Annotated in this window: 53 protein-coding genes (2 of these 53 cut by a window edge); 50 read left to right on the top strand and 3 right to left on the bottom strand. The window is 42.2% G+C overall.

Annotated features, from left to right (window positions below; all coding sequences use genetic code 11):
* The 5 genes in view from carB to pyrE are tightly spaced (at most 51 nt apart) and all read left to right on the top strand, a layout consistent with a single transcriptional unit that may run on beyond the window.
* On the top strand, positions 1-682 hold the final stretch of the coding sequence (carB, locus tag N1I86_RS02410) for a carbamoyl-phosphate synthase large subunit (protein WP_003354511.1). It extends 2,537 nt beyond the left edge of the window; the window shows 682 of its 3,219 coding nt (coding positions 2,538-3,219); the start codon falls outside the window, past its left edge; its stop codon occupies positions 680-682.
* Entirely contained in the window at positions 679-1,458 is a 780-nt protein-coding gene (locus N1I86_RS02405) for a dihydroorotate dehydrogenase electron transfer subunit (protein WP_003354512.1), read from the top strand. Before carB ends, N1I86_RS02405 begins: the two co-directional genes overlap by 4 nt.
* Entirely contained in the window at positions 1,455-2,396 is a 942-nt protein-coding gene (locus N1I86_RS02400) for a dihydroorotate dehydrogenase (protein WP_340396115.1), read from the top strand. Before N1I86_RS02405 ends, N1I86_RS02400 begins: the two co-directional genes overlap by 4 nt.
* The gene (pyrF, locus tag N1I86_RS02395; RefSeq protein WP_341094773.1) at positions 2,368-3,108 is read left to right on the top strand and encodes an orotidine-5'-phosphate decarboxylase; all 741 of its coding nucleotides are present in this window, start codon (positions 2,368-2,370) and stop codon (positions 3,106-3,108) included. The genes N1I86_RS02400 and pyrF overlap by 29 nt, the downstream gene beginning before the upstream one ends.
* Before the next feature lie 51 nt (positions 3,109-3,159).
* Entirely contained in the window at positions 3,160-3,810 is a 651-nt protein-coding gene (pyrE, locus tag N1I86_RS02390) for an orotate phosphoribosyltransferase (RefSeq protein ID WP_341094770.1), read from the top strand.
* 38 nt (positions 3,811-3,848) lie between these two features.
* On the opposite strand, the gene N1I86_RS02385 is transcribed toward pyrE, so the two are convergent.
* A complete protein-coding gene (locus tag N1I86_RS02385) occupies positions 3,849-5,555 on the bottom strand; it encodes an Rqc2 family fibronectin-binding protein (protein WP_341094768.1) in 1,707 nt (568 codons plus the stop codon).
* 284 nt (positions 5,556-5,839) lie between these two features.
* On the opposite strand from N1I86_RS02385, the gene N1I86_RS02380 reads away from it, so the two are divergent.
* The 17 genes from N1I86_RS02380 (at position 5,840) to spoVM (ending at position 24,049) form a co-directional block, all read left to right on the top strand.
* Positions 5,840-8,521, top strand: a complete 2,682-nt coding sequence (locus N1I86_RS02380; protein ID WP_341094766.1) for a calcium-translocating P-type ATPase, SERCA-type — start codon at positions 5,840-5,842, stop codon at positions 8,519-8,521.
* 289 nt (positions 8,522-8,810) lie between these two features.
* Positions 8,811-9,689: a YicC/YloC family endoribonuclease gene (locus N1I86_RS02375; protein ID WP_003354520.1), complete on the top strand. Its 879-nt coding sequence runs from the start codon at positions 8,811-8,813 to the stop codon at positions 9,687-9,689.
* Positions 9,690-9,738: 49 nt separating this feature from the next.
* Positions 9,739-9,999, top strand: coding sequence for an extracellular matrix/biofilm regulator RemA (remA, locus tag N1I86_RS02370; RefSeq protein WP_003354521.1), 261 nt, complete (start codon positions 9,739-9,741; stop codon positions 9,997-9,999).
* A 4-nt stretch (positions 10,000-10,003) separates the two neighbouring features.
* The gene (gmk, locus tag N1I86_RS02365; protein WP_048623127.1) at positions 10,004-10,621 is read left to right on the top strand and encodes a guanylate kinase; all 618 of its coding nucleotides are present in this window, start codon (positions 10,004-10,006) and stop codon (positions 10,619-10,621) included.
* 1 nt (position 10,622) lies between these two features.
* Positions 10,623-10,850: a DNA-directed RNA polymerase subunit omega gene (gene rpoZ, locus N1I86_RS02360; protein ID WP_003354523.1), complete on the top strand. Its 228-nt coding sequence runs from the start codon at positions 10,623-10,625 to the stop codon at positions 10,848-10,850.
* A 286-nt stretch (positions 10,851-11,136) separates the two neighbouring features.
* Positions 11,137-12,351 (top strand): bifunctional phosphopantothenoylcysteine decarboxylase/phosphopantothenate--cysteine ligase CoaBC, encoded by a 1,215-nt coding sequence (coaBC, locus tag N1I86_RS02355; protein WP_341094764.1) that lies wholly within the window; start codon positions 11,137-11,139, stop codon positions 12,349-12,351.
* On the top strand, positions 12,348-14,759 hold the full coding sequence (gene priA, locus N1I86_RS02350) for a primosomal protein N' (RefSeq protein ID WP_341094762.1): 2,412 nt from the start codon (positions 12,348-12,350) through the stop codon (positions 14,757-14,759). The genes coaBC and priA overlap by 4 nt, the downstream gene beginning before the upstream one ends.
* 16 nt (positions 14,760-14,775) lie before the next feature.
* Positions 14,776-15,261: a peptide deformylase gene (def, locus tag N1I86_RS02345; RefSeq protein ID WP_003354526.1), complete on the top strand. Its 486-nt coding sequence runs from the start codon at positions 14,776-14,778 to the stop codon at positions 15,259-15,261.
* Positions 15,258-16,199, top strand: a complete 942-nt coding sequence (fmt, locus tag N1I86_RS02340) for a methionyl-tRNA formyltransferase (protein ID WP_003354527.1) — start codon at positions 15,258-15,260, stop codon at positions 16,197-16,199. The genes def and fmt overlap by 4 nt, the downstream gene beginning before the upstream one ends.
* A 1-nt stretch (position 16,200) precedes the next feature.
* Positions 16,201-17,541, top strand: coding sequence for a 16S rRNA (cytosine(967)-C(5))-methyltransferase RsmB (gene rsmB, locus N1I86_RS02335; RefSeq protein ID WP_341094759.1), 1,341 nt, complete (start codon positions 16,201-16,203; stop codon positions 17,539-17,541).
* Between the two features lie 21 nt (positions 17,542-17,562).
* The gene (rlmN, locus tag N1I86_RS02330; RefSeq protein ID WP_371836613.1) at positions 17,563-18,642 is read left to right on the top strand and encodes a 23S rRNA (adenine(2503)-C(2))-methyltransferase RlmN; all 1,080 of its coding nucleotides are present in this window, start codon (positions 17,563-17,565) and stop codon (positions 18,640-18,642) included.
* Between the two features lie 6 nt (positions 18,643-18,648).
* Positions 18,649-19,398, top strand: coding sequence for a Stp1/IreP family PP2C-type Ser/Thr phosphatase (locus tag N1I86_RS02325; protein WP_003354530.1), 750 nt, complete (start codon positions 18,649-18,651; stop codon positions 19,396-19,398).
* A 5-nt stretch (positions 19,399-19,403) separates the two neighbouring features.
* The gene (pknB, locus tag N1I86_RS02320) at positions 19,404-21,356 is read left to right on the top strand and encodes a Stk1 family PASTA domain-containing Ser/Thr kinase (protein ID WP_341097231.1); all 1,953 of its coding nucleotides are present in this window, start codon (positions 19,404-19,406) and stop codon (positions 21,354-21,356) included.
* Positions 21,357-21,455: 99 nt separating this feature from the next.
* Positions 21,456-22,337, top strand: a complete 882-nt coding sequence (gene rsgA, locus N1I86_RS02315; RefSeq protein WP_270582960.1) for a ribosome small subunit-dependent GTPase A — start codon at positions 21,456-21,458, stop codon at positions 22,335-22,337.
* A gap of 6 nt (positions 22,338-22,343) precedes the next feature.
* On the top strand, positions 22,344-23,000 hold the full coding sequence (gene rpe, locus N1I86_RS02310) for a ribulose-phosphate 3-epimerase (RefSeq protein WP_048623133.1): 657 nt from the start codon (positions 22,344-22,346) through the stop codon (positions 22,998-23,000).
* A gap of 210 nt (positions 23,001-23,210) precedes the next feature.
* On the top strand, positions 23,211-23,882 hold the full coding sequence (locus N1I86_RS02305) for a thiamine diphosphokinase (protein ID WP_341094756.1): 672 nt from the start codon (positions 23,211-23,213) through the stop codon (positions 23,880-23,882).
* Positions 23,883-23,968: 86 nt separating this feature from the next.
* Positions 23,969-24,049, top strand: coding sequence for a stage V sporulation protein SpoVM (gene spoVM / locus N1I86_RS02300; RefSeq protein WP_040341495.1), 81 nt, complete (start codon positions 23,969-23,971; stop codon positions 24,047-24,049).
* 282 nt (positions 24,050-24,331) lie between these two features.
* Here the strand turns inward: spoVM and rpmB are convergent, their stop codons facing one another.
* Positions 24,332-24,520: a 50S ribosomal protein L28 gene (gene rpmB / locus N1I86_RS02295; RefSeq protein WP_003354536.1), complete on the bottom strand. Its 189-nt coding sequence runs from the start codon at positions 24,518-24,520 to the stop codon at positions 24,332-24,334.
* Between the two features lie 597 nt (positions 24,521-25,117).
* Here rpmB and N1I86_RS02290 point away from each other — a divergent pair.
* The 8 genes from N1I86_RS02290 (at position 25,118) to acpP (ending at position 33,301) form a co-directional block, all read left to right on the top strand.
* Positions 25,118-25,480, top strand: a complete 363-nt coding sequence (locus N1I86_RS02290; RefSeq protein WP_003354537.1) for an Asp23/Gls24 family envelope stress response protein — start codon at positions 25,118-25,120, stop codon at positions 25,478-25,480.
* Between the two features lie 17 nt (positions 25,481-25,497).
* Positions 25,498-27,171: a DAK2 domain-containing protein gene (locus N1I86_RS02285; protein ID WP_341094754.1), complete on the top strand. Its 1,674-nt coding sequence runs from the start codon at positions 25,498-25,500 to the stop codon at positions 27,169-27,171.
* Positions 27,172-27,503: 332 nt separating this feature from the next.
* Positions 27,504-29,552, top strand: a complete 2,049-nt coding sequence (gene recG, locus N1I86_RS02280) for an ATP-dependent DNA helicase RecG (protein WP_341094752.1) — start codon at positions 27,504-27,506, stop codon at positions 29,550-29,552.
* A gap of 194 nt (positions 29,553-29,746) precedes the next feature.
* The gene (gene fapR, locus N1I86_RS02275; protein WP_341094750.1) at positions 29,747-30,331 is read left to right on the top strand and encodes a transcription factor FapR; all 585 of its coding nucleotides are present in this window, start codon (positions 29,747-29,749) and stop codon (positions 30,329-30,331) included.
* Positions 30,328-31,326 (top strand): phosphate acyltransferase PlsX, encoded by a 999-nt coding sequence (gene plsX, locus N1I86_RS02270; RefSeq protein WP_048623138.1) that lies wholly within the window; start codon positions 30,328-30,330, stop codon positions 31,324-31,326. Before fapR ends, plsX begins: the two co-directional genes overlap by 4 nt.
* Positions 31,327-31,338: 12 nt before the next feature.
* Positions 31,339-32,286: an ACP S-malonyltransferase gene (gene fabD, locus N1I86_RS02265; RefSeq protein ID WP_003354542.1), complete on the top strand. Its 948-nt coding sequence runs from the start codon at positions 31,339-31,341 to the stop codon at positions 32,284-32,286.
* Positions 32,283-33,026 (top strand): 3-oxoacyl-[acyl-carrier-protein] reductase, encoded by a 744-nt coding sequence (fabG, locus tag N1I86_RS02260; RefSeq protein WP_341094747.1) that lies wholly within the window; start codon positions 32,283-32,285, stop codon positions 33,024-33,026. The genes fabD and fabG overlap by 4 nt, the downstream gene beginning before the upstream one ends.
* Positions 33,027-33,067: 41 nt before the next feature.
* A complete protein-coding gene (acpP, locus tag N1I86_RS02255; RefSeq protein WP_003354545.1) occupies positions 33,068-33,301 on the top strand; it encodes an acyl carrier protein in 234 nt (77 codons plus the stop codon).
* 280 nt (positions 33,302-33,581) lie between these two features.
* On the opposite strand, the gene N1I86_RS02250 is transcribed toward acpP, so the two are convergent.
* A protein-coding gene (locus N1I86_RS02250) for an IS630-like element ISBs2 family transposase (RefSeq protein WP_076611651.1) occupies positions 33,582-34,627 on the bottom strand; the annotation gives its coding sequence in 2 pieces (ribosomal slippage) (positions 33,582-34,121 and positions 34,124-34,627; 1,044 coding nt in all).
* 275 nt (positions 34,628-34,902) lie between these two features.
* Here N1I86_RS02250 and rnc point away from each other — a divergent pair.
* The 20 genes from rnc to trmFO all read left to right on the top strand — a co-directional run.
* Positions 34,903-35,634 carry a ribonuclease III gene (gene rnc, locus N1I86_RS02245; RefSeq protein WP_341094745.1) on the top strand — a complete coding sequence of 244 codons (732 nt, stop codon included), beginning with the start codon at positions 34,903-34,905 and terminating at the stop codon, positions 35,632-35,634.
* Positions 35,635-35,648: 14 nt separating this feature from the next.
* Positions 35,649-39,215, top strand: coding sequence for a chromosome segregation protein SMC (smc, locus tag N1I86_RS02240; RefSeq protein WP_341094743.1), 3,567 nt, complete (start codon positions 35,649-35,651; stop codon positions 39,213-39,215).
* Between the two features lie 162 nt (positions 39,216-39,377).
* On the top strand, positions 39,378-40,370 hold the full coding sequence (gene ftsY / locus N1I86_RS02235; protein ID WP_341094739.1) for a signal recognition particle-docking protein FtsY: 993 nt from the start codon (positions 39,378-39,380) through the stop codon (positions 40,368-40,370).
* 288 nt (positions 40,371-40,658) lie between these two features.
* Complete coding sequence (locus tag N1I86_RS02230; RefSeq protein ID WP_003354549.1) at positions 40,659-40,991, top strand: putative DNA-binding protein; 333 nt, start codon at positions 40,659-40,661, stop codon at positions 40,989-40,991.
* Between the two features lie 29 nt (positions 40,992-41,020).
* The gene (gene ffh / locus N1I86_RS02225) at positions 41,021-42,361 is read left to right on the top strand and encodes a signal recognition particle protein (RefSeq protein WP_341094738.1); all 1,341 of its coding nucleotides are present in this window, start codon (positions 41,021-41,023) and stop codon (positions 42,359-42,361) included.
* Between the two features lie 200 nt (positions 42,362-42,561).
* A complete protein-coding gene (rpsP, locus tag N1I86_RS02220; RefSeq protein ID WP_003354551.1) occupies positions 42,562-42,834 on the top strand; it encodes a 30S ribosomal protein S16 in 273 nt (90 codons plus the stop codon).
* Between the two features lie 291 nt (positions 42,835-43,125).
* A complete protein-coding gene (locus tag N1I86_RS02215; RefSeq protein ID WP_327797886.1) occupies positions 43,126-43,518 on the top strand; it encodes a YlqD family protein in 393 nt (130 codons plus the stop codon).
* A gap of 4 nt (positions 43,519-43,522) precedes the next feature.
* Positions 43,523-44,041 carry a ribosome maturation factor RimM gene (gene rimM, locus N1I86_RS02210; protein WP_341094737.1) on the top strand — a complete coding sequence of 173 codons (519 nt, stop codon included), beginning with the start codon at positions 43,523-43,525 and terminating at the stop codon, positions 44,039-44,041.
* Entirely contained in the window at positions 44,038-44,790 is a 753-nt protein-coding gene (trmD, locus tag N1I86_RS02205) for a tRNA (guanosine(37)-N1)-methyltransferase TrmD (protein ID WP_003354554.1), read from the top strand. Before rimM ends, trmD begins: the two co-directional genes overlap by 4 nt.
* A gap of 164 nt (positions 44,791-44,954) precedes the next feature.
* Complete coding sequence (gene rplS, locus N1I86_RS02200) at positions 44,955-45,299, top strand: 50S ribosomal protein L19 (protein ID WP_003354556.1); 345 nt, start codon at positions 44,955-44,957, stop codon at positions 45,297-45,299.
* A 362-nt stretch (positions 45,300-45,661) separates the two neighbouring features.
* Entirely contained in the window at positions 45,662-46,201 is a 540-nt protein-coding gene (lepB, locus tag N1I86_RS02195) for a signal peptidase I (protein ID WP_040341500.1), read from the top strand.
* Positions 46,202-46,368: 167 nt separating this feature from the next.
* Positions 46,369-47,223 (top strand): ribosome biogenesis GTPase YlqF, encoded by an 855-nt coding sequence (gene ylqF / locus N1I86_RS02190; protein WP_341094736.1) that lies wholly within the window; start codon positions 46,369-46,371, stop codon positions 47,221-47,223.
* A 370-nt stretch (positions 47,224-47,593) separates the two neighbouring features.
* On the top strand, positions 47,594-48,382 hold the full coding sequence (locus tag N1I86_RS02185; protein WP_341094734.1) for a ribonuclease HII: 789 nt from the start codon (positions 47,594-47,596) through the stop codon (positions 48,380-48,382).
* Positions 48,379-50,193 (top strand): hypothetical protein, encoded by a 1,815-nt coding sequence (locus N1I86_RS02180; protein WP_341094732.1) that lies wholly within the window; start codon positions 48,379-48,381, stop codon positions 50,191-50,193. Before N1I86_RS02185 ends, N1I86_RS02180 begins: the two co-directional genes overlap by 4 nt.
* On the top strand, positions 50,190-50,483 hold the full coding sequence (locus N1I86_RS02175) for an EscU/YscU/HrcU family type III secretion system export apparatus switch protein (RefSeq protein WP_341094730.1): 294 nt from the start codon (positions 50,190-50,192) through the stop codon (positions 50,481-50,483). The genes N1I86_RS02180 and N1I86_RS02175 overlap by 4 nt, the downstream gene beginning before the upstream one ends.
* A 181-nt stretch (positions 50,484-50,664) precedes the next feature.
* Complete coding sequence (gene sucC / locus N1I86_RS02170; protein WP_341094729.1) at positions 50,665-51,825, top strand: ADP-forming succinate--CoA ligase subunit beta; 1,161 nt, start codon at positions 50,665-50,667, stop codon at positions 51,823-51,825.
* 16 nt (positions 51,826-51,841) lie between these two features.
* A complete protein-coding gene (gene sucD / locus N1I86_RS02165) occupies positions 51,842-52,744 on the top strand; it encodes a succinate--CoA ligase subunit alpha (protein ID WP_341094727.1) in 903 nt (300 codons plus the stop codon).
* Between the two features lie 361 nt (positions 52,745-53,105).
* Complete coding sequence (gene dprA, locus N1I86_RS02160; protein WP_003354564.1) at positions 53,106-53,975, top strand: DNA-processing protein DprA; 870 nt, start codon at positions 53,106-53,108, stop codon at positions 53,973-53,975.
* A gap of 274 nt (positions 53,976-54,249) precedes the next feature.
* Positions 54,250-56,325: a type I DNA topoisomerase gene (gene topA / locus N1I86_RS02155; protein WP_341094725.1), complete on the top strand. Its 2,076-nt coding sequence runs from the start codon at positions 54,250-54,252 to the stop codon at positions 56,323-56,325.
* Between the two features lie 264 nt (positions 56,326-56,589).
* On the top strand, positions 56,590-57,671 hold the 5' portion of the coding sequence (trmFO, locus tag N1I86_RS02150; protein ID WP_445662252.1) for an FADH(2)-oxidizing methylenetetrahydrofolate--tRNA-(uracil(54)-C(5))-methyltransferase TrmFO. It continues 223 nt past the right edge of the window; only the first 1,082 of its 1,305 coding nucleotides appear in the window; the start codon lies at positions 56,590-56,592; its stop codon lies off the right edge, out of view.

Here is a 57,671-nt window from a genome sequence, read left to right as displayed (position 1 = left end):
AATCACGAATATTCCAATGGCAAACTTGGCGACAAAAGCCATTTTGGGAACGAATTTAAAAGAAATGGGTTATTCTACAGGATTAGCTGAAGAACAAAAGGGTGTATATGTAAAAGTTCCTGTTTTTTCCTTTGCGAAGCTGCGCCAAGTGGATACAACACTTGGACCGGAAATGAAATCAACCGGGGAAGTGATGGGGAAAGACGTCACATTGGAAAAAGCGCTCTATAAAGGGCTGCTTGCTTCCGGAATCAAAATTCAGCAAAAAGGTTCCATCTTATTGACCGTTGCGGACAAGGATAAGGAAGAAACGTTGGAACTAGCCAAACGATTTGCGGCCATTGGCTTTAAACTTCTGGCGACAAGCGGTACAGCCAAATATTTGCAAATGGGAGGCATTTCAGCAGAAACAGTAGGAAAAATAGGCTCGAAACAGCCGGATATTTTGGATGTCATTCGTCAAGGACAAGCGCAGTTTATCATTAATACGTTGACAAAAGGAAAGCTGCCGCAGCGCGACGGCTTTAAAATTCGGCGTGAAGCCGTGGAAAACGGCATTCCATGTTTAACGTCGCTAGATACAGCGGAAGCGATATTGAGAGTGCTGGAATCGATGACTTTTTCGATGGAAGCTATGCCGAAAACAAAAATGAAAGGACACATCGAGGCGGTGATGGCGTGATCAAACAAGAGCTTATGACCATTGTTTCTCAACAACAAATTGCCAAGAATATTTATGAATTAACAATGGAAGGCGAATTGGTTCAGGAGATGGACGAACCGGGAAGGTTTGTTCATCTCCGTATCAACGGCGGGACCGCACCCCTTTTGAGGCGGCCTATCAGTGTTGCTGCGGTTCATCAACATTTAGGACAGTTTACCATTATTTATCGAGCGGGCGGGGAAGGGACAAGACTTCTTTCCGAAAAGAAAGCGGGGGAAAGAATCGATGTCCTGGGCCCTCTCGGCCACGGCTTTCCGCTGGAAGCGATCGAATCTGGTCAAACCGCCGTTCTCGTTGGCGGCGGAATCGGAGTGCCTCCTCTTTATGATTTGTCGCGACGACTTAAAGAACAAAATGTTCATGTCATTCACGTTCTTGGTTTTCAAAATCAAGAGAGTGCTTTTTATATGGAAAAATTTTGTGATTTAGGTGAAACCTATATGGCGACGGAGGATGGTTCGCTTGGAATAAAAGGATTTGTCACAGATGCCATCAAGCAGTTTTCGGTCAAAGGAGATGTTTTATATGCTTGCGGCCCGATCCCGATGCTGAAAGCTCTTGAAAAGGAAAATCCGGCCGATCGGGGGTTCGTTTCCCTTGAACAGCGGATGGGTTGCGGAATCGGAGCCTGTTTCGCTTGTGTTTGCCATCCTAGTAATGATCCAAAGGGAACGGAATATCGAAAAGTATGCAGCGATGGTCCGGTGTTCCCGATTGGGGAGGTTGTATTGTGAATCCATTGCATGTCCAATTGCCAGGTTTAGAGTTGAAAAATCCAGTGATGCCGGCCTCAGGCTGCTTCGGATTTGGAAGAGAGTTCAGCCAGTTATATGATTTGAATCAGCTGGGAGCGATTATGATCAAAGCGACCACACCGGAACCGAGGTTTGGAAATCCGACTCCGCGAGTAGCAGAAACACCTGCGGGAATGTTGAATGCTATTGGCCTGCAAAATCCGGGATTAAAAAAAGTGATCAGTGACGAGCTTCCGTGGCTCTCACAATTTGATGTGCCGATTATCGCCAATATCGCCGGATCGGAAATGGAAGACTATGTAACGGTAGCTGAAGCCATCTCACAAGTGGACAACGTGAAAGCGCTGGAACTGAATATTTCCTGTCCGAATGTTAAAACAGGCGGGATTGCTTTTGGGACGGTACCGGAAATTGCAAAAGAACTGACGAAAAAAGTGAAAGAAGTATCCGAAGTTCCGGTATATGTGAAATTGTCTCCTAATGTCACCAATATTGTGGAAATAGCAAAAGCAGTAGAAGAAGGCGGAGCGGACGGTATTACGATGATTAATACGCTTTTAGGCATGAAGATAGACATCCATACTGGAAGGGCTCTATTGGCAAACGGCACCGGAGGTTTGTCAGGTCCCGCTGTCAAACCGATTGCGGTGCGGATGATCTATGAAGTGAGCCAGCATGTCCATATTCCGATCATTGGAATGGGCGGTATTTCCTCGCTCGATGATATTCTCGAATTTTTTTATGCGGGGGCCAGCGCAGTGGCCATCGGTACAGCGAATTTTGTTGATCCGTTTATCTGTCCAAAGCTTATCGCTCAATTGCAGGACTACGTTGAGGCAAATGGAATTGATCATATTAGCGAACTGACAGGAAGGAGCTGGAAAGTGCGTGGAAACCGAACCTATATTGGCTCTTGATTTTCCCGATTGGAATCAAACAAAAGCATTTTTGGCGCCGTTTTACGGGAAGCCATTGTATGTAAAAGTGGGAATGGAACTTTATTTTCAGAATGGACCGGCCATCATCGAAGCATTAAAAGCAGAGAATCATCGCATTTTTTTGGATTTAAAACTCCATGATATCCCTAATACGGTCAAACAAGCGATAAAAGGCTTGGCGAAGCTCGGAGTGGATATGGTCAACGTGCATGCAGCGGGCGGGAGACGGATGATGGAAGCGGCTTTGGAAGGGTTAGAAGCCGGAACGCCGGCAGGGACATCGCGACCACTGTTATTGGCCGTCACCCAGCTTACATCAACAAGTGAACTTGAGATGCAGTCTGAACAGCTTGTTGCCGTCTCGCTGGAGGAATCAGTGGTCCATTATGCAAAGCTGGCAAAAGCGGCTGGTTGCAATGGGGTCGTATGCTCTGTACATGAAGCAGTAAAAATATCGGAAGCATGTGGAGCTGAATTTCTAAAGGTGACACCGGGAATCCGCTTGCAAACAGATCAATCTCATGATCAAAGTCGTGTGGCAGATCCGAAAACCGCCAGACAACTTGGTGCAAGCATGATCGTGGTGGGAAGATCGATTACTAAAGCTCCAGATCCTCTACAAGCATATCAACAGGTAAAAAAACTATGGAATGATTATTCAAAGCCTCTTGTTAGAAATTCTGGTCTATAAACCAGCAGATCTGAAAAAAAGCTGTAAAAATGGTGAGAGGAGAACAATCACATGCAGAACGATCATATACAAAGTAAAAGAATAGCAGAACAGCTTCTCAATATTGAAGCCATCTATTTGCAACCAAATGATCCATTTACATGGTCCTCAGGAATAAAATCGCCCATATATTGCGACAATCGTCTTACCCTTTCTTATCCGGCGGTGCGAAAAGAAGTTGCGATAGGACTCGTTTCTTTGATTAACGAACATTTTTCAGAAGTACAATGCATTGCCGGGACTGCGACAGCGGGCATTCCTCATGCAGCTTGGGTAAGCGATCTACTCGATTTGCCCATGTGCTATGTTCGTTCAAAAGCGAAAAGCCATGGAAAAGGGAAACAAATAGAGGGAAAAGTACAGCCGGGCGTTAAAACGGTGGTCGTAGAAGACTTAATTTCGACAGGAGGAAGCGCTATTCAAGCAGCTAACGTCTTGCGAGAATCAGGATGCGAGGTGCTTGGAGTCGTGTCGATTTTTACTTATGAACTTGAAATAGGAAAGCAGCTGCTTGATGAAGCCAATTTAAAAGCTTATAGTTTAAGCAATTATTCAGCGCTAATGGAAGTTGCTTTAGAAAAAGGAGCGATTCAACCCACGGATTTAGAGACTCTTCGGCAATGGCGGGAAAATCCTGAGCATTGGCCGATGGTACAATCGTAATACATAGATGAAAAAATAAGGAAGAGAGCGTCTCTTCCTTATTTTTTCAATTTCACCACTAAATCAGGATCCGGTGTAACATAAATGGTTTGCTGATTGTCATAGATGACAAATCCAGGTTTTGAACCGTTCGGTTTTTTGACATAACGGATTTTCGTGTAATCTACCGGTACTGAACTGGAATGTTTTGCTTTGCTGAAATAAGCGGCCAGGTTGGCGGCTTCCAACAGCGTTTCTTCGGATGGGTTATTATGGCGAATCACAACATGGGAACCGGGAATGTCTTTTGTGTGCAGCCAAATATCATCTCGTCGAGCGAGTTTCGTTGTGACATAATCATTTTGTTTATTGTTTTTGCCCACTAATATAATCGTTCCGTCACTGGCTGTGTAAGTATCGATCATTGGTTTCTCTTTTCCTTGTTTTCTCTTCGCTTTCGATTTCATCCGCAAATAGCCCTCTTCCTCTAATTCTTCGCGGATTTCTTCAATGTCTTTCGGGGATGCGGATTCAAGCTGCTGAAGCAAATTTTCAAAGTATTGAATTTCTTGCTTTGTTTTATCGATTTGCTCGTTTACAACGACCAATGCATGTTTTGCTTTTTGATACTTCGAAAAATAAGACTGGGCATTTTCCGACGGACTTTTTTTCGGGTCCAAAGGAATGGTGACCTTTTCTCCGTTTTCATCATAATAATTGATGACTTCAATTTCCGTCATTCCTTTTTGAACGGCGTACAGATTGGCGGTCAGCAATTCGCCGAGTATTTGGTACTCATCGGCATTTTCCGCTTCTTGAAACGTTTTTTCCAATTTTTTTAGCTTGGATATATTTTTTTCTAATTCATTTTTCACCAGCCGTTCTAAATCACTGCCCAGCTGTTTTACACGGTCCCGCTCCGCTTTGCCGAAATAAAAACGGTCAAGTAGAGAACTGAGGGAATGAAACGGTTGCTTGGTTCCTTTAAGATGATTGAGATCTCGCCAGTAAAAATGCTCTTTTTTGTCTCCTTTCCACAGCATTGGCTGAAAAAGCCCTTCTTTTAGCGGCTGCAGCAGGCGAATAAAGGCAGCCGGGACTGTCGTGCGGTTAGGAATCCCGGCTTCATGAAGCACTTCCTTCGCGAACAACGGAGAAACGCCGGAAAAGTGCTGAACTAGCTGTTTGTCGAGTTTTCCGCCATTAAAATCGAGGAGACGAAGCACGTCATCTTCGGTTGCCTCCAGTGGATTCAACTTGTTTTGGGAAGGCGGATATAAATATTCGTTTCCAGGCAATACGGTTCGGTACCGGCTAAGGGCAGGCGTAATATGTTTAATGCTGTCAATAATTTTCTGCGTCGGCTGATCCACCAGGACAATATTGCTGTGGCGTCCCATAATTTCAACGATTAACTGTTTAGTAGAAACATCGCCGATTTCGTTTTTTCCTTTTAGCTTAAAAATCAGTATACGGTCCAATTCTTTCTGTTTCAGTTCTTCGATAATAGCCCCTTCTAAGTGCTTGCGCAAAAGCATGCAGAACATGGGCGGTTCCTTCGGATTTTCGTACGGCTCATTTGTCAGCTGCACCCTGGCATAGGTAGGATGGGCAGATAGAAGCAGTTTATAGTTTTTCCCTTGGGAACGGACGATGAGAATAATTTCGTTTTTATAAGGTTGATGGATTTTCGTAATTCTTCCGCCAGTGAGTACTTTTTGCAGCTCCATCATCATGGCGTGAGTAAATAATCCGTCAAACGACATAATGAAACATCCTTTTCTATATATGATTTTAATGCTCCTTGTAAGAGCGTCCTTTTTAATGAATCTTTATTATTATAATGGAAACTCTCATTGAGTTGTTGTTAGAAATCTGTGCAAGGGAATTATGAATGGATTAAAATCCATTAGCCTTCATTTGTTTTTGCCATCACAACTAACTCCAAGCGTGAAAAGTGCTCTTTTCTAATAAATCATATCATTTTTTTGGACGAGTCTGAATAACCTTGCTATAAGAGCGACGTTTAAGGGGAGAGTGTGATAGAGAAATGAAATTTTATGAGATGGAAAGGCCGGACATAGAAAAAAAATTGAATGTTAATCTGGAAAAGGGATTGAACTCAAAAGAAGCAGAAAAACGGAGAAAACAATTCGGCGTTAATGAATTGGAAGAAGGGGAATCCCAGTCCGCGTTTAAATTGTTTATTTCTCAGTTTAAAGATTTTATGATATTGGTTTTACTGGCAGCTACCTTAGTGTCTGGATTGCTGGGGGAGTATATGGACGCGATCGCTATCGTTGCCATCGTGATCGTGAATGGGTTTCTTGGCTTTTTTCAGGAACGTAAAGCCGAACAATCTTTGCAAGCATTAAAGGAATTATCTGCTCCCAAAGTAAACGTGCTCCGGAACGGTGAATGGATAAAAATTCCTTCAAAAGAGCTCGTGATCGGGGACGTGATGAAATTCGAAAGCGGAGACCGAATTGGTGCCGACGTCCGTATTTTAAAGGCGAATAACTTAGAATTGGAAGAGTCCGCTTTAACAGGAGAATCGGTCCCTGTGCCTAAAATCGCTGAATCAATTCACGGGGAACATTTAAATATCGGGGATTTAGAGAATATGGCTTTCATGGGGACAATGGTTACGAGGGGAAACGGAATCGGAGTTGTTACGGCAATCGGCATGAATACGGCAATGGGAAAAATTGCCGATTTGCTTCAAAATGCCGAAACCCTTTCTACCCCGCTCCAAATGCGGTTGGAACAGCTGGGAAAAGTATTAATTGTCGCCGCTTTGTTTTTAACGGCGTTAGTGGTGGGCATTGGGATTTTGCAAGGTCATGGTTTTTATGAAATGATTTTTGCTGGCGTATCGCTGGCGGTTGCGGCGATTCCGGAAGGGCTTCCGGCCATTGTGACAGTCGCTTTGTCATTGGGGGTTCAGCGGATGATTAAAAAAAGGGCCGTTGTCCGCAAATTGCCGGCTGTCGAAACGCTTGGATGTGCATCCGTTATTTGTTCCGATAAAACCGGAACGATGACGCAAAATAAAATGTCCGTGACCCATTTATGGTCGAATGGGAAAACGTGGACCGTAAGCGGAACAGGTTTTTCACCGAATGGAGAATTTTTTGAAGATGGCGTCCGGATCATACCCCAACGAGAAAAAAGTCTTTATCAGCTGCTGACATTCGGACTTTTATGTAATCATGCGGAGTTAAAACAAAACAAGCGTGATTTTTTTATTGACGGCGATCCAACGGAAGGGGCTTTATTGGTGGCGGCGATGAAAGCGGGCCTGACAAGGGAGAATTTGTCGCAACAATTCACAGTGGAACAAGAATTCGCGTTCGACTCTATTCGAAAAATGATGTCCGTTGTGGTGAAAGATCAAAGCGGGCAGCGTTTTGTCATCACCAAAGGAGCACCGGACGTGTTAATCCAAAAGTGTTCGTCGATTCTATGGAACGAGAAAAAGGTAAACTTTTCCCGCGATCATAAAAAGATCGTAGACAACGTAATCCGTGATTTTGCTGGCATGGCTCTTCGCAATATTGCAGTTGCTTACAAACCGCTTAAGGAGAAGGAATCAGCTATTCAAAATGTAGAAGAAGCGGAAAAAGAGCTTATTTTTATTGGCATTGAAGGAATGATTGATCCGCCTCGTCCGGAAGTCAGACAAGCCATCAAAGAGTGCCGAGAAGCTGGCATTAAGACCATTATGATTACAGGGGACCATGTAATGACAGCAAGAGCCATTGCCAAGCAATTAGGGATTTTAGATAATCGTTCCAAAGTGGTCAGTGGTCAAGAACTTAATCAAATGTCTATCGCTGAACTGGAAGAAGTAGTTCAAGATACGGCTGTATTCGCCAGAGTCTCCCCAGAACATAAATTAAAAATCGTTCGGGCTCTCCAAAATAATGGCCACATTGTGGCGATGACGGGAGATGGAGTCAATGACGCACCTGCCATCAAAGCTGCTGATATCGGGATTGCCATGGGGATCTCGGGTACAGATGTGGCTAAAGAAGCTTCTTCGCTTGTGCTCATGGACGACAATTTTGCCACTATTAAGTCAGCGATTCAAGAAGGAAGAAATATATATGAAAATATTCGCAAATTTATTCGCTATTTATTAGCTTCCAATGTAGGGGAAATTTTAGTGATGCTATTTGCCATGATTTTAGCCTTTCCTCTTCCACTCGTCCCCATTCAAATTTTATGGGTCAATTTAGTGACGGATGGACTTCCGGCCATGGCATTAGGACTGGACCATCCGGAAGAAGATGTGATGAAGCGCAAACCGAGAAATCCAAAAGAAGGGGTATTTGCTCGTGGTCTTGGTTGGAAGGTTTTGTCCAGAGGATTTTTAATTGGCGCTGTCACCATCATCGCTTTTATTGTTGCTCGAAAACAGCATCCGGAAAATTTAGCCTATGCTCAAACGATTGCTTTTGCCACTTTAACCGTTAGTCAATTGATCCTTGTATTTGATTGTAGAAGCGAACATTCGATCTTTTCACGAAATCCGTTTGAGAATCGTTGGCTCGTTCTGGCTGTTTTCTCATCGGCCGTTCTATTGCTGGCGGTGATCTATATTCCTTCGCTGCAGCCGGTTTTTCAAACGGTCACCCTTCCTCCCAGGGAATGGCTGCTCATATTAGGGCTAAGTGCATTACCGACATTTCTTTTGGCAGGCTCTTTTTATACAAGAAAAAGAAAATGATTTGTGATATAATCCAAAAGGTATCAGGGGATTTCCTCTATACCTTTTCTTTTTGCAGAAAGACACTTATCTTAATGGACCCTTTTTCATCATGTCAATATATGTAATTGACTGAATCAATAAGAAGGCTGCGTCCGTTTGTCAGCTGTCCAAAAAATGCATAAAGCTTGAATGACAGCAATCCGGAAGATTACCTTGTGGATGAAGGACATTTGGGAGGGTGAAATGCTCTCCTCGATAGACGTTGTTCATAAAAGAGAAATTCATAGCTGGATAGGATGTGAAACCGATGGTTGTTAGCATGACAGGCTTTGGAAGAAGCAAAGCAGAGTCTGCTCAGCATGCGGTTACGGTTGAAATGAAATCAGTGAACCACCGCTTTTGCGAGTTTACGATACGCATGCCCCGACAGTTATTAAAGCTGGAAGATAAAATCAAAAAATATCTCGGACAATACATAAAACGTGGGCGTGTTGAAATTTTTGTGATCATCGAAGGAGCGGGGGCTCTTAAACGTTCAATACATGTTGACTGGAATTTGATTGAGGATTATTATCAATTCATAAAAAAAATAAAAGAAAAATATCAGTTAAATGGCGAAATCCAAATCAGCGACTTTCTTCGTAAAGAAGAATTAATTACGATAGAAGAAAGAGAAGAAGAAAACGAGGAACTTGAAAAACTTGTTTTCCAAACGATAGAAGAAGCTGTTCGAAATTTGTTGGAAATGCGTAGATTAGAAGGGGAACAGCTTGAAAAAGATTTGCTGATTCAATTAAATAAAATTCAGACGGTCATTAAAAAAATTCAATCTCTTGCACCGAAAGTGTCCGAGCATTATCAAGAACGCCTTGAAAAGAAAGTAAAAGAAGCTGTGTCCAATAAAGAGGTGGATGAAGCCAGAATTTTATCGGAAGTGGCTATTTTGGCTGATAAAGCGGATATTAATGAGGAATGTGTTAGATTAGCCAGCCATATAAAGCAATTTTCACAGCTTTTGGAGAAAGATGAACCGATCGGCAGAAGGCTTGATTTCATCATTCAAGAAATGAACAGAGAAGTCAATACGATTGGTTCCAAAGCGAATGACTCAGAGATCGCGGCAAATGTCATTGAATTAAAAAGCTGTTTAGAAAAAATGAAAGAACAAGTACAAAATATTGAGTAATAGGTCAGAACTTCTACGTTCAAAATCAAACATTGATTGGAGGAGCCGCATGTCCATCAGGCTGATTAATATTGGGTTTGGAAATATTGTTTCTGTCAATCGAATCATTTCCATAGTCAGTCCTGAATCCGCCCCGATTAAGCGGTTGGTTCAGGAAGCGCGCGAAAGAGGTTCATTAATTGACGCTACATACGGGAGAAGGACTAGAGCTGTCATTATTATGGACAGCGGTCATATTATACTCTCAGCCGTTCAGCCCGAAACGGTCGCGCATCGAATTGTTTCAAAAGAAGAATTGGAGGAAGGATAATTTCATGAGGAAAGAAAAAGGATTGTTGATTGTCTTGTCCGGCCCGTCCGGTGTAGGAAAGGGAACGGTGCGCAAGGCGATTTTTTCAGACCCAAATGTTGATTTCGAATACTCGATTTCCATGACGACCAGACAGCCTCGGGAAGGTGAAGTAGACGGTGTAGATTATTTTTTTAAAACCCGCGAACAATTCGAACAGCTTATAAAGGAAGGAAAGTTGCTTGAATATGCGGAGTATGTGGGGAATTATTACGGAACTCCGCTTGATTATGTGAAAGAAACATTGGAAGCGGGAAAAGACATCTTTCTGGAAATCGAAGTGCAAGGAGCCAAACAAGTACGTGAAAAAATTCCCGACGGCTTATTTATTTTCCTTGCGCCGCCAAGCCTTTCCGAACTGTATAATCGCATCGTGAATAGAGGAACAGAAGATGATGAACGAATTCGCGGACGAATGGAAAAGGCTCGCAAAGAAATCGAAATGATGGATTTATACGACTATGTAGTGGAAAATGATGAAGTAGAAAAGGCATGCGAACGCATTAAAGCCATCGTTATTGCCGAGCATTGCCGACGTGAAAGAGTTCAGCATCATTATAAAAAAATGTTGGAGGTAGAATAGTATGCTTTATCCATCGATTGATTCTTTATTAAAGAAAATTGATTCCAAATACTCACTTGTCAGCATTGCCGCCAAAAGAGCGCGTCAATTACAAGATCATCCTGAAGACGAACTTTTAGATTCCTATGTTTCACAGAAATATGTCGGTAAAGCATTGGAAGAAATAGATGCCGAGTATTTAACCTTAAAAGAAAAAACAGAAGGTACAACTTACTCCGATGAAGGATAACAACCTTATTAGGTTGTTATTTTTTCTTAATCAAAAAAGTCGAATCATGTCAGCGGTTTACATTCGTGTGACATAAAAGCATAGACAAGTCGTTTATACGAAGAAGGAATTTTTTTGAAATAGGAAGAGATGCTTTTAACCTGTAGGCGCCCATTAACCGATTTTATTTCCGTGAGGTTTTTTTGTTTTGCTTCTTGATCCGGAATGTTTCGTTTACAAAGTCGAGTGAAAAACAAAGTTTTTCTGTCCAATAGCGGTAAAATGGTATAGAGAAGGGGGTTTTATAATGTTGAAAGGAAAAAACATCTTACTATGCGTTACAGGTGGAATTGCCGTTTACAAAGCAGCGGCATTGACCAGTAAATTAACGCAGGCGGGGGCTTCTGTAAAAATCATTATGTCCAACGGAGCTCAAAAATTTGTCACGCCCTTAACGTTTCAAGCGCTGTCTAGAAACGATGTTTATACAGATACATTTGATGAAAAGCATCCCGAATCGATCGCCCATATTGACCTGGCAGATTGGGCCGATCTCGTTCTCGTGGCGCCGGCTACAGCGAATATAATCGGAAAACTTGCCAACGGCATAGCGGATGATATGATTTCGACGACTTTACTTGCTGCTACTGCTCCGGTTTGGATAGCGCCGGCAATGAACGTCCATATGTACGACCATCCTGCGGTGAAGCGAAATATTGAACGTCTGCAATCTTACGGTTATCAATTTGTAGAACCAAATGAAGGTTATTTGGCTTGCGGATATGTAGGAAAAGGAAGGATGGAGGAACCGGAGAACATTGTCAAGTTGATTAGCTCGTATTGGGAAAAAGAAAAAAATCAGCCTTTGAAAGGAAAGAAAATCGTCATAACAGCGGGGCCGACACGCGAAATTTTGGATCCTGTCCGCTTTTTTTCCAACCGTTCTAGCGGAAAAATGGGATACGCCTTGGCGGAAGAGGCCCATCAATTAGGAGCTGATGTAACGCTTATTTCCGGCCCGGTTTCGTTAAATCCGCCGATCGGTGTGAACGTAAAATATATAGAAAACGCTGAAGAAATGTATGACGCCGTACTGGAGGAGTTTCCGTCCGCAGACATTGTCATTAAAAGTGCGGCTGTTGCCGATTATCGTCCAAAACAAGTATCCAATGAAAAGATGAAAAAACAGAATGGAGATTTGATCATCCAAATGGAACGGACGAAAGATATTTTAAAAACGCTCGGCGAAAGAAAAGATCATCAGTTTCTCGTTGGTTTTGCCGCTGAGACTTCCAATCTCGATGAATATGCAATGAGTAAATTGAAGCGGAAAAACGCAGATATGATCATTGCTAATAATGTGAACGAAAAAGGTGCCGGCTTTGAGGAAGATACCAATATTGTGACAATCTATAAAAAAGACGGTTCAAACAAACGATTAGGGCTTATGTCCAAAAAAGAATTGGCAAAAGAAATCTTTCGTGAAATCGTCAAAACGCTTCAAGAGGAAAGATCAAAATGAACATAGCAAGCGTGATTGTGGATGTACCAACCATGCAAACCGACCGGCCGTTTGATTACTTGATTCCTGAAAAATGGAGTCAAATGATCCAGCCAGGCATGAGAGTGATCGTGCCTTTCGGGTCAAGAAATGTGCAAGGGTATGTAGTGAAAGTAAAAGACCATTCGTCTTTTCCTCAGTTAAAAGCCATTCGAGAGCCAATGGACGTTGTTCCGGTACTGAATCAAGAGTTGATGGATCTAGCTGACTGGTTGACGAAAACGACGCTTTGTTTTAAAGTTTCGGCCTATCAAGCGATGCTTCCAGCTGCCATGAAAGCAAAATACGAAAAGCGATTCGCGGCAGTCAACGAAGAGAAGATAGCGGATGAGAAGGTAGCCGAGCTGTTTAAGAAAAAAAAGGAAATCACTTGGGAAGAAGGGGAAAAGGCGGGACTTTTAACCTCTATACAAAAAGAGGTGAAAGCTGGAACGGTTGAATTGATTTATAAGGTGAAAAGCAAGGGAAACAAAAAGACAGTACGGATGATTGGCACGAGATTATCGGCCGAGGAACTGTCAGAAGCCGCTTCCCGTTTAAAGGGGAATGCCGTCAAACAAAAACGGCTGATCGATGTGTTTAAACAACATCCAGGAGAAATGATATCTGCAAAAGAACTGCTGGAGAATGCAAACAGTACGTCATCCAGTTTGCAGGCGCTGATCCAAAAAGGGATTTTGTATGAAGAGCAAAAAGAAGTATATCGCGATCCTTACGCTCAAACGGATTTTGAAAAAACAAGTCCCTTTCCTTTGACAGATGAGCAAAGAAAAGCCATTTCCCCCATTATTGAAGCTTTGGAAGAAGAAAAGCATGAAACTTTTTTATTATACGGAGTGACAGGCAGCGGAAAAACAGAGATTTATTTGCAATCGATCCAAAAGGTACTGGAAAAAGGAAAAGAAGCCATTGTGCTCGTACCGGAAATTTCTCTGACACCGCAAATGGTTCATCGCTTTAAAAGCCGATTTGGTGATGATGTAGCCGTTTTGCACAGCGGATTGTCCATTGGCGAAAAGTATGATGAATGGCGTAAAATTTTAAAAAAAGAAGCGAAAGTAGTGGTGGGAGCTCGTTCGGCTATTTTTGCGCCGTTTGAAAACATCGGGATCATCATCATTGATGAGGAACATGAGACAAGCTATAAACAAGAAGAAACTCCGCGATATCATGCTAGGGACGTTGCGATCAAAAGAGCACAGCATTTTAATTGTCCCGTCATTTTAGGAAGCGCCACTCCTTCGTTGGAAAGTTTCGCGAGGGCGCAAAAAGGTGTATACCATTTATTAACGCTGAAAAACCGTATGAATCACCGCGATCTTCCTGAAGTGGAAATTGTCGATATGAGAGAAGAGCTGCGGGCTGGCAATCGTTCGATATTTTCAAGGTCTCTATTTGAAAAGTTAAAAGATAGAGTGGAAAAGGGCGAACAAACCGTGCTGCTTTTAAACCGAAGAGGACATTCCTCCTTTGTCATGTGCCGAGACTGCGGCTATGTCGTTCAATGTCCGCATTGCGACATTTCATTAACATATCACCATTTTTCAAATGAAATGAAATGCCATTATTGCGGCTATGAAACAATAGCGCCGTCTGTTTGCCCGGAATGCGGCAGCCCATATATTCGCTATTTTGGGACCGGAACACAAAAAGTAGAGGAAGAATTGGGAAAGCTGCTGCCTGAGGCCAGAGTCATTAGAATGGATGTGGATACGACACGAAAAAAAGGCGCTCACGAAAGTCTTCTGCGCCAGTTTTCAGAAGGAAAAGCCGATATTTTACTAGGAACGCAAATGATTGCGAAAGGGCTGGATTTTCCGAATATTACACTTGTCGGGGTGTTAAGTGCGGATACGATGCTGCATCTTCCCGATTTTCGCTCGTCAGAAAAAACGTTTCAGCTATTAACCCAGGTGAGCGGACGAGCCGGCAGGCATGAATTGCAAGGAGAAGTGGTTGTTCAAACCTATACCCCTGAACATTACAGCATACAGCTTGCCGGTCAACAAAATTTTGAGCGTTTTTATCAGCGGGAGATGATCATGAGAAAATTGGGAAGTTATCCTCCGTTTTATTATTTGGCCCTTGTCAATGTCAGCCATGAGGATCCGCTCGTGGCAGCCTCCGTAACAGAAAAAATTACGAAATTCATCCGCAGCCGGCTCTCCAATAAAACGGTTGTTCTCGGACCGACTGCTTCTCCCATTCCTCGGATCAATAATAGATATCGCTATCAATGTTTGATAAAATACAAGCATGAACCAATGCTTTCCGATACGTTGAAATCGATATTGGAACAGTATAACGGACAAGGATCCTATTCTCATTTGCAAATAGCAGTGGATATCAATCCGTTTGTGATGATGTAAGTTAGGAGGAAAAGTTTTGGCGATATTACCTATTGTCACTTATCCTGCAGAAATATTAGAAAAAGAATGCAAGCGAGTGACATCTTTTGATAAACATTTAAAAAAATTGATTAAAGATATGCACGAAACAATGTTAGAGGCGGACGGGGTTGGTCTGGCCGCTCCTCAAGTCGGGATCGATCTCCAGGTAGCAGTTGTGGATATCGGAGACGAAAATGGAATGATCGCACTTGTCAATCCGGAAATTTTGGAAACAAAAGGGACCCAAACAGATATAGAAGGCTGTTTAAGTATTCCGGGTCTATACGGGGAAGTGACAAGGCCCTATTACGTGAAGGTAAAGGCAAAAGATTGGAAAGGACGAACTTTCATCATCGAAGCCAATGGTTTTTTGGCAAGGGCGATTCAACATGAAATTGATCATCTTCATGGTATTTTGTTTACTACTAAAGTGGATAAATATGTAGAAGAAGAATCGTTGGAAGGGTATGAGGCTGAATGATCAAGATTGTATTTATGGGAACACCCGATTTTTCTGTCCCTATTCTAAGAAGGCTACTAGAAGACGGCTATGAAATTCAAGCGGTTGTGACACAGCCTGACCGCCCTGTTGGCCGCAAAAAAATACTGACTCCGCCTCCTGTTAAAGTAGAAGCAGAAAAACATGGCATTCCCGTTCTCCAGCCGGAAAAATTGAGAAATTCAGAAGAATTGCGAACGATATTGAGTTTCAAGCCGGATATCGTCGTGACTGCAGCCTACGGACAAATTTTGCCGAAGAAATTGCTTGAAGCACCCAAATACGGCTGTATAAATGTTCATGCTTCTCTTTTGCCGGAACTTCGCGGCGGAGCGCCGATCCACTACGCGATCATGCAAGGCAAAAAGAAAACAGGCATCACCATCATGTATATGGCAGAAAAATTGGATGCCGGAGATATTATCAGCCAAGTGGAAGTGCCGATCGAAGAAACGGATCATGTCGGCATCTTGCATGACAAATTAAGCAAGGAAGGGGCCGAATTGCTTTCCAAAACGCTTCCAAAAATTATAAATGGCGAAATCACGCCGATTAAGCAAGACGAGAGTCGGGCGACATTTGCCCACAATATTAAGCGAGAGCAGGAAAAAATTGATTGGACCAAGCCGGGTGAGGATATTTACAATCATATACGTGGTTTGCATCCTTGGCCGGTTGCCTATACTACACTTGATGGGAATATAGTGAAAATTTGGTGGGGAGAAAAACAAACGCTCCCTGAAAAACAAGAACCCGGAACCATCGTGGCGATAGAAAATGACGGAATTCTCGTCGCTTCCGGAAATGAAACAGGCATCAAGATTACGGAGCTCCAGCCAGCCGGAAAAAAGAGGATGAAAGCGGAACAGTTTTTGAGAGGAGCCGGATCTCTGCAAATTGGAATGAAATTGGGAGATTGAAATGGAGAAAAAAAAGAAAAATGTTCGCGAGGCTGCGCTTGAACTGTTGGAAGCAGTCGAACAAAATCAGTCATACAGTAATTTATTGCTGAATTCAGCTATTCAAAAATACGATTTAACAGGTCCGGATGCCGGTTTATTGACAGAATTAACATATGGGACGATACAAAGAAAATTTACGCTGGATTATTTTTTGGCACCGTTTTTGAAACACAAGCTAAAATCATGGGTACGAAATTTATTGCGATTATCTTTGTACCAAATGGTGTATTTAGACAAAGTTCCTGACCGGGCTGTTATATTCGAAGCGGTGGAAATAGCCAAAAAACGGGGCCATAAAGGAATTGCCGGCATGGTCAATGGCGTGCTTCGCTCCATACAACGAAAGGGATTGCCAGCATTAGATGCGATCACGGATCCAGTCAAGCGAATTTCGATTGAGACAAGTCATCCTGAGTGGCTTGTCAAGCGCTGGATTCGTCAATTCGGATTGGAAAAAACAAAAGCGATGTGTGAAACCAATTTGTCCGTTCCTGTTCAAACGGTGCGCGTGAATGAAACGAAAGCAGATAGGGCTGAAGTTTTAATCAGCTTGCGCCAAGAAGGATTTTCAGCAGAAGAAAGTCCGATTTTGCCGGAAGCCATTCGAATTTTGAAAGGGAACGCAGCCCATTCGTCCGCTTTTCAGAAAGGGTTGATGACCATTCAAGATGAAAGTTCTATGCTGGTAGCGCATGCCATGAAACTGGAACCCGGAATGGTTGTCCTTGACGCCTGCGCTGCTCCCGGCGGGAAAACGACCCATATGGCGGAAAAAATGCGGGGAACAGGAAAAGTGTATGCTCTTGATTTACATCCTCATAAAATCAAATTGATTGAAGATAATGCAGTTCGATTAGGTCTTGAAAATATTTCCTCCCTCCCTCTTGATAGCCGTAAAGGAGGAGAAAAGTTCCCGCCGCAATCTTTCGACCGTATTTTAGTCGATGCCCCCTGCTCTGGACTAGGCGTTTTAAGACGGAAGCCGGATATAAAATATGTCAAGAAACAGGAAGATCTTCAGTCTTTGCAGAAAATACAATTGGAAATATTGGACGCCCAGGCACCTCTTCTGAAATCCGGCGGCCTTTTGGTCTACAGTACTTGTACGGTGGACCAAGAAGAAAATGAAGGTACCGCCAATCGATTTCTTGATCGCCATCCTGAATTTGAACCCGAGCCGTTGGATCATCTGCCGGAAGCGGTGCAGCCGTTTGTAGCGGGACATTTTCTTCAAATTTTTCCTCAAGATTTTGGTGGAGATGGATTTTTTATCAGCTGTTTTAGAAAGAAGGATGAATGAAAAATGGAACAGACAATCACGATGACGAAAAAATCTAAGAAAATGATAGAAGACAGGCCGCCTTCTATCTACTCAATGGAACTGCCTGAGTTGAAAGAATGGATCCGCCATCATGGCGAAAAACCTTTCAGAGCAGAACAAATTTATGATTGGCTCTACAAGAAACGGGTCACGTCGTTTGAAGAAATGACGAATTTGCCGAAAAGCCTTCGGGATAAACTGGCGGAACACTTTACTATCACCACATTGAAAACGATTGTTCAACAAACTTCTCAAGATGGCACCATTAAATTTTTATTTGAATTGCATGATGGATTTTCTATTGAAACGGTGCTAATGCGTCATCGATACGGAAATTCGGTTTGCGTGACCACACAAGTTGGATGCCGGATTGGATGCACATTTTGTGCCTCAACTTTAGGAGGATTAAAAAGAAATTTAGAGGCGGGGGAAATCGTGGCGCAAGCGGTGCATGTGCAAAAAGCGCTCGATGAAATGGGAGAACGGGTCAGTTCTGTCGTTATTATGGGAATTGGAGAACCGTTTGATAATTATGATCAAATGCTTTCGTTTTTAAAAATTATCAACCATGAAAAAGGACTTAATATCGGCGCTCGCCATATTACGGTTTCTACAAGCGGAATCATACCGAAAATCTATCAATTTGCCGATGAAAATTTGCAAATTAATTTCGCCATTTCCCTCCATGCTCCTAATAATGAGCTTCGCAGCAAATTAATGCCGATTAACCGCGCATACAAATTGCCGGATTTAATCGAAGCCGTAAAGTATTATATTGAAAAAACAGGCAGAAGAGTCAGCTTTGAATACGGATTGTTCGGCGGAGTAAATGATTCGGTTGAACACGCCGAAGAATTGGCCGAGCTGATCAAAGATCTAAAGTGTCATGTCAATTTAATTCCAGTGAACTATGTTCCGGAACGAAATTATGTTCGGACGCCGAGAAGCCAAATCTTTAAATTTGAGAAAACGTTGAAAAAACACGGAATCAATGTAACGATTCGCCGTGAACACGGGCATGATATTGACGCTGCTTGCGGGCAACTCCGCGCTAAGGAGCGGAAAGAAGAAACGAGGTGACCGCTTATGGAGTCAGTGTTTAAGACTGATAAAGGATTAGTCCGCCAGCATAACGAAGACAGCGGCGGAATTTTTCGCAACTCATCCGGTGACCTCTTGGCCATTGTGGCCGATGGAATGGGCGGCCACAATGCTGGAGATGTCGCCAGTGAAATGACGATCAAAGAATTGCAAAAAGAGTGGCAGCAAACAGAGATGATTTCCACCCCTGACAAGGCGGAAGAATGGCTAAAGACGGCCATTGTCAAAGTGAATGAGAAGATTTTATCCCACTCAAGGGAAAATATTGAATGTTCGGGTATGGGCACGACCATTGTGGCTGCGGTTTGCACAAGCCGTTTCTGCACGATTGCCAATATCGGGGATAGCCGTTGTTATATTTTGAATGAAAACGGCTTTCAAAAGCTGACGGAAGATCATTCTTTAGTGAACGAACTTGTAAGAACAGGACAAATTACCAAAGAGGATGCTGAACATCACCCCCGCAAAAATGTTTTGACGAAAGCCCTTGGGACAGAGGAGGAAGTAGCTGCCGATGTGCTAAGCATCACCTTTGAAGATGGCGATTATTTGCTGCTCTGCTCGGATGGCCTTTCCAATAAAGTTTCGGAAGCGAAAATGGAAGAAGTGATTAAAGGGGAACTTCCGTTGGCGGAAAAAGCTCAAACGCTCATTGACTTAGCCAATCAAGAAGGCGGAGAGGATAATATCACCATTGTGATTTTACACCAGACAGCCGGGAGTGAAAGCGGGTGATCGGAATGCTTGCCGGCAGGAGAATCAGCGGAAGATACAAAGTAATCGAAATGATTGGCGGAGGAGGGATGGCGCATGTCTATTTAGCACGAGATATCATATTGGACCGAGATGTGGCTCTAAAAGTATTGAGAATGGATTTTGCCGAAGAAGAAGAATTTATCCGCCGTTTTCAAAGAGAAGCTCAATCGGCAACCAGTCTTGTTCACCCGAATATCGTGAATATTTATGATGTGGGAGAAGAAGACAATATTTTTTACATTGTGATGGAATATGTGGATGGAATGACTTTAAAACAATACATAATGCAGCATTCCCCTATCCCGGTGGAGAAAGTGCTAGACATCATGAGTCAGCTGACTTCAGCTATCGCCCACGCACACCGCAATTCGATTATTCACCGTGATATTAAACCGCAGAATATTTTGATCGATCACAATGGTCATGTCAAAATTACCGATTTTGGCATTGCGATGGCTTTAAGTGCGACGTCGATTACCCAAACCAACTCTTTTCTCGGATCTGTCCATTACATCTCTCCTGAACAAGCACGTGGAGGAGTAGCAACAAAAAAATCAGACATTTACTCTCTTGGTATTGTAATGTACGAACTGCTGAAAGGAAATTTGCCATTTTCAGGAGAAACAGCCATTTCCATCGCCTTAAAACATTTGCAATCCAATACCCCCTCTTTGCGGGAAAAATTTCCGGAAATTCCGCAAAGTGTGGAAAATATTGTGCTGAAAGCTACTTGTAAAGACCCTTTTTACCGTTATAACAGCGTGGAAGAAATGGAAGAAGATATAAGGACTGCTCTGGAACCGAGCCGACTGAATGAACCGAAGTTTACCATTTTGGTGGACGAAGAAGAAACAAAAGTCATACCTGCCATTAAAGGCCCGCTTCCGGTAGATGATTTGGAATCGACGGCTGTTTACCCACTAAAAGAAGAAACAAACAGTGGGTTGGACAAGCCGGAAAAAAAGAAAAGAAAAAAATGGCCTTGGATTGTAACCGGACTTTTCTTGCTCTTGTTGTTGGCAGCGGGGAGCGTCTTTGTGATCCCGGATTTAATGGGGCCGAAAGAAATCAAGGTGCCGGATGTTCATGGGAAAACGGTGGATGACGCCATTTCAAAATTGGTAACGGATGGATTGAAAGTTGGAGACACAATCCAAAGGTTTAGCGATCATGTACCGGCAGGAAAGGTCATCTATACCAAACCTGGTGCTAATCAAACAGTAAAAGAGGGATCTTCTATTGATCTGTATGTAAGCTCCGGGAAAAAAACATTTAAACTGGATGATTATCGTGATCGGGATTATAATGAAATCGCCGACATGTTGGAAAAAGAACATTTTAAAAGGATCCGTAAAGTAGAGATATATGACGATCACCCGCCGGGAACCATCATAGACCAAGATCCGGGGCCAAATGAAAAAGTCGTTCCGGAAGAAACAGAGATGACATTTACAGTAAGCAGGGGTCCGGAAAAGGTATCGCTGATTGATTTGACTGATTACAACGAGAAAAGTTTGAAAGATTATGCGGCCACAAGCGGTTTAAAAGTGGACATTGTCAGAAGAGATTATTCTGACAGTGTGCCGGAAGGGCTGGTAATCTCTCAAAATCCTTCAGCCGGTACGCTGTTAAACAAAGGGGATAGAGTGGAAGTTGTGCTGTCAAAAGGCAAAAAAGAAATTCCGCCTAAAACCGTTACAAAAGAATTGTTCATTCCATATGAACCGGATGAAGAAGGAAAGCCTCAAGAAGTGGTCATTTACATCGAAGACGCAAACAACAGCATGACTGTACCATATGAGACTTTTTTCATTCATGAAGACACGAGAAAAACGATTTCATTGACGATTGCCAGTGGCAAAAAAGCAGGATATAAAGTGGTTAGAGATAAAAAAGTCATCATTGACGAAATGGTCCCTTTTCCAGATGACGAGTAAGTCCATAACGACAACTTTGAACAACTATTTTTCTTGAGCGATCCGTTGGCTTTAAAAGTCTTACCTGTAAGAAAATCATTTTGAGTAAGGAGGAATGCAATGGCTAATGGAAAAATTATTAAAGCGCTGAGCGGATTTTATTATGTATTAGATGGAGAAAAAGTGGTTCGATGCCGAGGAAGAGGGGTGTTTCGAAAACAAAAAATTTCCCCTCTTGTCGGTGATTATGTGGAATATCAGTTGGAAAGCAATCAGGAAGGATATATTTTAAGCATAGAGAAGCGCAAAAATGAGCTGATCCGTCCGCCCATTGCGAACGTAGACCAAGCCATTTTGGTTTTTTCAGTGGCGCGTCCCAATTTTCATCTCGGGCTTTTGGACCGTTTCCTTGTGTTAATCGAATCTAAAGCGATCACACCGATCATATGCCTCACAAAAATGGATTTGCTTTCGCCGGAAGACGAACAAAAAATCCACTCATACTGTGAGGATTACAGGGAAATCGGCTACCAAGTCATTACCACATCTGTTAAAAACGGGAGCGGCTTAGATCAAATTCGTGCTGTTTTGCAAGAGAAAACATCGGTGTTTGCTGGACAATCCGGTGTCGGTAAATCTTCGCTTTTGAATGCATTGCGTCCAGACTTACAATTAGAGACGAAAGATATTTCCGATTCGCTGGGAAGGGGAAAACATACCACTCGCCATGTGGAATTGATTGAAATAGATAATGGTCTTGTGGCCGATACTCCTGGTTTTAGCTCCCTTGAATTAGGAGACTTGGACCTTGATGAATTGTCGTATTGTTTTCCGGAAATTCATCAACTAAGTCAATATTGCAAGTTCCGAGGGTGTCGTCATTTGAATGAACCAAAATGTGCAGTGAGAGAAGCGGTGGAAATGAAGAAAATTCCCGCTTATCGTTATGATCATTACCAACAGTTTTTAGTTGAAATAAAAGAGAGAAAGACGAGGTATTGATGGACTATGATCAAAATTGCACCTTCCATCCTTTCCGCCAATTTTTCGAAATTAGGGGAAGAAGTGAAAGAAGTTGAAAAAGGCGGGGCCGACTACATTCATGTGGATGTGATGGATGGACATTTTGTCCCTAACATTACGATGGGACCGTTGATTGTCGAAGCCGTCCGACCTGTTACGAAGCTGCCGCTGGATGTCCACTTAATGATTGAAAACCCGGATGCTTATATTGACACATTTGCCAAAGCAGGTGCTGATTATATTACGGTCCATGTGGAAGCGTGTCCGCATCTTCATCGCACGATTCAACACATCCGTTCGCTGCGAGTAAAGGCAGGTGTAGCGGTCAATCCGGCTACCCCTGTAGAAATGATCCGTCATGTGCTAAATGACGTTGATTTAGTTCTCGTCATGACCGTCAATCCTGGATTTGGCGGACAAACCTTTATCGATACTGTTCTTCCGAAAATTCGTCAAGTGCGGCAATTAGTGAGTGAAAACGGTCTTGATGTCGAAATTGAAGTGGATGGCGGTATCAACGCAGAAACAGCAAAATTATGCGTCGATGCCGGCGCGAACGTGTTAGTGGCTGGCTCAGCCATTTTTAATCAGGAAGATCGCCAAAAAGCGATCAGCTTGATCCGTAAACGATTGGAACAATAATGGATAAAGGATATTTTGTATCCTCCATTTTTATATTTTTACTCAATAGTTTCATAGAAAAGGCGGAGGACCTCCCTCCCTTTTTTAATGGTTGATTCGCTAAGTAGAGGGAAAAAATATTTGCACATATGGCAGTTTCCGTTTGGAGGAATTTAAAATCAGTACTCATTGCTATAGATGCATTCATGGGAATCGATAGGAGGAATATGGATGAATGTGGGCATTGTGGCAGGCGGTCCCCGTATATGTATACCGGATTTAAAAACGTTTGATGAACAAGAGATGTATTGGATCGGGGTTGATAAAGGCGTGCAATATTTACTGGATGAACAAATTGTGCCTGATCTCGCTGTAGGTGATTTTGATTCCATTCGAGAGAGCGAATGGAAGCGAATAAAGGAAAAAGTGCGAAATATTAAAAAATACAGACCGGAAAAAGATGAAACCGATATGGAGCTAGCCATCGAATACGGTGTAAAGCAAAATCCAAACACCATCTCTCTGTTTGGCGCCACCGGAGGGAGGCTGGATCATTTTTTGGCTAATATCAGTTTGCTTGTGAATGAGAAATGGAGCAAAAGCTCTATAGATTTTAAGATCATCGATCGCCAAAATATCATCTCGTTTCATCGTCCGAAAAAATATGAAATACGAAAACTTCCTGATAAGCCATATGTTTCTTTTCTTCCTGTGAACGGCCATGTTGAAGGATTAACGCTTACAGGGTTTAAATATCCTTTACATAATTATACGGCAATATTTGGATCGACTCGATGCATAAGCAATGAACTGATTGAAGAAAAAGGTACTTTTTCCTTTACAAGCGGCATATTAATGATGGTAAGAAGTTCCGATGAAATGCCAATCAGTCCGGCACGTTAGGACGATACGTACTTATTTCCTTTGTTTGAATATAATATGGCGAATAGACCATTATCATCCTTCAGATGAATGGGGAGGGACATGGAATGAAATTTTATACGATTAAATTGCCTAGATTTTTAGGCGGAATTGTCCGGGCAATGCTTGGTACCTTTAAAAAAGGATAAAGAGAAAAGAGAAATGGTTTCCAAGGGGCTGACGTCGGGCGGAAGGCCAGATTTTTCAGCATGCTATGAACTGCCCGGCGTAGCGTGTCTTGAGTGAGTCAGACCTTTGGAATCACCCCCCTTTTCATGAGACATAAATGGGTGAAAACGTAAAAAGAGAAACGAGAGGGAAGCGAAAAAGGTCACCTGAAATGGCCGTTGAAGTGAAAATGGAATGGCTGCAGATCATTCATTATATGACGGGATAAAAAACAAGCACCCGAGAGAGGGTGCTTATTGTCATTATACACGTTCAACTTTTCCGGATTTTAAAGCTCTTGCAGAAACCCAAACCCGTTTTGGCTTACCGTTAACTAGAATGCGCACTTTTTGTAAGTTTGCTCCCCAAGTACGCTTGTTGGCATTCATAGCGTGGGAACGTCTATTTCCGGTACGCGTTCTGCGACCAGTAATCACGCATTGTTTTGCCATTTGATTCCCTCCTAACTGCAGAAGCTGAAAATGTTCAATTTCATTACTTCCTTATCTTCAAACAGACACTAATATAATTTAACATAGAATATTGGTTAATGCAATATCAGGAAGGGAAAAGACACCGATGAATCTCTGGCTTTTTAGCTATTAAGATGTAAAAAATGACCAAATCATGGGAGCCAAAGCTTTTGTTCACAGTTAAAATGGATTTTGAAGGATTAAACAGCTGTCTGTTGTACTCATGCACAAAATTTGATGTTCAATAGACGCCATCTGTCTGTACGTTCATTGATCTGTTTGATAGAAAAGGAAGGAAAAGCAAGAATGAAAGAGTCATTTCTCATCTCTTCTTGTAATAAAATAAGTTGGGTTTGGTTGATTCACAAGGACAGAAGGGAAGAGGACTTATTTTTAATATGATAGGAATTTACGAATAGGAGACAAAAACTGGAACAAAATATCTTTCAAGAAAAACACCTTGACGCTGATCGATTAATTTGGAATGATAAGAACGGAAGGTTCACTTTTAAAAAGCCCCTATGTATAGTAAAATGTTTGTATCAAAGGAAGAATCCGATAAGGAGGGCTCTTTTCATGTCGATTGAGCTGAAAACGAAGTATGGAACGGTAGATATTTCTAATGAAGTCATTGCCACTATTGCCGGTGGAGCTGCTGTAGATTGTTACGGCATAGTGGGTATGGCGTCCAAAAATCAACTGAAAGATGGATTAACGGAAATTTTGAGACGAGAAAATTTCACCCGTGGCGTGATTGTTCGGCAAGAAGGCGATCGGATTCATATCGATATGTACATTATCGTTAGCTATGGAACGAAAATTTCCGAAGTGGCCCATAACGTTCAAACGAAAGTAAAATATACACTTGATCAAACGGTTGGGCTGTCAGTTGATACAGTCAATATTTTTATACAAGGTGTCAGGGTGACGAACCCTTAGTGAGGAGGAAAAAATACGTGTCGATAACATCTTTGGATGGTAAGCGTTTTGCGGAAATGATCATTGCCGGTGCCAATAACTTGGCTGCCAATGCACAAATGGTCAATGCATTAAACGTATTCCCTGTTCCTGACGGCGACACGGGAACAAACATGAATTTGTCTATGACTTCCGGAGCTAAGGAAGTTCAAGAACATTTAACAGATCATGTAGGTAAGACTGCGGCTTCCCTTGCAAGAGGATTATTGATGGGAGCGCGCGGCAACTCAGGTGTGATTCTTTCCCAATTATTCCGTGGGTTTGCTAAAGCAATTGAACAAAAAGAATGGATCAATAGCCAAGAATTCGCTAATGCTTTTGAAGCTGGAGTAGATACAGCTTATAAAGCGGTCATGAAGCCGGTAGAAGGAACGATATTAACGGTTGCGAAAGATGCTGCAAAAAAAGCCGTTCTAACGGCTAAGCATGAGCGCGATATTGTGAAAGTGACGGAAGCATTGCTGAAAGAAGCGAAAAGCTCTTTGAAACGAACCCCAGAATTGCTCCCGGTGTTAAAGGAAGTGGGGGTAGTCGACAGCGGAGGACAAGGGCTTGTCCTTGTATATGAAGGATTTTTAGCCGCTTTAAAAGGGGAACAATTACCCGGAACTCCTGCGATTGAACCGACGCTTGACGAACTCGTCAAAGCGGAACATCATAAAGCTCAAAGCTTCATGAAAACAGAAGACATTGTGTATGGCTATTGTACGGAGTTTATGGTTCGTTTGGAAAAAGAGAAACTCAAAGATCATCCATTTTCAGAAGAAAAATTCCGGGAAGACCTTAGCCAATTTGGCGATTCTCTGCTTGTTGTTGCAGATGACGAAGTGGCTAAAGTACATATCCACTCGGAACGACCTGGTGAAGTGCTTACATATGGACAGCAATATGGAAGCTTCATTAAAATAAAAATCGAAAACATGCGTGAACAGCATAGTCAAATTGTAGGGGAAACCCACCAACAGCTGCATACGGATACAAAGAAGAAAGAGAAACAGCCGTATGGGATTGTAACGGTTGCCATGGGAGAAGGAATTGCTGAAATGTTCAAGAGCATAGGAGCTTCTGCAGTCATTCCTGGCGGACAAACGATGAATCCAAGTACGGAGGACATCGTCAAAGCGGCGCAGGAAGTTAACGCTGAAAAAGTCATCATTCTCCCGAATAATAAGAACATTATTTTAGCAGCGGAACAGGCAAAAGAAATGATTGATGCAGAAGTAGTAGTGGTCCCTTCGAAATCGGTTCCCCAAGGAATAGCCGCTCTGCTTGCTTTTCGTTCAGACCAAAGTTTGGAGAAAAATCAGGCAGCTATGGCGGAAGCGATGGCTCATGTTAAGACGGGACAAATTACGTATGCCGTTCGAGATACGGCGATTGACGGCGTTTCCATTGCTAAAAATGATTTTATGGGCATTTTAGATGGAAAGATTGTAACGACCAGCAAGGATAAAATGGAAGCTGCCATACATTTAATTGAGAATATGGTGGAAGAAGATAGTGAAATTGTCACCATTTTTTATGGTGAAGATGTTTCCAAAGAAGAAACAGAAGAACTCGTTGCTTTCATTGAAGAGAAATATGAGGATTTGGAAATAGAAGTTCATAATGGAAAGCAACCGCTTTATTCTTTTATTATTTCGATTGAATAGGAAAAGGAACTAAATCGAATATTGGGAAGTCGACGAATAGAAGGGGATATTCCCCTTCTATTTCGTATGGAAATCATTTTAATTAAAAAAATGATTTCGTTGGGAAAGATGGAATATGGCGGCTGTGTGAAATGGGACTATTGACCCTTTTTGAATTCGATCACGAAACAGAAGGCTTTAGCCAAAGAAAAAAAAGTGATAGAAAGGTGCTGCCTCTGTCAAAAGTATCTTTGCCATTCACGATAATAGATAGTCACAGCAGAAGGGGGGTATGCGGTGGCTCTCCTGGTCGGAGATGTCCGTATTAAGGGGGGAGACATCGCAAAATAACCGTGAATAATCTGCTTTCTCGAGACGTTGGTGTTTTAAAAGGGATCGGTAAAGAAACAGCCCATTCGCTTGCGGAAATGAACATTTACTCCATTAAGGACTTATTGGAATATTTTCCTTACAGGTACGAAGATTACCGCTTGAGAGACTTGGCCGATGTCCCTCATGAAGAGAGGGTAACGGTCGAAGGGAAAGTTCACAGTGATCCTTCTGTCATGTATTACGGTCGGAAAAAATCACGTTTAACGTTTAAACTTCTTGTAGATCGCTATTTAGTGACAGCGGTCTTTTTCAATCAGCCCTTTTTAAAGAAAAAAATCAAACTGAACGATACGATCACAGTCACCGGAAAATGGGATCGCCACCGTCAAACGATCACCGTGCAACACTATCATCTCGGTCCCTACTCATATCGCAGCGAATTTGAACCGGTATATTCTTTAAAGGGAAACATCACGTCCAATATGTTGAAAAAATTTATTGCAACCGCCCTTAATGAATATGGAGATTATATTCGAGAAAATCTACCGACCGCATTTCTTGAAAATTATAAATTACCGGGTCGCCGGGAAGCCATTCGGGCGATGCATTTCCCGAAAAACGCGCAGGAATTAAAACAGGCGCGCCGTCGTTTTGTGTACGAGGAATTTCTATACTTCCAATTAAAAATACAGGCGTTGCGAAAATTTGAGAGAGAGCATTCAAAAGGTCAAGAGCAACATTATGATGTAAAAAAACTTAGAGAATTTATTCAACATTTGCCATTTCCTCTGACTAATGCTCAGAAACGTGTGATCAATGAAATTTGCGCCGATTTAAAATCGCCTTACCGTATGAACCGATTGCTTCAAGGAGATGTTGGTTCGGGAAAAACCGTCGTGGCTGCCGTTTGTTTATATGCAACGATTACAGCAGGCAATCAAGGAGCCTTGATGGTGCCTACGGAAATATTGGCGGAACAGCATACGTCGTCTTTACGTGAACTTTTTGAACCTTTTGACGTCACCGTTGAGCTGCTTTCAAGTTCTGTAAAAGGAAAGAAAAGAAAACAGGTGTTGGAACAGCTGGAAAACGGAGACATTGATATTTTGGTAGGTACTCACGCTCTCATACAAGAGGATGTGAATTTCAAACAATTAGGCACGGTCATTACGGATGAACAGCATCGATTCGGAGTTGAGCAGAGAAGAGTGTTGCGGGAAAAAGGAGAAAATCCCGATGTGTTGTTTATGACGGCGACGCCGATACCGAGAACGCTGGCGATCACCGCTTTTGGAGAGATGGATGTGTCCGTCATTGATGAAATGCCAAAAGGACGAAAAGCGATTGAAACGTATTGGGCAAAGCATGATATGTTTGAACGTGTTCTAGCCTTTATGGAAAAGGAGCTGCGACGAAATAAGCAGGCATATGTGATCTGCCCGCTGATTGAGGAATCTGAAAAGCTGGACGTGCAAAATGCTATCGATATTCATGCCCAATTAACCCATTATTTTCATAACCGCTACAACATCGGGCTGATGCACGGACGACTAAGTGCCGAGGAGAAAGACCAAGTGATGAATGCATTTAGTCGCAATGAAATTCATGTTCTTGTTTCCACAACTGTTGTCGAGGTCGGAGTGAATGTTCCAAATGCTACCATTATGGTGATTTATGATGCTGATCGATTCGGACTTGCTCAGCTGCATCAATTAAGGGGACGTGTTGGACGAGGAAATGAGCAATCGTATTGTATTCTAATCGCTGATCCTAAAACAGAAGTAGGTAAAGAACGTATGAAAATTATGACGGAAACGAACAACGGGTTTGTTTTAAGCGAAAAAGACTTGGAATTGCGCGGACCGGGAGATTTATTTGGGAAAAAACAAAGCGGGTTGCCAGATTTTAAAGTGGCTGATGTCGTTCATGATTATCGTGCGCTGGAAACAGCCCGGAAAGATGCGGCCGAGCTTATCCAGTCAGATGCTTTTTGGACCACCGAAGAATACGAACCGCTGCGCATGTATTTACAAGAGTCGGGAGTCCTGTCTGGAGAAAAGCTGGATTAACCAAAAAAGAGAGGTCGTTTCCTTCCGCATCCTTTACTCTCACTCGTCGGGAGGAAAGATTTGAATGATTGTCTCGGTTGAGGAAGAAAAACGTTTACAAATTACTGACTGAATGCCAATATGATCTTGCATTCTATATTTTTTGATTATATACTACTGTTAGTACCTAGTACTAATATCGGATGGTGTATAATATGAGATTATCCAAAAAAGAACGACAAAAAAGGCTCCAGGAGACAATTGAAGACAATCCTTTTATCACCGACGAAGAATTAGCAGAACGATTTCGTGTGAGTGTGCAAACCATTCGATTAGATCGTATGGAACTTTCCATCCCGGAGTTGCGGGAACGGATTAAACACGTGGCAGAAGAGCGATTTCGGAACGAAGTCCGTTCTCTCTCGATTGAAGAAGTGATCGGTGATATTGTTGATATAGAACTTGATAAGAGCGCCATCTCCATTTTTGATGTGAAAGAAGAACATGTTTTTAGCAGAAATAAAATTGCCAGAGGCCATCATCTTTTTGCCCAAGCCAATTCGCTTGCAGTCGCTGTGATCAATGATGAGCTTGCTCTTACGGAAAAAGCCAACATTCACTTTACCCGTTCTGTCAAAGAAGGAGAGAGGGTAGTAGCAAAGGCGAAAGTATCAAATCCTCAAACGGAAACGGGAAGAGCGATTGTGAAAGTAAGAAGTTATGTTGGACAAGAGCTGGTATTTTATGGAGAATTTACTATGTTTCGTTCGAAATCAACAACAAAGGATGAAGAACTATGAAAATAGCAGTAGACGCCATGGGCGGTGACAACGCCCCGAAAGAAATAGTGCTGGGAACAAACAGGGCTTTAGAAGAGTTTCCGGATTTAGAAATTGTTTTGTTTGGAAAAGAACAAGAGATTAAACAGTATTTAAAAGCAAGCGATCGAGTGAAAATTGTACATACGGATGAAGTCATTCTGGGGACGGATGAACCCGTAAAAGCAGTTAGAAGGAAAAAAAATTCATCCATGGTTTTAATGGCTGAAGCGGTAAAATCAGGAGAAGCAGATGCGTGCGTGTCTGCCGGAAACACAGGGGCTTTAATGGCCACGGGACTGTTCGTGGTTGGAAGAATTCCGGGAATTTCCCGTCCGGCTCTCGCTATCACGTTGCCGACAGTTGACGGAAAAGGCTTTTTAATGCTTGACTTGGGAGCCAATGCTGAAGCAAAACCGGAGAACTTGCTTCAATATGCTTTGATGGGGACGATATACTCTGAAAAAGTTCGGGGAATATCCCGTCCGCGGGTAGGACTTTTGAATATTGGAACCGAAGAGAAAAAAGGAAATGAACTGACGAAATCGACATTTGATCTATTGTCCCATACAAATCTCAACTTTACGGGCAATGTGGAAGCAAGAGATTTGCTTCAGGGGGCAGCGGATGTCGTTGTGACAGACGGATTTACCGGAAATATGGTGTTAAAAACAATCGAAGGAACGGCTCTTTCTGTTTTTTCTATGACAAAAGAAGTCATGCTGTCGTCATGGAAAACAAAATTGGGAGCTAGCTTGATGAAATCGGAATTATCAGGGCTGAAAAAGAAAATGGATTATTCGGAATATGGAGGCGCCGGGCTCCTTGGGTTGAAAGCACCAGTCATTAAGGCTCATGGATCTTCCAACGCCACAGCTTTTTATAACGCCCTTCGCCAGGCGCAGGAAATGGTCAAATACAACATAACCGGAATTGTGAAGGAAGAAGCGGAAAAACTGCAAAATCAAGAAGCGTAAGGAGAGACAAGAATGGGAAAAATAGCCTTTGTATTTCCTGGACAAGGATCACAAACAGTTGGCATGGGGAAGGAATTGGCACAACAAGATCAGGAAGCTGCCGCCCTTTTCGCTAAAGCAGATGAAAAACTTGGTTACTCGTTAAGCGATATTATGTTCAATGGTCCTCAAGAGACGCTCACACTGACGTACAATGCTCAGCCGGCTTTATTGACTGTAAGTTCGGCGCTAGTGAACAGGCTCAATAAAGAGGGAATTCATGCCGATTATGCCGCTGGACACAGTCTGGGAGAATATTCTGCGTTGACTTATGCCGGAGCTCTCCGTTTCGAAGATGCCGTTTATACTGTGCACATGCGTGGACGTTATATGGAAGAAGCAGTTCCGGCAGGTGTAGGGACAATGGCTGCCGTGTTGGGCATGGAGCGTGAAGAACTGCTGAAAGTGACGGAAGAGGTATCGCAAGGCGGGGATAGTGTCCAATTAGCCAATTTGAACTGTCCTGGGCAAATTGTCATATCAGGGACAAAAAAAGGCGTCGAAACAGCTGGAGAACTGGCCAAGGAACGTGGAGCTAAAAGAGTCATTCCACTGCAAGTGAGCGGACCGTTCCATTCTAGTTTAATGAAGCCTGCTACAGAAAAACTGGAAAAAGTGTTGGATCAAATAGAGATTCATGACTGCAAAGTCCCGGTAGTCGCCAATGTGGACGCCCGTCCGGTTCAACTTGCCAGCGATATTCGTGCTAAGCTGTTGGAACAGCTTTATTCTCCTGTATTGTGGGAAGATACCATTCAAACACTTTTGGAGCTGGGGGTTGATACTTTTATTGAAATTGGACCGGGAAAAGTACTGTCTGGTTTGATTAAAAAAGTGAACCGCCGAGTTCGTACATTCGCCGTTTCGGACGAAGAATCGATTCGGTCCACCGTTCAAGAACTGAAGGAGGGAACAGTGTGAGATTAGAAGGAAAAGTGGCCCTTGTGACAGGGGCTTCAAGAGGAATCGGCCGGGAAATAGCGCTTGAGTTTGCAAGAGAAGGAGCCGATGTAGCTGTTAATTACGCTGGCAGTGAAGAAAAAGCCCGTGAAGTAGCCGAAGAAATTAAAGCAATGGGAAGAAAAGCACTCCTTGTTCAATGTGATGTTTCGGATAGTCAATCTGTTCAAGATATGATAAAATCAGTTGTCGATTACTTTGGTGGTTTAGATATCCTTGTCAATAACGCTGGTATTACGAGAGATAATTTGATTTTGAGAATGAAAGAAGAGGAATGGGATGCTGTCATCAACACGAACTTAAAAGGTGTCTTTTTATGTACAAAGGCAGCAGCACGGGCCATGATGAAGAAAAGAAGTGGTCGCATTATCAATATTTCCTCTATTGTCGGGATTACTGGAAATCCAGGTCAAGCGAATTATGTGGCAGCCAAGTCAGGGGTAATCGGTTTAACCAAAACCACCGCGAAGGAGTTTGCTTCGAGGGGAATTACGGTCAATGCGATCGCGCCTGGATTTATATCTACTGATATGACTGAAAACCTGCCAGAAGAAGTAAAAGAAGCCATGATCAAACAAGTTCCTCTTGCTCGAATAGGGGAGCCGAAAGAGATTGCAAGAGTGGCCTTATTTTTGGCGTCGCCTGATTCCAGTTATATGACTGGGCAAATATTGCGGGTTGACGGAGGAATGGGCATGTGATATAAGAGTTAAGTCGAAGTATTTGAGGGGAGGTGAGTAGAATGGACGACGTTTTAGAACGTGTAACTAAAATTGTTGTGGACCGCCTAGGAGTGGAAGCATCTCAAGTGACGCTTGATGCTTCTTTTAAAGAAGACCTTGGTGCTGATTCTCTTGACGTGGTAGAACTTGTCATGGAATTGGAAGATGAATTTGAAATGGAAATTTCTGACGAAGAAGCTGAAAAAATCGTAACAGTCGGTGATGCTGTTAATTACATAAAAAGTAAACAATAATCGTCAGAAGTTTAAAGCGGTCGCTCGTCCTTCCAAAGGAGGCGGCTGCTTTTTTTGTAAGAATCTTTGTTTCAAACACATTTATTCCCATATACGATTTTTTCTAATCCGCCTGTATACATATCGCAAATGGCAATTGTTTAACGGAAGAAATGACATTTCACATTCCATTCGTCAGAACACATGAAGGATCAACGATGATCGTCTTTCCATAACAAATGATTGAATGTCCATGACCATAATGCTCGAAAAGTTCAACTATATAAGTTGAATTAAAGATTTACAACTGAACACACAAACGATCGATCGTTTGTTCTGGTTTCTGGTTGATTCGCTGAATAAAGGCTTGGACATTCTTTCTAATTTCTTGCACACTCGAATAGAACACGTTGTAAATCACGTCTGATTTCAGCCATTTCCATAGCCCTTCAATCAAGTTCAATTGCGGACTGTATGGTGGCAAAAAGACGAGCTCTAACCGATCTTCGTGTTCTTTTAAAAATGGCTGAATGAGTTTGGCATGGTGAATTCGAGCGTTATCTAAAATCATCACTATTTTGCCTGTGGGATAGCGTTCTAACACAAGTTGAAGAAATCGAAGAAATGTTTCCGCGTCATAGCATTCTTCTTCGATGCAAAACACTTCCCCTGTTTCGTAGTTCAACGTGCCAATCAGCTTCAGCCCTTGATGTTTTCCAAACGTCGGAATGATTCGTTGTTTTCCTTTGACAAACCATGTTTTTTGAATCGCTTGGTAATCACGAATCATCGACTCATCTTGAAAGAGGACATGGGCGATGTTCCCATCTACCAGTTTTTTTTTACTTCAGGGAAGGTGATTTCGACGAATTCTTTTTGTTTCTCTTCATCGGCATTGGCTAGTGTATAGGTCGGTTTCGTATAGCTTAGCCCTAACCGATGCAGAATGTCACTTGTTCCGCGAAGCGTGTATGTTGGCCCCCACTTTTGTTGAATGAGTTCAGCGATTATCGCAAGCGTCCAATTATATTTTGCTTCGAATCCCACATCTACGGGGAGCTGATGTTCAATGATCAAAGCCAGCTCTTTTTCCTGCTCAGGGGTCAATCGACGTGGGGCGCCAGGTGAGTATTTCATCTCCAGTCCATCAAGACCGCGCTGGGCGTAGGCATGAATATAGTTATAAATAGTTTTCTTGGATCGACCAATAATCGTTGCGATTTCTCCTTTGGTATATCCCTGCAAATGAAGATAAATCGCTTGGTAGCGTTCATATGCTCGTTTACTTTTTGCTTCTTTCATGGCAGTGGACAACTTTTCGATCTCGTCTTTGTGATTTGGCATCATATTTTCTCTCCGTTCCCCTATTTTCTCTTTGTATTTATTCGCCGTGGAACGGGAGAAAACCTTTATTTCAATTTATATAGTCATCAGTTTTTTTCATTAACTCTGATGAAAGTTGCACTTTTACACTGATTATTTCAGAAGGCTCTGTGCCGAAAAGAAAATTGGGAAAACATTTTGCGCTGAAAGGATATTTCGTCTAAACTTGTTATGTGAGTGAAGATGGAGGCATTCAGACTAAGAAGTTTTTCATTTTATGCTAGTGGAGGAACTTTGTAATGAGGAAACAATCCAAAGAAGACAAGAGAATAGAAGAGCAGCGATTTCGGCAGCTGCAAGAGAAGCTTGAAATTGATTTTCATGATCAAAGCCTTTTAATGCAAGCCTTTACCCATTCATCTTATGTGAATGAGCATCGAAAAAAGCCACACGATGATAACGAAAGGTTGGAGTTTTTAGGAGATGCAGTGCTGGAACTGACGGTATCCAATTATTTATTCAACAAATATCCTTTCATGAGCGAAGGTGAATTAACAAAGCTGCGTGCGGCGGTTGTATGTGAACCTTCCCTTGTCGGATTCTCCAACGAACTGCAATTCGGTCAATACATTCGATTGGGAAAAGGAGAAGAGATGACTGGAGGACGAACGCGGCCTGCTTTGCTCGCTGATGTGTTTGAAGCGTTCATAGGGGCTCTTTATCTTGATCAAGGATTAGAGGCTGTTGTCCAGTTTTTGGAAAAAATCATGTTTCCTAAAATCGATGCCGGTGCTTTTTCTCATGTGATGGATTTTAAAACTCAGCTTCAGGAAATGGTTCAAAGGGACGGAAACGGTATTTTAACGTATCGTATACTGCAAGAAAAAGGACCTGCCCATCATCGGGAATTTGTTTCTGAAGTTGCCTTAAACGGTCAGGTTCTCGGCGTAGGGACAGGGCGGTCCAAGAAAGAAGCGGAGCAGCGTGCCGCCGAACAAGCATTGTCTAAACTAAAACAAAATCAGAAATGACAGGGGGAAAATAAATGTTCCTCAAACGATTGGAGATCGTTGGCTTTAAATCGTTTGCTGACAGAATCACCATTGATTTTGTTCCTGGTATAACAGCAGTGGTTGGGCCAAACGGGTCGGGGAAAAGCAATATTACCGATGCCGTCAGGTGGGTATTAGGAGAGCATTCTGCAAAGTCGCTCCGCGGATCAAAGATGGAAGATGTTATTTTTGCTGGAAGTGATACCCGAAAAGCCTTAAATTTTGCGGAAGTTACGTTAGTTCTCGATAATGAAGATGAATTTTTGCCACTGGAATATAATGAAATCAGTGTCACTAGAAGGGTGACTCGATCTGGTGAAAGCGAGTTTTTTATTAACAAACAGCCATGCCGATTGAGAGACATTGTCGAGTTGTTCATGGATTCCGGTCTTGGCAGGGAAGCTTTTTCTATGATAGGACAGGGCCGCGTAGAAGAAATTTTGAACAGCAAGCCGGAAGACAGACGAAGCATTTTTGAAGAAGCAGCGGGAGTGTTGAAATACAAAACGCGCAAAAAAAAGGCAGAGGCCAGATTGGCTGAAACAGAAGAAAATCTGAACAGGGTCAATGACATTTTGCACGAACTGGAACACCAAGTAGAGCCGCTCAAAATTCAAGCTTCTATCGCCAAAGATTATCTTCAGAAAAAAGAGGATTTAGAAAAGGTGGAAGTGGCTTGCATCGTTTATGAGATTGAAGAATTACATAAGCGATGGGAAAAATTGAGCAGCGAGCTGGATAGTCATAAAAAAGATGAAATGGCTCGATCGGCCGAAATTCAAAAAAAGGAAGCTAGGCTTGCGGAGTTGAGGGATCGGCTGACGGCATTGGATGAATCCATTAGTGATTTGCAAAATGTTTTGTTGGCGGCCAGTGAAGAATTGGAGAAACTGGAAGGGCAAAAAAAGGTATTAATAGAAAGAAAGAAAAATGCGGCTCAAAACGAAAGCCAATTAAGGCAAAATGTTATCGAACTTATAGAACGTCTTCAATCTTTGCAAAACGAAAAAGAGCTTCTTAAACAAGAAACGGAAAACTGTAAAGAGGAAGCGCTCGCCTTAAAACAATCACTCGCTGATAAACAAAAACAATTAAACGAGCTGGCCGACGACGTAGACGAACGGATTGATTCATTAAAAACCGATTATATCGATCATTTAAACAATCAAGCGTCTATCAAAAATGAGCTGCAGTACATTGAACAGCAATGGCAGCAATATGAAGCTCGCCAACAAAGGCTGACGAAGGAAAACGAAAAATATTTAAGCTCTCGTACTGAATTTGAAAACGAAAGAAAAAATTTAGAAAACGAGTTGAAACGAATTGAACTTGAGTTGAATCAGCACATTCATTCTTTCCAAACGGAAAAACGAACGCTTGAAGCACAGAAACAAAAATATGCGAAATTGGAATCGAATTTATATCAAGCCTATAAAATTCTGCAGCAAGCCAAGTCTCGTAAAGAAATGCTCGAAACGATGGAAGAAGAGTATGCCGGCTTTTTCCAAGGCGTAAAAGAAGTTTTGAAAGCTAAAAATTCGGTTCTTCATGGAATTGAAGGAGCGGTGGCTGAACTGATTGAAGTCCCGAAAGAATTGGAAAAGGCCATCGAGACAGCTCTCGGCAGTGCTACGCAGCACATCGTGACGGTGGACGAGCGTTCTGCCCGTGAAGCTATCGGCTTTTTGAAGAAGCATCATTACGGCAGGGCGACTTTTTTGCCGTTGAATATCATAAAAGGCAAATCGATTTCCAATGACCTGATTGCATTGCTGCGATCGGATAGCCGTTTTGTCGGAATTGCGGCAGAATTGATTCGTTGTGAAGATAAATATCGTGACATCATTTCCAATTTGTTAGGAAATGTTGTGATCACGACGGATTTAAAAGCAGCTAATGATCTGGCTAAAAAACTTGGATACCGATTGCGGATGGTAACGCTTGATGGCGATGTCGTCAACCCCGGAGGTTCCATGACAGGAGGAGCAGTTAAACAAAAGAATGCTTCCATTTTAAGCCGCAAAAATGAGCTGGAATCTTTAAAGCAGGAAATCGAAATCATGGAACAAAAAACAATGGAGGCGGAAAAAAAGGTAAAGGAATTAAAATCGGAAATCCAATCCCGCGAAGCTCATTTGGAAGAAATGCGAAAAGATGGGGAAAAGCTTCGTTTGCAGCAGCAAGAATGGAAAGCCAAATGGCGTGAAAACGAAATGGTCTTTGAGAATCTAAATGAAAAACTGGCCGTGTACGATTTGGAAAAATCGGAATACGAGCGGGAAAAACAAGCGTTGACAGAGCGAAAAGAGTCTTTGCTTCGATCTCTTGAAAATACAGAATCTGCGTTGAAGAAAATCAATGCTGAATTAGAACGTCTGACAGAGCAGAAATATCATGAGAAAGAATCAAAAGAAAAACTGCAAAGTGAAATCAGCGATTTGAAAGCATTATTGGCGGTTAAAAATGAGCAGCTTAACGCACGCAAAAAAGAACTTCAAAGAGTAGAAACGGAGATTGAAGCAGCATCCAACAAACAAAAGCAATTGGAAAACGATTTGAACGATCTGCAGTCCGAAATGGTGAACAGTGAAGACGGGGAAGTTCAAGTGGAAGCAGCTGCTAAGCAAAAATCCCAAGATAAGGAAGAGACAGCACGTCTCATCTCATTGAGAAGGGAAGAACGATTCAAGCTTCAGCAAATCATTGAAGATGAAGAACTTGAATTAAAAGAATTAAAACGAATTCATAAAGGTCTTGTCGAAGTTGTTCAAGATGAAGAAGTAAAGATTAATCGTTTGGATGTCGAACTAGAAAACCGTCTTTCCGTTTTAAATCAAGAATACAAGCTGACATTTGAAGCGGCAAAAGAACATTATCCGCTTACGATTCCCATTGAAGAAGCTCGCAAGCAATTAAAACTAATCAAATTGGCGATTGAGGAATTAGGGACGGTCAATTTGGGAGCGATAGATGAGTATAAGCGGATTTCCGAACGTTATTCCTTTTTGTTGGAACAAAAAAATGATCTTCAAGAAGCGAAAGAAACACTCTATCGTGTGATCTCCGAGATGGATGAAGAAATGGCTCGACGTTTCGAAGAGACCTTCACTGCTGTACGTAAACAATTTGGCTCGGTTTTTTCGCAATTGTTTGGTGGAGGAAGAGCTGAATTAAAATTAACAGATCCTGAGCATATGTTGACTACCGGTATTGAAATAATTGCTCAGCCTCCAGGAAAAAAACTGCAAAATTTGGGGCTTCTCTCCGGCGGAGAACGGGCGCTTACGGCCATTGCATTGCTCTTTTCGATTTTAAAAGTACGTCCCGTTCCATTTTGCATTATGGACGAAGTAGAAGCAGCGCTTGACGAAGCCAATGTCTATCGCTTCAGCCGTTATTTAAAGCAATTCAGCGAAGAAACACAGTTTATTGTCATCACTCACCGAAAAGGTACAATGGAAGAAGCCGATGTGCTGTATGGAGTCACAATGCAAGAATCAGGCGTATCAAAGCTCGTTTCCGTCCGGTTGGAAGAAACGAAGGAATTGTTAAAAGTGTAAGAAACACTTTTTCTTGCTGTCTCATTTTGAACTTTTTCTTTTAAGAATCAAGCAATCTTCTGTTTAAGTCCAAATTCGATTTTTATTCAGAATACAAAGGTTTGTTTTGAAGGTAAAAAGAAGCGCAAAGACTCTGGTAGTATGAGTAAAGGAAGTGAAATGATGAGCTTTTTTCAAAAACTAAAATCAAAATTTACGAAATCAACGGATACTGTAACAGAAAAATTCAAGAGCGGTTTGTCGAAAACAAGAAGTGGATTTTCGAGTAAAATCAACGACTTGATCGCCCGCTATCGAAAAGTGGACGAGGAGTTTTTTGAGGAATTGGAAGAAATTATGATCAGTGCCGATGTCGGTGTTCAAACCGTGATGGAACTGGTGGAAGAGCTGAAAATGGAGGCCAAACGCCGGAAAATTCAAGACTCTGCTGAATTGCAAGATGTGATTGTGGAAAAACTCGTGGAGATTTATCAAGGGGGAGATGAAACCCTTCATGAACTCAATCTCCAGGAAAACAGTCTGACAGTTATTTTATTTGTCGGCGTGAACGGAGTCGGCAAAACGACAACGATAGGGAAGCTGGCCCATAAATTTAAAAATGAAGGAAAATCAGTGCTTCTGGCTGCAGGTGATACGTTCCGCGCCGGAGCCATTGAACAATTGGAAGTATGGGGGGGAAGGGTCGGAGTCGATGTGATCAAACAGACTGAAGGTTCGGACCCCGCTGCTGTCATGTTTGACGCCATCAAAGCAGCAAAAGCGAGAAAAGTAGACGTTCTCCTTTGCGATACGGCTGGACGCCTGCAAAATAAAGTGAACTTGATGAAAGAATTAGAAAAAGTGAAACGCGTGATCGAAAGGGAAGTGCCCGGGGCTCCTCATGAAGTGCTTCTCGTTTTAGATGCCACAACCGGCCAAAATGCACTGATCCAAGCAAAAACCTTTAAAGAAGCTACCCAAGTCACAGGAATTGTGTTGACCAAGCTGGATGGCACGGCGAAAGGGGGCATCGTGCTGGCAATACGAAATGAATTGCAAATTCCAGTAAAATTTGTTGGACTTGGTGAAAAAATGGATGATTTGCAGGAGTTTGATGTTGAAAAGTATGTATACGGATTATTTTCCGACCTTATGAAAGAGGATTCCACCAACTGACGTTTTGGGGGAGAGGCAGGAATAAAGGCTTCTTCTAATACCGTTTGAGCCGCAGCTGGGACTATCCGGTCAGATGAAAATAAATAGTCGACAGATCTATGGCTCAAACGGTTTTTCACTTTTGAAATAAGGGGAATGGGAGCTCCATGAGTTCCTTTATCGCCAAATAGCGCTTTTCATTCTGTCGTCAGGCACATGCAAGGAAATTTCCTTGACATTTGAAGTCATTCAAAGTACACTGAAATAGTGTAAAGGAATTCCACTTAACAACGAAAAGAGGGGAATGGCATGCTGGAAAAAACAACGAGAATGAATTTCTTGTATGATTTTTATCAATCGTTGTTGACTCCAAAGCAGCGTAATTATATGGCCCTCTATTACCTCGATGATTACTCGTTGGGGGAAATAGCAGAAGAATATGGTATAAGCCGTCAAGCAGTTTATGATAACATTAAACGGACAGAAGCCATGCTGGAAGAATATGAAGAAAAATTGTCTTTATTCAAAAAGTTTCAAATGAGGACTGAACTGTTTCAACAATTAAAGAATGCCATCTCTTCTGACAACCATTCAAAAGAGCAGTTGCTCGAGTTGGTGGAACAATTGGAGAGGTTGGAGTAGATTTTTTATAAAGAAAGGAGGCGGCAGCATTGGCTTTTGAAGGATTGGCCGAGCGTTTGCAAAACACCATTCAAAAAATCCGCGGCAAAGGAAAAGTATCCGAAGCGGATGTGAAAGAGATGATGAGAGAAGTTCGTTTAGCGCTTTTGGAAGCAGACGTCAACTTTAAAGTTGTAAAGGACTTTGTAAAAAAAGTGAGCGAACGCGCCGTTGGCCAAGAAGTGATGAAGAGTCTGACTCCCGGCCAACAAGTCATCAAAGTCGTTAAGGAAGAATTGACCGAGCTGATGGGCGGTGAACAGAGCCAAATTGCCGTTGCGAAGCGCCCTCCGACTGTTGTGATGATGGTCGGGCTCCAAGGAGCGGGGAAAACGACGACAACAGGCAAGCTGGCTAACCTTTTGAGGAAAAAATACAACCGCAAGCCGTTGCTGGTCGCTGCGGATATTTACCGTCCTGCCGCCATCAAGCAGTTGGAAACTCTCGGCAAACAGCTGAATATGCGGGTCTTTTCTCTCGGCGATCAAGTCAGCCCGGTGGAAATTGCCCAAAAGGCGATTGAAAAAGCAAAAGAAGAGCATTATGACTATGTTTTAATTGATACCGCCGGCCGGCTCCATATTGATGAAAATTTGATGGAAGAATTAAAACAAATCCAGTCTTTGACCAAGCCTGATGAAATTTTTCTTGTCGTCGATGCGATGACAGGGCAGGATGCTGTCAATGTCGCTCAAAGCTTTGATGAACAGCTTGGCATCACCGGCGTCATCTTAACCAAGCTGGACGGGGATACACGCGGAGGGGCAGCCTTATCGATTCGTTCGGTAACAGGTAAGCCCATCAAATTTGCCGGAATGGGCGAGAAAATGGATGCTCTTGAACCTTTCCATCCGGAACGAATGGCATCGCGCATTCTCGGAATGGGAGATGTGCTGACATTAATTGAAAAAGCGCAGGCTTCCGTTGACGAAGAGAAAGCAAAACAGCTTGAACAAAAAATCCGAACGATGTCATTTACACTCGATGATTTTCTTGACCAATTGGGTCAAGTCCGCTCGATGGGTCCACTCGATGAATTATTAAAAATGATCCCCGGAATGAACAGGATCAAAGGGCTGAACAACATTCAAATCGATGAAAAGCAAATCAGCCATGTGGAAGCGATTATTCGCTCAATGACAAAAGAAGAGAAAGAGCATCCGGAAATTATCAACTCCAGTCGAAGAAAACGTATCGCAAAAGGAAGCGGTACAACCATTCAAGAAGTCAATCGGCTGTTGAAACAATTTGAAGAAATGAAAAAAATGATGAAACAAATGACCAGCATGCAAAAAGGAAAGAAAAAGGGTTTCAAATTCCCTTTTATGTAAAGCAATGAGCGGCCCGTAACTATTTCACCCTTTTCATGTGAGATCTATGATGTTTTACTTTTACGGGTCTTGATCTAAACACTTTTAAATAGTAAGTTTGTTGAGGCAATATTCATGTGTTAAGAAAAAACACTTTACAAGCAATAGGATTTTTTGATAACATACTATCTTGTGTGAAACTATTCGGAGGTGCATTAATCATGGCAGTAAAAATTCGTTTAAAACGTATGGGAGCAAAAAAAGCTCCGTTCTATCGTATTGTAGTGGCAGATTCTCGTTTTCCTCGCGATGGCCGTTCTATTGAAACCATCGGAACATACAATCCGTTGACTCAACCGGCTCAAGTCGAAATTAACGAAGAATTGGCGCTTAAATGGTTGCAAAACGGTGCAAAACCGTCTGACACAGTTCGCAACCTTTTCTCTCAAAAAGGAATTATGGAAAAATTCCACAACGCTAAATACGGCAAATAAGAATGATTGAATTCATTCTTGCCGTTGACACCTTTCGCGGACCACTCGGAAAAGGCTCCGTGTCGATCCGCGAAGAGAGGTTTCTAGCCTTTCCAATGGACCAGCTGATGCCGGAAAAGTGGTTGGAAAATACGGACGTATGGTGAAAACCATTCGGACTGCTCTTTAGGCAGCTAGTGCTGATATAAAGGAAAAAGTATATTTGGAAATTGCCGAAAAAGGGAGGGGAAACCTCCCTTTTTGTATAGGACTCGTGGTCAGCCTATTGGGGGCAATCTCGGAGGTGTCCCGATGGAAATTATCCAAAAAGTGGTCGTTAAGCAAGTATTAACGGAAAAAAGCAAAGAGTTGCTACTCCAAAAATACTCGGAAAAAATCGAGCAGCTGGAAAAGGAGTGTGCTCAGCTTCAATTTGAACAAAAAAAGGTAGAAAAAGAAAAAAAATTCTCCCTTGCGCAAGTTCGTGCCTATTTCGGAAAGGAAATCGACAAACGAAGAGAAAAAATCAAGCAACATGAATTTCAACTTCAACAATTGGATTTATTGCCGCTTGGAAGCGAAATAAAAGAGCAGGAATTGGAGACGATTGTAACAGTGGAAATTGGAGACCGTTGGGATGAAGTGGCAAAAGGGAAAACGATTGTCGTGAAAGACGGAATAATTATTGACATTCGTGAGGGGTGAAAGAATGGAGAAATGGTTCAATATCGGTAAAATCGTGAATACACACGGAATCAAGGGAGAAGTGCGGGTGCTCTCCCGTACCGACTTCCCGGAAGAACGCTATAAAAAAGGCAATACTCTCTATTTATTCCTCACCGGACAAACGGAAGGAATTCCGCTCGTGGTGAATAGTCATAGGACTCATAAGTCATTCGATCTTCTTTCATTTGAAGGTTATGAAAGCATCAACGATGTGGAAAAGTTTAAAGGTGCGATGTTAAAGATTCCTGAAAGCCAGCAACACGAATTGGAGGAAGGGGAATATTACTTTCATCAAATCATTGGCTGTCAAGTAAAGACGGAAGATGGCGACCCGGTGGGAATCGTAACGGAAATTCTTACACCGGGAGCCAATGATGTCTGGGTAGTAAAAGACTCCAATGGAAAAGAATATTATATTCCGTATATTGAGGACATCGTGAAGAAAGTAGATATTGACGAAAAAATCATTATAATCCATCCAATGGAAGGACTGCTGTCATGAAGATTGATATTTTAACATTGTTTCCGGAAATGTTTGACGGTGTCTTGTCATCTTCCATTCTAAAAAAAGCGGCAGAAAAGCAAATTGTCACCTATCATGTAGTCAATTTCAGAGAATTTTCGAATGACAAGCATCAATCAGTAGATGATTATCCATACGGGGGCGGCGCCGGGATGGTATTAAAACCACAGCCCATTTTCGACGCCGTCGCCCATTTGAAACAAAAAAGCGAAAACACTCAGCCAAGAGTGATCCTTATGTGCCCCCAAGGCGAGAGATATACGCAAAAAAAAGCGGAAGAGCTGGCCGAAGAAGACCATTTGATTTTGATTTGCGGACATTATGAAGGCTATGATGAACGTATTCGGACGATCGTTACCGACGAGATTTCCATTGGCGATTTTGTGCTGACTGGAGGCGAAATCGGTGCGTTGGCAGTTGTCGACAGCGTTGTAAGACTGCTTCCCGGAGTTTTAGGCAATGAGAATTCACCGATTATGGACTCTTTTTCCTCTGGATTGCTGGAACATCCTCATTATACACGCCCCGCCGACTTTCGTGGGTTGAAAGTTCCAGACGTGCTGTTGTCCGGAAATCACCGATTGATTGAGCAATGGCGAATGAAGGAGTCGCTGCGAAGAACTTGGGAAAGAAGGCCTGACTTGTTAGAAAATTATCCATTAACTCCTGAGCAAAAGGAATGGCTGCAAGAATGGGAAAAGGGGAATTACTCGTCCTCCGACTCTTAAAAACGTACTGGCAAAATTTCTAATTACTGCTTGATTTGCGGTTGGCGATATGATAAGATTTAGCTTGTGATTTGAACGAAATATTTCGTTCTTTTCGTTTGAAAACGATGTTCCGCTGCAAACGATCGATCTGCAAGAGCATCTGTTGGAAGGAGTTGAATACGATGCACCATTTAATTGATGAAATTACAAAAGAACAACTTCGCAATGATATTCCTGATTTCCGTCCAGGGGATACTGTGCGCGTACACGTGAAAGTTGTAGAAGGAAATCGCGAACGTATCCAAATTTTTGAAGGTGTTGTAATCAAACGCCGCGGCGGCGGAATCAGCGAAACTTTTACTGTACGTAAAGTTTCTTACGGTGTAGGGGTTGAACGTACATTCCCTCTTCACACACCAAAAATTGCGAAGATTGAAGTTGTGCGTCGCGGTAAAGTTCGTCGTGCGAAACTTTACTATTTGCGTAACTTGCGAGGAAAAGCTGCTCGTATTAAAGAAATTCGATAATAGAACGATCTTTGCAAAAAGGAGCTTGTATTCAAGCTCCTTTTTATGTCCCAATACATACTACATGCTGTTCCAAATGGTGGCAAAAATAGTTTAAATGAAGTAAAATAAATGCCATGTATGGATTCTTCAGACGAAGCTTTGTTTTAAGTATGACCAAGTACACTGTGTGAATAAAGCTTCAACAAATTGTAAGAGTTGCGGCAGGAAAACGTATCGATCAGATTATATTCCCGTTTTCTCTGTTTGAATTAATAGAAAAACAAACGCCGTTTTTCCTCGGAATTTGTGTGGCAAATGGTCCGAGGAAACAGCATGCAGGCGCAATTTTGATTCTATATAGGCATTGGGTGGTGGACAATTTGGCAAAACAGAAAAATGAATTATGGGAATGGACAAAAGCTCTTTTAATCGCAGTGGCTCTCGCGGCGATTATTCGTTACTTCGTTTTTGCTCCTATTGTGGTTGACGGACTTTCGATGATGCCGACACTACATAACGGAGACCGTATGATTGTCAATAAACTTGCGAAACCCAAACGATTCGATATTGTCGTATTTCACGCACCGGAAGGAAAAGATTATATTAAACGAGTGATCGGGCTTCCGGGAGATAGAATCGAATATAAGAACGACAAATTGTATATTAATGGAAAATATTATAAAGAACCCTATTTAGACAAATACAAAAAAGAAGTGACGGACGGTCCTTTAACACAAGACTTTACTTTGAAAGAAATTATTGGCCGCGATACAGTGCCAAAAGGAGAGATTTTTGTCTTAGGGGACAATCGCCGATTCAGCAAAGACAGCCGCCATATCGGGACGATCAAAATGGATAAAATAGTAGGGGAGACAAAGTTTATTTATTGGCCGATTAAAGATTTCGGAATAGCCAAATAGCCCGTTTTTTGTACCAAAGGAATGTTTTTTTGTCGTTCCATTAAACACATGTTTCCCGAATCATGGATTCATCTTAGAATTTCTCGTTGGAATAAGCTTGGCTTGATTAAAACACTTCATCTCAATAGCTAAGCTTATCAGAAACCATTCAGATAGGAGGTGAAATCATGACGATACAATGGTTTCCTGGCCATATGGCAAAGGCGAGGAGAGAAGTGACCGAGAAACTTAAACTCATTGATATCGTTTTTGAGCTGGTAGATGCTCGTTTGCCGCTGTCTTCACGAAATCCGATGATCGATGAAATCATCCAGCAAAAACCTAGAATCATTTTATTGAACAAAGCGGATTTGGCTGATTCGGATTGGACGAAAGAATGGATCGCTTACTTCAAGAGTCGCCAATTGCCCGCCATTGCCATAAACTCTCAAGAGGGTCAGGGACTTTCCCAAATAATGAATAAGACAAAAGAGCTGTTGAAAGAAAAATTTGAGCGAATGAGAGCAAGGGGGATCAAACCCCGAGCTGTTCGTGCGATGATTGTCGGTATTCCAAATGTGGGGAAATCCACTCTGATTAATCGGCTGGCTAAACGAAACATTGCCAAGACAGGCAATACACCAGGGGTGACGAAAGCCCAACAATGGATAAAAGTGGGGAAGGAACTGGAACTCTTAGATACCCCAGGTATTTTATGGCCTAAATTTGAAGATGAGGAAGTAGGCTATAAATTGGCGCTAACGGGGGCCATAAAAGATTCGATCATTAATTTGCAAGATGTTGCAGCATATGGACTGCGATTTTTAAAGGAGCATTATCCCGAGCGTCTGACAGAGCGATACCAGATTGACCCTCATTTGGAAATCATCGAAATGTTTGATGCCATTGGAAAACTGAGAGGCTGCCTGCTAAAGGGCGGAGAAATTGATTACGATAAAACAACTGATATTATCATCCGCGATATCCGTTCTGAAAAGTTAGGGAAATTGACGTTTGATTTTCCGGAAAATCACCTTTCTTAAAGATATTTGCGGCGTAACCCCTTTTCTTTTTAACCGGCCTGTGAGGGAATAAAGACGAAGCCTTTTGGGTAGAAGCTGAATTTTTTCCATATGGACACTTCAAAGTTAAATGAATCGGACGATGTCCACGACAGACTCAAGACCCTCTTAGCGGGTCTTTATTTTTTATTGTGAAAAGCCGATAATAAAACAAAGAGGGGACATGCCCCTTATCCAATATCGAGCATTTTCTGATGAAATTCAGCTGACGATTCGAAGTTTCGGATGTTTATTCTGTCCTTATATCCAGATCGAAAGAAATGGGATTCTTAGAATAGAAGTAGTAGTTTTGAAAGATTTCCGTTCCATTTCAAAAAGGAGGAGACGGTATATGAGCCTGACAATTGGGGAAATCAAAGAAAAAATCAAAGAGATCGAGTCTGAAGATGACCCGTTATTTCAGGAATGGCTGCGTGATGAGCGAAAAGGAGTGCAAAAACTGATTCAGGCTTGGTATAAAGAACAAGAAAAGAAACAGAGAGAAAAAGAACAATTTCGATCACTATTTACTTATGAAAATAAAGCCAAAAAAAAAGGTTATTCGATTATTGCCGGGATCGATGAAGTTGGCAGAGGGCCGCTTGCCGGACCCGTTGTAGCGGCAGCGGTCATTTTGTCGGAAGATTTTTCTTTGCCGGGTCTCAATGATTCTAAAAAACTGAGTAAAGCAAAACGAGAATCCTATTATACATATATTAAACAACATGCAGACATAGGAATCGGGATTGTGGACCATAAGCAAATTGACCAATTGAACATCTATCAAGCGACAAAAAAAGCAATGCAGATGGCTGTACAATCGCTCACTCGAACTCCGGATTATTTGCTGATCGATGCCATGACTCTCCCACTTTCTGTTCCTCAAGAATCTATTATAAAAGGAGACAGTAAAAGTGCTTCGATTGCCGCCGCATCGATTGTTGCGAAAGTGGAAAGAGACAGGATGATGGAACAGTTCGCAAAGAAGTACCCCTATTACGGATTTGATCAAAACATGGGCTACGGAACGAAGGAGCATCTTGCTGGTTTGAAAATATACGGCCCTTCAGACATCCATCGCCTATCCTTTTCTCCGGTGAAAGAAATCGTGGAGAGCCTAAAAGGGGAGAAGATTCATTGAATATTTTGCAAAGTATTGTTTCCCTAAAAGGAATCCCTCAGGAAAGACAAGTCCATTTTCAGACAGGAGAAATGTTTTCGGCCAAAATTGTCCGGTGGCTTCCACAAAATATGGCAGAAATCAATATAAAAGGACAAAAGATGTTCGCTAAAATGGAAGTTCCGCTCCAAGCCGGAGAACGGTACTGGTTTATAGTAGCCACGGTGAAAAATGGTTTGCACTTAAAAGTGCTTGCCAATGCAGCAGAAATGGGGACGGACCCTAAACTTGCGGCCGAAAGTCTTGTGAAAAAACTTTCTCTTCCCGTTTCTCCGGAGATCAAGGCGATTGCAGAAAAAATGGCGGCTGAACAATGGGTGCTGACAAAAGAAAAAATGAAAAATGCAGCCCAATGGCTGAAGCTGACGGATACAAAAGCAGGGCTTGACATTTTAAAGTTGATGATGGATCGTTCCCTCCCATTTACGAAAAGTGTCTTTAATTCATTGATGTCAGTAATGGGGGAGACGGGCAGCACCCATTCATTGTTGGCGGCATTAAGGGAACAGATGGCGTCTTCATCGCCTGAAGGAGATCTTGTGCCCCCATTGATGAACACGCTTCATCAAATAAAGGATCCTTCCACAAAATTATTGGCAATGAAGTTTTTCCAAAAGTTTCTTGCGCTTCTGGAAAGCGGCGGTCCATCCGAACAAGATGCCGCAGCTGATTTGCTTCAAAAGTGGGGATTTTTGCCGAAAGAAGAACAAAACGGTGTTCGACTGTCCGATTTGGCGATCAAATGGCTGAATTCTTTATTTTCTTCTTCAACGGATGATGATTCCTTTCAACGGCTTTTTTCATCTGGGGAGATTGGAAGAAAACAGCTTTCATCCTTTTTATCCCGGCTGGATCCCGCCCAGCAAGAATTGGTTCGTGATATTTTGCGTGAGAGTGGATCGAAACAGTCGCAGACAACGGAATGGGCTGAAAAAGTTTATTCGGCATTGCTGAAGGAGGCGGCATCCATTCCGGAAAACGGTGAAATCTCATTAAAGAAACTGGCTGCTTTGCTGACAGTTTCGGAAGGCCAGCTGCTAAAACTAGTGGAACAGGAGGCTGACCGTACGAGACAGCTTCCCTTAGATAGCTTAAGCGAAGGGGAAAAACTGTTCCAGGGCTTGTGGGAAAAAGTAAAACAAGAGACGGAAAATCATTTAACAGGCAAGGATGCTTTTGCTCTCTTGAAAACGATGATGAAATTATTGGGCGCCGATTACGAATCCAACCTTTTATCTTTCACTGAAAATTGGAAAGAAGTTTTAAAACCACAGCTGGCCGATCTTGTAAAAGACCAGGCTTCCAGAGAGATCAAAGACAGCGCCGAAAAACTATTGGCGAGGCTGAATGCATACCCGATTTTATCAAACGATCTGGGAGCCGCTCAAACCATTGTCATGAATTTTCCTCTTTCTTTTTTCGGGCTCAACACAGATTTGACGATAAAATGGTCTGGAAAAAAGAATAAAGACGGAAAGCTTGACCCGGACTATTGCCGAATTCTTTTTTATTTGGATTTGAAAAATTTAAAAGAGGTTGTTGTCGATATGCAAGTTCAAAACCGTATCGTCACTCTCCTTATAATGAACGACAACCCGGAACTAAAAACGATTGCCTCTCCGCTTTTATCCAACTTAAAAGAAGGATTGCAACAGATTGGCTACCAATTATCTTCTGTCCAGTTTAAACCTTTAGATGAAAAAAACGGGAAAATGATCCTTCGGGAAATGATGCAAGATCCATTTTCGAGCGGAGTGAATATTTTGATATGAAAAAAGAAAACGGAATAAAACGAAAACAAGCAGCTGCTCTTTCTTATGATCCTCATAAGCATCAAGCTCCAATTCTTATCGCGAAAGGGTCAGGCAAAACGGCTGAGGCGATTATTGAAAAAGCTGAAAAAAACCATATTCCCATTCAAGAAGACCCTAATTTAGTGGAATTGCTTTGCAAACTGGAATTGTCTACAGTGATACCGGAAGAACTGTATCAAGCAGTTGCAGAAGTTTTTGCCTTTATTTATCGGTTGGATAAAGCAGAGGAAGAAGGGCATAATGAGTGAACCGGCGGAACGCCGGTTCTTTTGTACAATTATTAAAGTAAACGAGAAGAATAGGGACATAAAATACAAAAAAAGACATAAATGCTAATAAAAAGAGAGAAGAGCTAGACAAATAGTCAGAGTTTTTATAAAATAAAAAATACGCAGTCCATTATTGGTTGTTAATAGGAGGATGGAATGAATGAATATCCATGAGTACCAAGGAAAAGAAATACTCAGAAAGTATGGGGTGGCGGTTCCAAACGGCAAAGCGGCTTATTCTGTGGAAGAAGCAGTCGAAGCCGCTAAAGAACTAGGGACGGATGTTTGGGTTGTGAAAGCGCAGATTCATGCTGGGGGACGTGGAAAAGCAGGCGGCGTCAAAATTGCGAAAAACTTAGATGAAGTTCGTACATATGCGGAGGAATTGTTGGGGAAAACACTTGTCACACATCAAACCGGTCCAAAAGGCAAAGAAGTAAAGCGCTTACTTATAGAAGAAGGCTGCGATATAAAGAAAGAATATTATGTGGGGATCGTGCTGGACCGTGCCGCTTCCCGCGTTGTATTAATGGCTTCAGAAGAAGGCGGTACGGAAATAGAAGAAGTGGCTGCGAAGACTCCTGAGAAAATTTTCAAAGAGACGATAGATCCATTAACGGGATTAACACCTTTCCAAGCCCGCAGGATTGCTTTCCATATCAACATTCCAAATGAACTGGTGAATCAAGCGGCGAATTTCATGCTGGGTCTTTACAAAGTATTTGTTGAAAAAGACTGTTCCATTGCAGAAATTAATCCGCTTGTTGTGACCGGCGACGGAAAAGTCATGGCGCTGGATGCAAAGCTTAACTTTGACTCGAATGCTCTGTATCGCCATAAAGATATTCTTGAATACCGCGACTTAGATGAAGAAGATCCAAAAGAAATCGAAGCTTCTAAATATGATTTAAGCTACATTTCTCTTGAAGGCAATATCGGTTGCATGGTAAATGGAGCTGGTCTTGCGATGGCGACCATGGATATCATTAAATATTACGGCGGTGAACCGGCGAATTTCCTCGATGTCGGGGGCGGCGCTACAGCTGAAAAAGTAACGGAAGCCTTTAAAATTATATTATCTGATCCCAACGTAAAAGGGATATTTGTCAATATTTTTGGAGGCATTATGAAATGCGACGTCATCGCGACGGGTATTGTCGAAGCCGCTAAAGAACTTGGCTTGCAAGTTCCGCTTGTGGTCCGTCTCGAAGGAACCAATGTGGATCTAGGCAAGAAAATTTTAAATGAATCTGGTCTTCATATTATAGCCGCAGAATCCATGGCGGATGGAGCACAAAAAATAGTGGAACAAGTAGGTTAAGAAAGGCGGGGAAAAAATGAGTATATATGTGAATAGAGAAACAAAAGTCATTGTTCAAGGAATTACCGGATCTACTGCTCGATTCCATACAAAACAAATGCTGGAATATGGTACGAAAATTGTGGGCGGTACTTCTCCTGGTAAAGGTGGCACGGAAATAGAAGGGGTGCCTGTATTTAATACTGTGAAAGAAGCCGTGGAAACCACTGGGGCAAACGCATCGGTTATTTATGTACCTGCGCCTTTTGCTGCCGACGCGATTATGGAAGCAGTAGATGCCGAACTGGAATTGGTCGTCTGCATCACGGAGCATATTCCCGTTTTGGATATGGTTCAAGTAAAACGCTTTATGGAAGGAAAGAAAACACGGTTAATTGGTTCCAACTGTCCAGGCGTTATTACACCGGAAGAATGCAAAATTGGCATTATGCCCGGATATATTCATAAAAAAGGCCATGTCGGCGTCGTTTCTCGGTCTGGAACTTTAACGTATGAAGCTGTGCACCAATTGTCACAAGCCGGTATTGGCCAATCTTCAGCCGTCGGAATCGGAGGAGATCCTGTCAACGGAACAAATTTTATTGATGTTTTAAAAGAGTTTAATCATGATCCCGACACTTATGCCGTCATTCTGATTGGAGAAATCGGTGGTACCGCAGAGGAAGACGCGGCCCGCTGGATAAAAGCCAATATGAAAAAGCCGGTTGTCGGATTTATCGGTGGAAGGACGGCCCCTCCGGGTAAACGTATGGGTCATGCCGGCGCGATTATTTCAGGCGGCAAAGGGACGGCGGATGAAAAAATCCGCGTGATGAAAGAATGCGGCATTAAAATAGCGGATACGCCGGCGAAAATAGGCGAAACATTGATTGAAGCCATTAAAGAGGCAGGACTGTACGAACAATGTAAGACCCATTGACCAAAATGAAGTTTAAACAGACAATCTTTTTTTGTCAAAATACTTGTAATAGTCGGCCGTTGGGAAAAGCAATCGGTGGTTCTGCAACCAACCATTGCCGAAAAGTCCCAACGGCTTATCAAGCTTAACTAGCGTTTTCTACCGTTCCGTTCCTTTAGATGCCTCAATGTATTGGCCCCAATTTGTAAAAAGTTCGTTGTATTAAGAATCAATCAGCATTAGGGACAGAGTTTCCCCTTTGAACTAATATTAGACTTGCCAATATTGAAGAAGGGGCTTACTGCCCGTTTATGCACGATAAAGTGAAACTTCTTTCAAGAGACCGTTGATGGTTAGTTGAACCAAAAAAAGGAGGACTTTTATGGATGAATTGTCGCAAAAACTGTTTCATTTATCTCATTGTCCATCGATGACTTGGAACAGAATCTTTCGCCTGTTAAAGGCCGATCCTTCGTTGAAACATATCTACTCTTATTCTGCCCGCCATTTCAGTGAAGTTTTGTCCACCCCCATGAAAAAATCTCTTCAGATTTATCAAGAAATCCATTCCTTTGACATACATCAATCGCTGAATATATATAATCGTTATCAAATTAAGTTTTTTCCCATATATGATTCTAATTATCCTCGCTTGTTAAAGCAAATCCCCACCCCGCCTTGGGGTCTTTATGCAGCAGGAGATTCCCGGCTTTTATCTGACGAGAAAAAGATCGCGTTTGTTGGATCCAGAAAAGGAAATGATTATGGAAAAAAAGTCATCTCCGAGTTTATACCGCCGTTGGTAGAGGAAAAATTTATTATTGTCAGCGGTTTGGCTTCCGGTATTGATTCCTTCAGCCACCAAGCGGCCTTACAAGCTGACGGGAAAACCATTGCTGTACTTGGCGGCGGCTTTTGTCATCTTTACCCGAAAGAAAACGCACCTTTAGCTAAACTTATTGCGGAAAAAGGGCTTTTAATTTCAGAATATCCGCCAAATAGGAAACCGAAAAAGTGGCATTTTCCGGAACGAAATCGCATTATTAGTGGTATGACGATTGGTACGGTGGTCATACAGGCAGGAAAGCGGAGTGGGTCTTTGATCACCGTTCAGCATGCTTTGGAGCAAGGAAAAGAAGTGTTTGCAGTCCCCGGCGCCATTTTTGATCCCCTTTCCGAAGGCACACATGATTTAATTGCGGATGGAGCTCATCTCGTTAGAAACGCCGAAGATATTATAAAGGCTTTTTAAATGGAGGCAAAGAAAAAAATTTCAACATAAAAATGAAAATAGGAATTTTTTCATCCACAACGGATTATGAATGAAAAACAGATTTTTTATGTAAAAAGGTTGCATTTCTTTTCATTCTGTTATACATTGTGCAACAGAATACTCGTAAACAAGTTTCCAAAATTATGAAAACTGAAAAACGAGAGAAAACATTACAAACGGAAGATGCCTCTAATCAGTGGGTATATCTTTCGTATAAATGTTTCCATTTTTACCCGTTAGGGGAGGTTTACACATGTCAGATTATCTCGTAATAGTGGAATCCCCAGCAAAAGCAAAAACCATTGAAAAATATTTGGGGAAAAAATATAAGGTGAAGGCTTCCATGGGGCATGTCCGAGATTTGCCTAAAAGCCAAATGGGAGTTGATATAAAAAATCGTTTTGAACCAAAATATATTACTATTCGTGGAAAAGGCGCCATCTTAAAAGAGCTGAAATCAGCAGCCAAAAAGGCGAAAAAAGTTTATCTTGCCGCCGACCCGGACCGTGAAGGAGAAGCCATTGCATGGCATCTGGCTCATAGTCTAAACCTCGACATGGACTCAGACTGCCGTGTAGTTTTCAATGAAATCACAAAAGATGCCATTAAAGAATCTTTCAAACATCCACGGCCGATCAATATGGATTTGGTCGATGCTCAGCAGGCGCGCAGGGTGCTGGATCGTCTCGTTGGGTATAAAATAAGCCCGCTCCTTTGGAAAAAAGTAAAAAAAGGATTGAGCGCAGGACGAGTTCAATCGGTTGCACTTCGGCTTATCATCGATCGAGAAAAAGAAATTCAGAATTTTAAGCCGGAAGAATATTGGACGATCGAAGCAGTCTTTCGAAAAAATAGCGATCGTTTTCAAGCTTCATTTTACGGGATCGATGGAAAAAAACAGGATGTGAAATCAGAGGAGCAAGTAAAGGAAATTTTAGCGAAACTTAACGGAGAAGAATTCACGGTTGATAGCGTTACGAAAAAAGAACGAAAGCGAAACCCTGCTCCGCCTTTTACCACATCTTCTTTACAGCAAGAAGCTGCCAGAAAGCTTAATTTCCGTGCGAAGAAAACAATGATGATCGCCCAGCAGCTTTATGAAGGGATTGATCTGGGAAAAGAAGGCACGGTCGGTTTGATTACGTACATGAGAACCGATTCGACACGTATATCGGAAGTGGCTCAGAAAGAATCTTTACAGTATATAGAAGAACATTTTGGAAAAAACTATACTCCAACGGAAAAGCGAAAAGAAAGAAAGCAAACAAATGCCCAAGATGCCCATGAAGCGATTCGGCCTACCAGCACATTTAGAGAGCCGGCGAAAATAAAAGAATATTTAACCAGAGATCAATTTAAACTGTATAAACTGATTTGGGAGCGTTTTGTAGCTAGTCAAATGGCTCCTGCGATCATGGATACCATCAGTGTGGATCTTCTGCAAAATGGGGTCCTATTTCGGGCAAATGGTTCGAAAATAAAATTTCCGGGATTTATGAAAGTTTATGTGGAAGGAACGGACGATAACAAAGAAGAAAAGGAAAATTGGTTGCCTGATTTACAAAAAGGTGATAGAGTAAATTCGGAAAAAATTGAACCTGTACAGCATTTTACACAACCACCGCCAAGATATACGGAAGCTCGTTTAGTGAAAACGCTGGAGGAGCTTGGAATTGGACGGCCATCCACCTATGCTCCTACTCTTGATACGATACAAAAACGAGGCTATGTGTCTTTAGATAATAAACGCTTTGTTCCCACAGAGCTTGGCGAAATTGTCTATGAATTATTGCTTGAGTTTTTCTCGGAAATTGTAGATGTGGAATTTACGGCCAATATGGAAAAGGAATTGGATGAAATCGAAGAAGGAAAAGTAGAGTGGATCAAAGTCATAGATGATTTTTACAAAGGCTTTGAAAAACATTTGGATAAAGCAGAACAAGAAATGGAAAAAGTAGAAATAAAAGATGAGTATGCCGGGGAAGATTGCGAACGATGCGGAAGCCCGATGGTATTTAAAATGGGCAGATACGGAAAGTTTATGGCCTGCAGCAATTTTCCGGAATGCCGAAACACTAAGCCGATAGTGAAAGAAATCGGAGTGAAATGCCCGAAATGCCATAAAGGAAATATAATAGAAAGAAAAAGCAAAAAAAGCCGGATTTTTTACGGCTGCGACCGTTATCCGGAATGCGATTCTCTTTCATGGGATAAACCGATTGATCGTAAATGCCCGAAATGCGAAGGACTGTTAGTAGAAAAAAAATTAAAAAAAGGCGTGCAAGTTCAATGTACACAGTGTGAATATAAAGAACAACCGCAACAATAAATGGAATTTGGCTGCATGATTGAATGTGGGCGTTCTTTGTCCTTTCGTTCCGAAAATGCCTGCAGCAAAAGCAGTCCGTAAAACAGCCTCGTGTGAGGAATGTTAAGATTCCAATAAGATCACGGAAGGGTGGGCAAAATCGCTCACTCTTTCTTCGTGGTAAGCAAAACGCTTTTTTTGACGATTCAACTGTTGTAAAATCCATACGGGATAAAGAAGAGACAGTAAAACGATAAGGTTCATCTATCAGGAGGCAATATAAATATGACACAAACGGTAAATGTAGTAGGAGCCGGTCTTGCCGGAAGCGAAGCCGCGTTCCAAATCGCAGAACGGGGAATAAAGGTCAATCTTTATGAAATGAGGCCGGTCAAACAAACACCGGCTCATCATACCGATAAATTTGCGGAACTGGTATGTTCCAACTCATTGCGTGCCGATACTCTTACTAATGCAGTTGGTGTATTAAAAGAAGAAATGAGAACACTTAACTCCGTCATCATTCGTTCTGCTGATGATTGCCGAGTACCTGCAGGGGGAGCTCTGGCGGTCGACCGACATGAATTTGCAGCCAATGTCACAAATCGAGTGAAAAACCATCCGAATGTTACCGTCATTACGGAAGAAGTGACGGAAATACCGGAAGGCATCACGGTTATTGCGACTGGTCCTCTGACCAGCCCATCGTTGTCAGAAAAATTAAAAGAGCTGATTGGCGAAGATTATCTTTATTTTTATGATGCCGCGGCGCCGATCATTGAGAAAGAAAGCATCGATATGGACAAAGTATATTTAAAATCCCGCTATGATAAAGGGGAAGCGGCATACTTGAACTGCCCGATGACGGAAGAAGAATTTGACCGTTTTTACGAAGCGTTATTGGCGGCGGAAACCGTTCCATTAAGAGAGTTTGAAGAAGAAAAATATTTTGAAGGATGCATGCCGGTGGAAGTAATGGCGCAAAGAGGGAAAAAGACGCTTCTGTTCGGGCCGCTAAAGCCAGTTGGATTGGAAGATCCTCGTACCAATAAACGTCCATTTGCAGTCGTGCAGCTGAGACAGGATGACGCTGCCGGGACATTGTATAATATTGTCGGCTTTCAAACGCATATGAAATGGGGGCCGCAAAAAGAAGTGATCCGCTTAATTCCCGGATTAGAAAATGCTGAAATTGTCCGTTACGGTGTCATGCATCGAAATACGTTTATTAACTCGCCAAAAGTACTAAAATCGACCTATCAATTTCGAAATCGGGACACTTTATTCTTTGCCGGGCAAATGACGGGGGTAGAGGGATATGTAGAATCAGCTGCCAGCGGATTAGTGGCAGGATTAAACGCTGCAAG

This window comes from Bacillus sp. FSL W8-0116 (assembly GCF_038003825.1).
Lineage (GTDB): Bacteria > Bacillota > Bacilli > Bacillales > DSM-4216 > Bacillus_O > Bacillus_O smithii.
The sequence above is the reverse complement of the archived record's forward strand: the minus strand, read 5'-3'. Positions and strand labels throughout refer to the sequence as shown.

Excerpts from the sequence above, each read along its gene's own strand:
- pyrE (WP_341094770.1), top strand. The coding sequence starts at position 3,160 with ATGCAGAACGATCATATACAAAGTAAAAGAATAGCAGAACAGCTTCTC.
- N1I86_RS02385 (WP_341094768.1), bottom strand. The coding sequence starts at position 5,555 with ATGTCGTTTGACGGATTATTTACTCACGCCATGATGATGGAGCTGCAA.
- N1I86_RS02380 (WP_341094766.1), top strand. The coding sequence starts at position 5,840 with ATGAAATTTTATGAGATGGAAAGGCCGGACATAGAAAAAAAATTGAAT.
- N1I86_RS02375 (WP_003354520.1), top strand. The coding sequence starts at position 8,811 with ATGGTTGTTAGCATGACAGGCTTTGGAAGAAGCAAAGCAGAGTCTGCT.
- remA (WP_003354521.1), top strand. The coding sequence starts at position 9,739 with ATGTCCATCAGGCTGATTAATATTGGGTTTGGAAATATTGTTTCTGTC.
- gmk (WP_048623127.1), top strand. The coding sequence starts at position 10,004 with ATGAGGAAAGAAAAAGGATTGTTGATTGTCTTGTCCGGCCCGTCCGGT.
- rpoZ (WP_003354523.1), top strand. The coding sequence starts at position 10,623 with ATGCTTTATCCATCGATTGATTCTTTATTAAAGAAAATTGATTCCAAA.
- coaBC (WP_341094764.1), top strand. The coding sequence starts at position 11,137 with ATGTTGAAAGGAAAAAACATCTTACTATGCGTTACAGGTGGAATTGCC.
- priA (WP_341094762.1), top strand. The coding sequence starts at position 12,348 with ATGAACATAGCAAGCGTGATTGTGGATGTACCAACCATGCAAACCGAC.
- fmt (WP_003354527.1), top strand. The coding sequence starts at position 15,258 with ATGATCAAGATTGTATTTATGGGAACACCCGATTTTTCTGTCCCTATT.
- rsmB (WP_341094759.1), top strand. The coding sequence starts at position 16,201 with ATGGAGAAAAAAAAGAAAAATGTTCGCGAGGCTGCGCTTGAACTGTTG.
- rlmN (WP_371836613.1), top strand. The coding sequence starts at position 17,563 with ATGACGAAAAAATCTAAGAAAATGATAGAAGACAGGCCGCCTTCTATC.
- N1I86_RS02325 (WP_003354530.1), top strand. The coding sequence starts at position 18,649 with ATGGAGTCAGTGTTTAAGACTGATAAAGGATTAGTCCGCCAGCATAAC.
- pknB (WP_341097231.1), top strand. The coding sequence starts at position 19,404 with ATGCTTGCCGGCAGGAGAATCAGCGGAAGATACAAAGTAATCGAAATG.
- rsgA (WP_270582960.1), top strand. The coding sequence starts at position 21,456 with ATGGCTAATGGAAAAATTATTAAAGCGCTGAGCGGATTTTATTATGTA.
- rpe (WP_048623133.1), top strand. The coding sequence starts at position 22,344 with ATGATCAAAATTGCACCTTCCATCCTTTCCGCCAATTTTTCGAAATTA.
- N1I86_RS02305 (WP_341094756.1), top strand. The coding sequence starts at position 23,211 with ATGAATGTGGGCATTGTGGCAGGCGGTCCCCGTATATGTATACCGGAT.
- spoVM (WP_040341495.1), top strand. The coding sequence starts at position 23,969 with ATGAAATTTTATACGATTAAATTGCCTAGATTTTTAGGCGGAATTGTC.
- rpmB (WP_003354536.1), bottom strand. The coding sequence starts at position 24,520 with ATGGCAAAACAATGCGTGATTACTGGTCGCAGAACGCGTACCGGAAAT.
- N1I86_RS02290 (WP_003354537.1), top strand. The coding sequence starts at position 25,118 with ATGTCGATTGAGCTGAAAACGAAGTATGGAACGGTAGATATTTCTAAT.
- fapR (WP_341094750.1), top strand. The coding sequence starts at position 29,747 with ATGAGATTATCCAAAAAAGAACGACAAAAAAGGCTCCAGGAGACAATT.
- plsX (WP_048623138.1), top strand. The coding sequence starts at position 30,328 with ATGAAAATAGCAGTAGACGCCATGGGCGGTGACAACGCCCCGAAAGAA.
- fabD (WP_003354542.1), top strand. The coding sequence starts at position 31,339 with ATGGGAAAAATAGCCTTTGTATTTCCTGGACAAGGATCACAAACAGTT.
- acpP (WP_003354545.1), top strand. The coding sequence starts at position 33,068 with ATGGACGACGTTTTAGAACGTGTAACTAAAATTGTTGTGGACCGCCTA.
- rnc (WP_341094745.1), top strand. The coding sequence starts at position 34,903 with ATGAGGAAACAATCCAAAGAAGACAAGAGAATAGAAGAGCAGCGATTT.
- smc (WP_341094743.1), top strand. The coding sequence starts at position 35,649 with ATGTTCCTCAAACGATTGGAGATCGTTGGCTTTAAATCGTTTGCTGAC.
- ftsY (WP_341094739.1), top strand. The coding sequence starts at position 39,378 with ATGAGCTTTTTTCAAAAACTAAAATCAAAATTTACGAAATCAACGGAT.
- N1I86_RS02230 (WP_003354549.1), top strand. The coding sequence starts at position 40,659 with ATGCTGGAAAAAACAACGAGAATGAATTTCTTGTATGATTTTTATCAA.
- rpsP (WP_003354551.1), top strand. The coding sequence starts at position 42,562 with ATGGCAGTAAAAATTCGTTTAAAACGTATGGGAGCAAAAAAAGCTCCG.
- N1I86_RS02215 (WP_327797886.1), top strand. The coding sequence starts at position 43,126 with ATGGAAATTATCCAAAAAGTGGTCGTTAAGCAAGTATTAACGGAAAAA.
- rimM (WP_341094737.1), top strand. The coding sequence starts at position 43,523 with ATGGAGAAATGGTTCAATATCGGTAAAATCGTGAATACACACGGAATC.
- trmD (WP_003354554.1), top strand. The coding sequence starts at position 44,038 with ATGAAGATTGATATTTTAACATTGTTTCCGGAAATGTTTGACGGTGTC.
- rplS (WP_003354556.1), top strand. The coding sequence starts at position 44,955 with ATGCACCATTTAATTGATGAAATTACAAAAGAACAACTTCGCAATGAT.
- ylqF (WP_341094736.1), top strand. The coding sequence starts at position 46,369 with ATGACGATACAATGGTTTCCTGGCCATATGGCAAAGGCGAGGAGAGAA.
- N1I86_RS02185 (WP_341094734.1), top strand. The coding sequence starts at position 47,594 with ATGAGCCTGACAATTGGGGAAATCAAAGAAAAAATCAAAGAGATCGAG.
- N1I86_RS02175 (WP_341094730.1), top strand. The coding sequence starts at position 50,190 with ATGAAAAAAGAAAACGGAATAAAACGAAAACAAGCAGCTGCTCTTTCT.
- sucC (WP_341094729.1), top strand. The coding sequence starts at position 50,665 with ATGAATATCCATGAGTACCAAGGAAAAGAAATACTCAGAAAGTATGGG.
- sucD (WP_341094727.1), top strand. The coding sequence starts at position 51,842 with ATGAGTATATATGTGAATAGAGAAACAAAAGTCATTGTTCAAGGAATT.
- dprA (WP_003354564.1), top strand. The coding sequence starts at position 53,106 with ATGGATGAATTGTCGCAAAAACTGTTTCATTTATCTCATTGTCCATCG.
- topA (WP_341094725.1), top strand. The coding sequence starts at position 54,250 with ATGTCAGATTATCTCGTAATAGTGGAATCCCCAGCAAAAGCAAAAACC.